Here is a 57,671-nt window from a genome sequence, read left to right as displayed (position 1 = left end):
GCTGATAAAGCTTGCTGACAAAGGCTGCAATGTCCTCAGCGTTCTCGTGTTCGCGACTGATGTCCAGGCGGGTAAGGATGGCGTTAAAGGCGCTTTGGCAAATCGCGAGCGCCTCGGAATCCAGGAACACATCTCTGGTGCGAGAGTATCTGTTGACCACCCTTCGCCATCTCCTGGAGACATATCGTAACAGGGGGGAGATTAGAGCTTTCCTGATGGCATTTCAATGATGCACAAAGGTCAGCAAACCCGTTTCGCTAGACGACGTCCCTCGCCCGATCAATATCAGTATGGCGGTTCGCGGTCTCAAATCAGTCATTCCGTCAAGGTCAAGCCGATGTATGCCCACGAAATTTGTGGCAAAGGACTTTTATAACAACAGCGTCGTCTTTGACGTACCATGGAAGCGGTTGACGTAAACGCATTTTGCGTAGCGCGCTGATGTGATCCATTTTGCACGTTGATCCGTCCCGCGTGGGTGAAGAAATCAAGTGATTTCGATAGGTTAAAAGTGTTCATATGAAACGGCGCAATGCGCGACGGGTCCTTTTCATAGAAATCAACACAGCGTAATGCCGCAGAGCGAGAGATGGCTTGCTTAAACGTCAAGCGAGACGGCGACCAACCTTCTCGCTTGAACGACTATCAGGGCCTTGAAGACGGCGCTATGCCTTGTTCCTGCGTACAGCGTCTGCGACCGTCACCTTCTTGGGGATGAGCTTGAGTTCGAAAAAGGCGTCAGCGATGGCTTGCTGTTGTGCCACGACGGACTCGTCGAGGCTCCTGATGCCATAGGATTGACGCTCCAGCGCTTTCACGAGGACAGGTTGCGGGATGCCGACCGACGGTGATAGTTCCGCGGCAGCCGCCGCGGTGTCGGACTTGGTCCATGCGTCAATCTCGGAAATAGCCTCGATTAGGACGTCAACGGCCCCGGCGTGATTGTCGACCAGCGCGTTGGTGCCGAGATAGAACTGGTGATTGGGAACGATGCCCTCACCGTTTCTAAGCTCTCGCGCCTCAAGCGCCACTTCCGCCGCTGCTTGAAAGGGATCCCAGATGACCCATGCATCGACTGCGCCCCTTTCGAAGGCCGCGCGGCCGTCGGCTGGTGCGAGAAAGGATAGCTCCACGTCCTTATAGGTCAAGCCAGCTTCTTCAAGGGCTTTCACGAGCAGATAATGCACGTTCGATCCTTTGTTGAGGGCGACTTTTTTACCCTTCAAGTCTGCAACGGACTTTATGGGGCTATCTTTCTGGACAAGAATGGCTTCGCCGCGCGGGGCAGGCGGCTCATGCGCAATGTAGACGAGCGGAGCGTTCGCGGCCTGGGCGAAAATCGGCGGCGTTTCGCCGGTCGATCCGAAATCGACAGCACCCGCATTCAGTGCTTCAAGGAGCTGGGGACCGCCAGGAAACTCTGCCCATTCAACCTTGTAGTTGATCGCTCCGAGTTTCTTTTCCAGCGTTCCTTTGCCCTTGAGAAGCACCAGTGTTCCATATTTTTGATAGCCGATACGCAGGACCTTGTCGGCCGCGTTCGCCATTCGAATATCCACCAGCGGCACCGCGATTGCACCGGCCACGATCGCAGTGAAAGCTCGTCTTGTGATCTTCATCATGCTCTCCGAAACAAGGTCACGCCAAACTAGAGTATCCTTATCTTTTTTCTAGAAAGTATGTGCTCCGGCGTGCGCTTCTCTGGGATTCACTTTTTTATTCGGTCGCGATAGTAGGCAAAAGAAATGCGTCTCATGCCATGCTGATGACCGCCGGTGGGGCCACTCTCTGTCGCGCAATGCCTAGGGAATATCGGGACGGCGCTACCCCTTACCAACGGACGCGGTCATCCAAATGCCGGAGAACTTGCATGGCCTGGCGACGGGAGCCTTCCATCAGGCGGTCCGAACAGCTCCTAGTTTTCGCCCGATGTGAAATCGCATAACATCTCTCTTCGTTACAGATGGTCAAAGGGAGCATTAGGGATGTCCATGCCGCCGATCTATTATGGGTTCACGAGGGCGGTTGCCTTAGGTGTTATGATTATTGTTCCCGCCGTTTTCTGTGCTTCCTGCTCGACGATCGGCGGAACTGGCGGGCAATCCGGTCGTGCAGCCTTGAGCAAGTCGACAGATCCTGCCAAAGACAAGGCGGCCGACCGTCGGCGATGGGCAGAGAGAGTCCAGCGGGACAACCAATTAGCGCCAAGCGGGTCGGCAACGGGTTCCTATGGCTCTTCCCGTCCTCTCCTTACCTGGTGAGCGATAGACTGGCGAACTGCTCTGCCTCAGGCCTTATGGAAGGGATTCGGCTTAAGCCGGCTCGGCATAGGTGCCTTCTTTCCTTACGACGAGTGAAATTGGCGTTACGCATCTACGGCAGGCGTCAGGGAAGTCCTTCACTGAGGCTGCCTTTTTCTCCCCCGACATCCGCGCCGCCGAGCCGCCGCACGAAGTCAGCGAAGAAGTGCGAGGCACGAGTGGCCCGTTTGCGCACCGCGATTGTCTGGGGAATTCGCGAAAATACCCCATCTACCACCCGGAAGCCTTCCATCCGCTCCGAGGCATTGAAGAGGAATTCGGTCAGTCCCGCCGCCGCGTCGCATTCTCGGTTGGCGAGAAAATCGAGGGCGGCCGCGGGGCTGTCGACATGCAATACCGTGGCTCGCTTGAGTATTCGCTCAAGCTGCTTTGTATAGGCTGCGCTACGCGCGGAAGCGATGCGAATTCCCTTGGAATCGAGCTCGTCCGCCGTTCGGCAGGGTGACGCCACTGGAATCAGATAGGTGGCCTCGACCGAGATGTAGGGAGGCGAGAAGCTGAAGCGATCGGTTCTCGATGGGTCAGACGCGATGAAGGCGATGTCCCACTCGCCGCCGTCCGCGGCGGAAAGAATATCTGCGGCCGATCCGTATCGTATCAGCGAAAGCTCGCGATCAAGTTCGTGGGCGATCCTACCCGCAATTTCCGCACTAGGGCCCACTAAGGCGCCTGCGTTTTCATCCCAGCGAATCAAAGCTGCGTTCGACATATTAACCGCAGCTCTAATGGTTCCAGTCGGCGCTATCTCCGACCGAACCTGTTCCAAAGCGAACATGCTATGTCTCCCTAGAGCGTGATGCCGAACGTGTAGGCGGTTTTCGCACGACATCCGGCTCTAGCGCGAAAACCTGGACGCAAGTGCTTCCGATCCTCTGGCAAGGAGGGCAACATCGACGCCGACTGCCGTGAACAGCGTTCCCTGCGCAATGCAGCGAGCCGCAAACTTCTCGTCAGGCGTCAGGATGCCCGAAGGCTTACCGACGGTTTTCAAGCGCTCGATCGCATTCTCGATTGCCGAAACTACCTCGGGATGTCCGGGTTGGCCGGGATAGCCGAGGCTGGCGGCGAGGTCCGCCGGACCGATGAAGATCCCGTCGACTCCGTCGACCCCTGCAATGGCTTCAAGCTGATCGAGCGCCTCTCGTGTCTCGATTTGCAGCAAGAGGCAGATCTCCTGTTCGGCGGTCTGCGCGTAGTTCGGCACGCGCCCGAAACGGGTGGCGCGGGTGAGGGCGGAGACGCCGCGAATGCCTCGCGGTGCGTAGCGCGCGGCGGCCACGGCCGCCTTCGCCTCCTGTTCATTCTGCACATAGGGAATGAGAAGCGTCTGGACACCGATATCCAGAAAGCGCTTGATCAATACGGGGTCGTTGAAGGCCGGGCGCACCACGGGGGCGACGTCGTATGGCGCGACCGCCTGCAGCTGTGGAAGCACAGTGAGGACATCGCTGGGAGAATGCTCGGTATCGAAAAGCAGCCAGTCGAAACCGGATGGTGCGACGATTTCCGCTGCATAGCTGCCCGGAAGGCCACACCACAATCCGATCTGACTTTGACCGGCCAGGAGTTTTCGCTTGAACCTGTTGACGGGGAGTTCCATTAGATCCTCACACGAACGAGACGCCGATTGAGCCGACGGGGCCGTAGTCGGCCTGGATCACGTCGCCTCGGGCGATATCCACAGGGCGGGTGAAAGAGCCGGCCAGCACGATCTGCCCCTTTTTCAAACCGCCGCCCACCGCATGGAGCTTGTTTACCAACCACGCGATCCCGGCTGCTGGATGGCCCATGATCGCTGCAGAAACACCGGATTCCTCGATGATGCCGTTCTTCGAGAGGGTGGCGCCCACCCAGCGGATGTCGATGTCCATCGGTCGAATGATGCGCCCGCCAACAACGACCGCCCCAAAAGCGGCATTGTCGGCGATCGTGTCGGTGATCGCTCTCGGAACCTCGGTGCGATAGTCGATGATCTCGAGAGCCGGGACGACGAATTCAGTCGCCCTCATCACGTCGTAGATCCGCGCACCGGGACCTTCGAGATCCTCGCCCATCACAAAAGCGAGCTCGACTTCCAGGCGGGGCTTGATAAAGAGGTCCGCCTTGATCTGCGCTCCGTCATTGTAGAGGGCGTCGTCGAGGATGACGCCATAGTCGGGCTCGGTCATCTTGGATGCCATCTGCATCGCGCGCGACGTAAGGCCGATCTTGTGACCGACGACCCGAGCACCCCTAGCAGTCCGAGCCTCCGCCCAGAGCGCTTGAATTTTATAGGCATCTTCAAGCTCCAGACCGGGATAGGTCTTGCTCGGTTGAACGATTGGCTTGCGCTCGGTTTCCGCCTTCAGAAGGGCGTCGGCCGCCTCTCGGCGTTCCTGTTCTGTGATCATCGGTTCGGCTCTGTCGTTGGTTATTTGATCGGTGGACGCGGCAGCACGGCTTCGCCGGGCTCCATAACGTAGGTGTAGTCGAGTGAGAACCAGGGGCCGTAGACGCCCGGCTCGGACGGATGCGGTTCGTCATGGCGGACGAAGTCGCCGGTCAGGGCTGCCGTCACTCCAAACTGAACGTCGGAATCGATGTGCGGATCGCTTGGATCGAAGACCTGGGAAATCAGCGTCTTGTATCCCTGTTTGAAGATAAGGGCGTGAAGATGCGCTGGTCGGTACGGGTGACGTCCCTGCGCCTTTAGCAATCGGCCGACGACGCCGTCGACCGGGATCGGGTATCCGACCATCTTCACGGTGCTGAACCAGAAGCGGCCGTCGGCATCCGTGGTGAACTTGCCCCGAAGGTTCATCTCAGCCTGATCGGGGTCCTGGTTTTCATAGAGCCCAACGGGAGAAGCATGCCAGACGTCGACCTCGGCACCCGCGATCGGGCTGCCGTCCCGATCTACTACCCTGGCGCGGACATAGAGCGGCGTGCCCGGCGTGTCGGAGCGGATGATTGTACCGCCGTTTTCGACACGGGGAGAGTTCAGGCGCCAGAACGGGCCGAGAAGAGACTGCGACGTCTCCGTCTGGCCACCGTCGCCGTTGTTCAAAAGGCAAACCAGCGAGGATACGCCGAGAGATCCGGCCATGAGAACAAACTCGTTGTGGCTGTCCGTCTGCAGTTGTCCGATCTCGTTGAGTATCGCCGTAGCTTCGCGGAACTCGACTTCGGACAATCTTACCTCCCGCACGAATGCATGGAGATGCTTCACCATTGCGACGAGGATCTCCCGCAGACGTGGATCCTCGGTTTTGTTCATCGCCGCGAGGACGGCAGGCGTCAGCTCGCTTTCGGTTTTTATGGCCATAGGGCTACCTCCCAATGGCCCCGACTATTTAGAATAATCGATTATCTGTCAATGAATGTTACGACGGCTTTTCCCTTCAAATGAGGAGGAATTGGCTAAACATGATGTTAAATATCTGAAAATACTTACTTAAGTTCACTAAACATATGGATCGCAGCTGCCATAACGGGCCGGGTTACGTTTTTCGTTGACACAAATAATCGTTTATCATATCGATCATCGACAGTTGATCGAAATTGCCGGGGAGCAGGGATGAGCTCGAGCGACGACAGCGCCTCTGCGCCACTGACAGACGAAGAGACGGCGTCCGCGGGTTTTGCCGATGATGGCAAGAACACCATCGGAAGCCAGTTGGCGTCGCGGTTGCGCGAGGCGATCATCTCTGGCGAGCTGGAGGCCGGCAGCAAGATCAATCTCGACAAGGCGCGCCGTACGTTCAATGTCAGTTTAAGCCCTCTGAGGGAGGGGCTTGCACGCCTGATTTCCGACGGCCTGGTGGAGTTTCAGGACAACCGTGGCTATCGCGTAGCGCCGATCTCGCTGGCGAATCTGGAAGAAATTACAACGCTGCGCGAAGAGCTCGAAGTCTTTGCGCTGCGGGAATCCATGCGCATCGGCGATGTCGAGTGGGAGGGCAATATAATGCGCTCGCTCCATCGCCTGAACCGCACGGAACGAGATGCCTCACGGCCTGAGACGCTCGAGCAATGGGAAACGCTTCACCGGGAATTCCATCTCACGCTCATTTCCGGTTGCGGCAAGCCGCTTCTGTTGCATTTCTGCGGCCTCTTGCTGAACCTGAACGACCGATATCGCCGGGTCTTCCTCATCAGGACTTCCGGCGACCGGAACGTCGGGCAGGAGCATAGCGAGATCGCACAGGGAGCGGTCGCGCGGGATGTCGAATATGCCTGCGAGAAACTGCGGCAGCACATCCACCGCACGGGGACGAACCTTCGAAATCATCTCGCGACGAAAGGGATCGTGTGATGGTGGCGCCTGGATCAAGATCGGAACAGAAGATTGGCGTTGCGCACTTCTCCGCCATCTCCCTGCCGCCGAGCGATTTTGCGAAGGCCGCAGCGGGGGCGGGCTTTTCCAGAATTGGACTGAGGCTCAATCCGGCATTTCCTGGAGCGCCATACTATGAGCTGCCTGTAGGCGGTCGCGCAGCGGAAGAATTGAAAGCCGTATTGCGCCGCGAAGCGCTCGAGGTCTTCGATATCGAGTTCTTTGTCATCGATCCCTCGTTCAACGCCTCGTCTCTGGAGCCCATAGTGGCTGCGGCCGCCAACATCGGGGCCAAGCGTCTGAGCGTGTGCGGCGACGATCCGGAGCGGAGCAGGCTGCAGTCGAACTTCACCGAATTCTGCAGCCTTGCAAGCGGCTACGGATTGGCAGTCGATATCGAGAACATGGGATGGCGGACGGTCAGAACCTTCGCTGACAGCGTCGATCTACTGAAATCGAGCGGCGCTTCCAATGCCGGTGCACTCGTTGACGGAGTGCATTTCTTCAGGAACGGCGGAACGTTGACGTCGCTGCGCGCCGACATCGACAGGGTCAAGCACGTCCAGTTATGCGACGTCATCGGACCCGCTCCGAACACGGCGGAGGCCATGATCGTTGAGGCCCGAGGCGAGCGCCTTGCTCCCGGCGAGGGCGAATTGCCGTTGGGCGAACTGGTTGAAATAGCCGACGGGGCCGCATCGATCTCGGTCGAAGTACCTCTTTCAGGCTCGGCAGACGCGGAGGAGCATTTGAAACGCCTGTTCGAAGGGGCCTTACGAATATTTAAGCCGGGTCAGTGATCGCGGCGCCGGCGAGGCGAGAGCCGCGCCGAAGGGAGGAAGCCAGCAGATGGGTTACAGGTTTGATTTTGGCGCGGTCTTCGACCGCGCCCCGGAATTGTTTTGGGGTTCGCTCGGAACGTTGGGTCTCGCCTTCGCCGGGATGCTGCTCGCTCTCGTAATCGGGATCCTGGGAGTTGCAGCGAGAACGTCGAAGACCGCGTGGGTTCGCGCTCCGGTTATCGCGTTCGTCGAAGTCGTCCGCAACACGCCGTTCCTGGTGCAGATCTTCTTCATCTACTTCGCCCTCCCGCTCATGGGCATCCGCCTGAACCCGACGGTCACTGCAATCATCGCGCTGGGGATCAACGGAGGCGCCTACGCTATCGAGATCATCCGCGGGGGCGTCGAGAGCATCAACAAGGGACAGATCGAAGCCGGTTTTGCGCTCGGGTTGCACAAGGCCGACGTCTTCCGGCTCATCGTTCTGAAGCCGGCACTGCGAGCGATCTACCCCTCTTTGACGAGCCAGTTCGTGATGCTGACCTTGACCACGTCGGTGTGCACCTCGATCGCCGCATATGAGCTGACTTCCGCGGCGCAGCGCATCGAGTCGGATACGTTCCGAAGCTTCGAAGTCTACTTCACCGTGACCGCAATCTACCTGGTCATCTCAAGCCTGATGATGGGAATCTTCGCCCTGATCTCCCGTTCCTACTTCAACTATCCGACTCGATAGGAGGCGCTCATGGGTCCCATCGGCGATAACGAGCTGTTCTTCATCCTTCAGGGTCTGAAATGGACCGTATTGCTGGCAATTATCGGTTTCATCGGCGGAGGCGTGTTCGGCATTTTGATCGCGCTTGCGCGCACGTCGAAGCATCGTTTCGCCCGGCTTGCATCATCCGGCTATATCGCGCTCTTCCAGGGCACGCCGCTCCTGATGCAGCTCTTTGTCGTCTACTACGGCGTTGCCTTGCTTGGCATCGACGTCAACGCCTGGGTCGCTGTCGCGATCGCGTTCACTCTCCACGCAAGCGCCTTCCTCGGCGAGATATGGCGCGGCTCGATTGAAGCCATTCCCAAAGGGCAGACCGAAGCCGCGCACGCTCTTGGCCTGCATTACGTCTCCCGAATGAAGGACGTGGTTCTGCCTCAGGCCTTGAAGATCTCGATGCCTGCGACCATCGGCTTTCTTGTGCAGCTCATCAAGGGGACGTCGCTCGCAGCGATCGTGGGCTTCATCGAGCTGACCCGGGCTGGCCAGATCATATCGAACCAGACCTACCGCCCGCTGCTCGTCTTCGGGATCGTCGGAATAATCTACTTCGTAATTTGCTGGCCTCTTTCCCATGTCGGAAGCGGCCTTGAGAAACGGATGGCAAAAGCCGCCCGCTAAGCCTGCTTCGGGAGAAGTAAACAGCACAAGAGGAGGAAAGTGCAATGAGTACCAATCGTAGGAAATTTCTCGGTCTAGCGCTGGCGACCGCTACCTTCGCCGCCGTCGGCGCTGCGGCAGCGACCGCGTCATCTGTCGAAGAGATCAAGTCGAAGGGAACGCTCGTCGTCGGCATCCAGGGCGACAACGCGCCTTGGGGCTTTGTGAACTCGAGCGGCAAACAGGACGGCTTTGACGCCGATGTGGCGACGCTGTTTGCCAAGGAGCTCGGCGTGAAAGTCCAGTTCCAACCGCTCGCGGTAGCGAACCGCATTCCCGCGCTGACGACCGGCAAGGTCGATATTCTCTTCGCCACGATGGCAATGACGGAAGAGCGCGCCAAGTCGATCCAGTATAGCAAACCTTATGCGGCCAACACGATTTCGCTTTATGCCGCCAAAGCCGACGCCGTGAAATCGCCGGCCGACCTGGCTGGTTGGGAAATAGGGGTGCCGAAGTCCAGCTCGCAGGACAAGGCCGTAACCGACGCGGTCGGATCGACGGCCACCGTTCGCCGCTTCGACGATGACGCGGCCACCATCCAGGCCCTGATCTCCGGACAGGTAAAGGCAGTGGGCGGCAATCAGTTCTACGGGCAGAGGCTCGATGCAGCCAGTGCCGGCACGTATGAACGAAAGATCGACTTCCTGACGACGTACAACGGTGTGGGAACGCGGCTCGGCGAGAAGGACTGGAACGAGACGGTCAACGCCTTCCTCGACAAGATCAAAGGCAACGGCGAACTCGCTGCCATCACCAAGAAGTGGATGGCAATCGATCTTCCCAAGTTCCCTGAATCCATCCCCAACATCCCGTTTACCGTCAAGTAAAGCATAAATGGAGGGCGCCGTGCTCAATTCCCCCAACGATCAGTCGACCTTGATATCCCTTGATAAAGTGGAGAAATGGTACGGCGCCTTCCATGCCCTGAAGAACATCAATCTGTCGGTTCGCAAGGGAGAGAAGATCGTCCTTTGCGGACCGTCCGGCTCGGGCAAGTCCACCTTGATCCGTTGCATCAACGCGCTTGAATTGATTCAGGGCGGCAAGATCGTGGTGGAAGGTCAACTGCTGGACGGCACCACCAAGGCGGTCGACGCCATTCGACGTGAAGTCGGAATGGTTTTCCAGAACTTCAATCTCTTCCCGCACATGACCGTGCTGCAAAACTGCGCGCTTGCGCCCATGAGAGTGCGGGGCGCAAGCCGGGCGGACGCAGAGAAGTTGGCGCGAAAGTATCTCGAGCGCGTCCGCATCCTCGATCAGGCGGAAAAATATCCGGCGCAACTCAGCGGCGGACAGCAGCAGCGCGTCGCCATCGCGCGTGCCCTATGCATGGAGCCGAAGGCGATGCTTTTCGACGAGCCCACCTCCGCCTTGGATCCCGAAATGGTCAAAGAGGTTCTCGACACCATGATCGGCCTCGCAAGAGACGGCATGACGATGATCTGCGTGACCCATGAAATGGGTTTCGCCCGGCAAGTCGCTGACAGGGTCATCTTCATGGCTTCCGGAGAGATCATCGAGGAGGCGGAGCCCGAGACCTTCTTCAAGAACCCCAAGCATGACCGGACGAGGGCATTTCTCGGCGAAATCCTTGCGCATCACTGATCGGGCAAAGACATGGACAACAGCAAATTCCTGGTCGGCCTCATCGGCGCCGACATCCAGATGTCAAAATCGCCGGCGCTCCATGAAACGGAAGGCCGCCACCTGGGGCTTGATTACGAGTACGAACTCGTGGACTTGGCAGTGCGCGGATTGCCTCCTTCCGCGCTGCCGGATCTCCTGAACGAGCTGGAAAGCCGCGGCTTTGCGGGAACCAACATCACCCATCCGTGCAAACAGACCGTGCTGCCTCACCTGACGCGCCTGTCCGAAGATGCCGAGATGCTTGGAGCCGTGAACACGGTCGTGCTTCAGAACGGCGAGCGGATCGGACACAACACCGACTGGTATGGCTTTTACAAGAATTTCGAGCGCGGCTTGCCCGACGTCGCGAAGGCTCATGCCGTTCTGCTTGGCGCCGGCGGTGCTGGGGTGGCGGTCGCGCATGCTGCCATGAAACTCGGTATAGAAAGGCTCTCGATCTTTGATCAGGACGAACGCCGCGCCTCCACGCTCGCCGATCAGGTCAACGAGAGGTTTTCAGGAGAGGTCGCAAGGCCGGTCAGAGACGTGCGCGCCGCCCTCGCCATCGCCGATGGCCTGATCCACGCCACGCCCACTGGTATGCCAAGCCATCCCGGGCTTCCGATAGACCCCGATTGGATAGGGCATCGTCACTGGGTGGCCGATATCGTCTATATGCCGTTGATGACCGAGCTCCTTGCGTTGGCAAAGCAGAAGGGGTGCCGGACGCTCCCAGGGGGCGGAATGACCGTGTTTCAAGCGGCCGCAGCTTTCGAGCTTTTCACAGGCCTGTCACCCGACACGGAACGAATGTCGCGCCATTTCGATGAGCTGTGCCGAGTGACAGCGTGATCGGGGGATTACTCCATGCCGCATATCATCATCGACTACAGCCGAGGCGCAGCGGAACGCGTCGCCATCGACGAGCTAACCCGCGCGGTTCATCGCCGGGTCCGCGACGGAGGGCTGGTCAAGCCAACCGTGGTTCGCACCTTCGCCAGAGAAGCCACCATCTCCTGCGTCGGCGACGAGCATCCCGATAACCACTTTGTGCAGATAATCGTACGCATGGCCCCAGGCCGCCCTCTGGAGGTCAAACGAGAGCTGCTGAAATCGGTGCTCGAAGCTGCGCGCGACGTAGCGGCTTCCGCACTGGAAGCCGGCCGGCTCGGCCTTCGCGCAGATCTCTACGAATCCGATCCAAACTTCGCGTTTCAGGACATAGCGTTCGCCTGATCCCGGCAACGCTCAACAAGGATAAATGCAATGAGCCTCATCTACGTTCTCAACGGACCAAACCTCAACCTCCTCGGCAAGCGCCAGCCACATATCTACGGGCACGAGACATTGGCTGACGTCGAGGCGGACTGCCGAAAGTTGGCGTCGGAGCTGGGACACGAGATCCGTTTCCATCAAAGCAACCGCGAATACGAGATCATCGACTGGATCCACCAGGCGCGCGAGGACGGCGCTGGCATTGTCATCAACCCGGCCGCGTTCACTCACACTTCGCTCGCTATCCTCGACGCACTGAATACCTTTGAAGGTCCCGTCATCGAGATCCATATCTCCAACGTCCACAAGCGTGAGAGCTTTCGCCATCATTCCTTCGTGTCTCATCGGGCCGACGGCGTCATCGCTGGTCTCGGCACCGAAGGCTATCAACTCGGCATCCGCAGAGTTGCGACCATGCTCAAGGCTGAGAAAAAGGACTGATAGCGATGGCGAACCGGGTCAAGCTGGCAGTTCTTGGGGCGGGGCTGATCGGCAAGCGTCACATCAGGCACGTGCTGGAAGAGCCGGCTGCAGAGCTGACGGCAGTTGTGGATCCCACGCCAGTCGGCCAAGCGATCGCCGGCGAGGCTGGTGTCAGATGGTTCCCCAGTTTTGCCGACATGATGAATTCCGAGCGCCCCGACGGAGTCATCATCGCGACGCCGAACCAGGTGCATGTTCAAAATGGGTTGGAAGCCGTGGAGGCGGGCGTCCCGGCGCTGATCGAAAAGCCCATCGCGGACGACATCGCGGCCGGCGAGAAGCTTGTGCGAATGGCTGAAGCAAAAGGTGTGGCGCTCCTGACGGGACATCACCGCCGGCATAATCCGATGATGCAGAAAGCAAAAGAGATCATCGACAGCGGGACGCTCGGTCGGATCCTGATTGTGAATGCGATGTTCTGGCTGTTCAAGCCGGACGAGTACTTTGACATCCCCTGGCGGCGAGAGCGCGGGGCAGGGCCAGTCTTCCTCAACCTAATTCACGACATCGACAATCTCCGTTTCCTTTGCGGCGATATAGGCGCCGTACAGGCCCGTGAATCCAACGCGGTGCGAAGCAATGCCGTCGAGGAAACCGCTGTTATCCTCATCGAGTTCAAAAGTGGTGTTCTCGGCACTGCTTCCGTGTCCGATTCCGTTGTGGCGCCGTGGAGCTGGGAGATGACGACGGGAGAAAATCCCGCTTACCCGAAAACTCAGGAGATTTGCTACATGATCGGCGGAACACACGGATCTCTGGCCGTGCCGTCGCTCGAAATATGGAGCAATGCCGAAAAGCGAAGCTGGACGGAGGCATTTGAGCGCGATAGAGCCGCATTCGAAAACGAGGACCCGCTTGTCCTGCAGATCCGTCAGTTCTGCAGCGTCATTCGGGGCGAGGAAGCTCCTTTAGTCAGCGGCCGCGAAGGCTTGGAGACATTGAAAGTCATTGAGGCCGTCAAGCGGTCGGCTGCGATAGGAGAGCGCGTCGTCCTCTAGCCAGGGTTCAAGGCAAGCGGCAAGGGCGATCATCCTCTTCGCCGTCATTCTCGGAGGCATCGGCACGCTCGAAGGCCCAATCATTGGCGTGGCGATCTATTTCCTGCTTCGCGAGACCATGGGTAATATCGGCTCGCTCTATTCCATTATCCTCAGCCTGCCCGCCATCGGGGTCATGCTATTGGCGCCTGGCGGGGCGTGGGGTTTGCTGAAATCCGTGATCAGGATCGACTTGCTGCCGATCCGCCGCACCATGGGGAGGTGGGCCACAGGGTGTAAGCCGGTCGAGGCTGGAAGGAAGGCGTAGAAGGAAATCGATGGCCGCCGGCCGCCGATGATACGCTTGTCTAAGCGCCCTATGTGGAAGGACGAATCCATTCTCCGGATCGATCCAGTTGCCGATTCGTAATTCCCATCGGGTTCTAGGTTGAAGAACAGAAATGCGAGTCCAGATCTTGTATAAGGGCCTCGGTCCGAAATGTTCGATACCTTGTGTTTCAGGCGATCGGGCCGGTATCCTATCAGCTCTTCCTCCCCTGTGGTTTTCGTTCCAGCCCACTTTCTATGCGGTATGCAAGCTGGGCTCGGGTCAGTCCAAGCATGCGAGCGGCGGCAGAAAGATTTCCCTGCGCCCGTTCCATAGCCGCCGTGTATAGCGCCTGTTCAAGAGTATTGAGAGAAAATCCTTCGGATTCTAATAATTGATGGGGATCGGTCGGCGTTCCCCCGTGTTCGCGGCTGTCGCTCTCCGAACTGGCTGGAAAGCGTGTCAGCTGAGCTTCGATCTGCGCAGCGGAAATCGTTGTGTTGGCGGTCTTTGTGTCAAGCGCGGCGATAAGTACGTTACGCATCTGGCGCAGGTTTCCTGGCCAGCGTTCTGCCTCGATCAATTCCTCCGCCGCCGCTTCGAAGCGGAGAGGCTCGATGTTCATTCGAGCCGCAAGCACCGGCAACATCGATCGCGCCAGCGCCACTCGCTCGCCTTCTCTTTCGCTCAATGTCGGCATGCGAACGGTTATCGGCGAGAGAACCGAAAAAAGTTCTTTTAGAGAGCCTTGCTCCTCCGTCGCAAAGCGCTGGTCAGCGACCGCGACGATGCGAGGCCCGCCTGTCGCGATGCCTTCCTCGATTGCGCGGGCGAAGTGGCGCTGGACGTCGTGAGGTATAGTTTCGACAGCGTCGATGACGATCATCTCGCAATGGGATGTCCGGCGGCTTGCCTTAATCGGCCGTGCGACCTCGGCGCAAAACGCAAGGTCGACTTGCATCCCAACTAGGCGCCGTAGATCTGCCGTGGGGACTGCAGACCTTCGATGCAGATAGCGTGCGGCACTACCGCGCCCCGTTCCCGGCGCACCAGTTATCAGCACGGGCAGGGTGGTGGCCGCCAGGCGATCGAGCCTGTCGCGGACCGGCATCAGGATGAGGTTGTCGAGGCTGGAGAAGGACGTGTCGGTGGCGCGCGCGGCGTTGCCGCGCGAGGCGGGAGCGCGGCTAATGTCGTCGGCAACATCGATACGCTCGCGGAAAAGCATTACCTCTGGATCGTTGCGGCCCCAGCCATCGGCTGGCTTTCCGACCACCCGGCAATGGCTGTGGCCCTGCGCCGCGCATTCGATCTCCTTGTACACGATCAGCGTATCAAAGAACTCGCTGGCATAACCCGAGGCGTAACCAAGCTGCGTCCAGCAGACGGGTTCGGATGCCAGTCGCGTCTTACTGAACTCCGCGGCTTCGACGCTGTCGCGCCAAAGGAATTCGGCAGAAAATCGTTTCTTACGGAAGTCGTAGGAGTTGAAGACGGTTTCGACACGCACCACGCCGCTGAAGGTGTGCAGCCGCGTTCCGGCCGTGAAGGCGTCGCCTATGTCAAGATTTGGCCAACCGGCACGTACGAAACGTGCGTCCGAGCGGCCGGACATGAAGCCCAGGCGCAAAAGGAAGATGCGTGCCTCCTTCTCGCCGAGCAAGCCCACCAGCTCGCGCCTCAGATCGGAAAGGGCGGACGCGCGCTGCATGACGATGCGCGCGCCATTCAGCTGGATCGTTCCGTCATTCGGATTGAAGACCAGGCTGGAGAGAAGCTGCCGGACGGTCGGATTGCCGCCTCGATCCAGCATCTTAGAAGATTCGATCAATCCCTGCATCAAGACCTCTTCCGCGCAGCAAGCGGTCCGGCAATCCTTCACGGATGGCCGTTTGATGATTTCATAAAGCAATTTCATTATTTCAGCAAACAATCGCCCTGGTGGGGCCGCAAGCCGGGGGCGGGCTCCTTAAAAAATATGGTTCTGTTTCAATCTGTTGGAGTTTGCCCGCAGAACTTCTTCTGATTGCCCGTCGGCGGTGTTTGACAGGCAGTCGGGATTTCTCGTCCTAATGAACCAATTCTGCTGCGTCGGGGAGGGCAAGGCAGAATGGAGGAAGTTCGGGCCGAGGCTCGGGCATGCCATCCTCGACGGCACGGGAGGAAAAATGACGAGCTTGCAGGATATGTTCGACGTTCGCGGCAAATCGGTCATCGTGACCGGCGGTGCGAGCGGCATAGGGCGGGCCTATGCGGAAGTGATGGCGGATAACGGTGCTCGTGTCTGCATCTTCGATATGGATGGCGAAAATCTCGACCGTGTCGTGGCGGAAATCGCCCGACATGGAGCTGACGTTTGCGGTCTGGAGATCGATGTCTCGGATCGGCCGGCCATGGCGGCGGCTTTCGACGCGGTAGCAGAGCGTCAGGGACGGATCGACATCGTCTTTGCAAATGCGGGCATCGATGCTGGGCCTGGCTTCCTGTCGACGACAGGTGAGCGGCTCCAAGGCGGCGCCATCGATGTTCTCGACGATCACCACTGGGATCGGGTGATCGAGGTCAATCTCTCTTCGGTCTACACAACCGTCAAGCATGCGGCCCGGCACATGAAAGCGACGGGAGGCGGCCGTATCATCGTGACCTCCTCGATCGCTGCCCAGATCAATGAGGCGATCGTCGGCACGCCCTACATGCCAGCCAAGGCCGGCGTAGACCATTTCGTACGCCAGATGGCGATGGAATTGGGCCAATTCGGCATTCTCATCAATTGCATCTCGCCTGGTCCCTTCATGACCAACATCGCCGGCGGCAGGCTGCGGATACCGGCGGATCGCAAGGCCTTCGAACAGCAATCGCTGATCGGGCGGATTGGCGATCCCGAGGACATCAAGGGGCTTGCTCTCTATCTCGCGTCGCCGTGCTCGTCCTACGTCACGGGCAGCCAGATTGTCATCGACGGAGGTTCGATGCACCGCATCAAATAAATGAACTTCGCCGGATGCGGGAGGAGGAAATCGCAGCCGGCGAATGAGCTTCAGAGGGAGGATAAAATAATGGAATCGAAAAGCAGTTTGTCGATGCCTTCTCGCCGTACGGTGCTGAAGGGAATAGGCGCCGGCCTTGCCGCCTCGGCGCTCGGTGCGCCGACGATTGCCCGCGCGCAATCGGCCGGCACGATCAAGGTCGGCTTCATCACTCCGGCGACCGGGCCTCTTGCCCTTTTCGGTGAGACCGACGGCTGGGCTCTGGAAAAGGTCAAGGCGCAGCTCAAGAATGGTCTGGAGACGGCGGCCGGCCACTACGATGTCGAATTCCTGATCCGCGACAGTCAGTCGGACCCCAACAAGTCGGCGGAAGTCGCCGGCGATCTCATTCTCAATGAAGGCGTGCACCTGCTGCTGCCGGCCTCGACGACCGATACGGTAAGCCCTGCTGCCGATCAGGCCGAACTCAACGAATGCCCCTGCATTTCGACAGGCGCGCCTTGGCAGGCGGTCATCTTCCCGCGTGGAGGCAAGGACAAGCCGTTCAAATGGACCTATCACTTCTTCTGGGGCCTCGACGAAGCGCTGAACACCTATGTCGGCCTCTGGAACACGCTGGACAGCAACCGCAAGGTCGGCATGCTGTTTCCGCAGAACGCCGATGGTGAGACATGGGGCAACATGGATTATGGCCTGCCTGCCCCCACCAAGAAAGCCGGCTTCGAGATCGTCGTTCCCGGCTTCTTCCAGCCGCGTACCAACGATTTTTCGGCGCAGATCACGGCTTTCAAGCAAGCCGACTGCGATATCATCGGCGGTATTGCCTATCCGGCCGATCTGAAGACCTTCGTCAACCAGTGCGCCCAGCAGGGCTATAAGCCGAAGGCGATCACGGTCGCGGCTGCATTGCTCTTCGCCTCGGGCGTGGAAGCCATGGGCTCGCTCGGCGAGGGCATGTCTTCGGAAGTCTGGTGGACCCCCGCCTTTCCCTTCAAGTCGACGCTGACCGGTCAGGTGAGTCGCGATCTTGCCGACCAGTGGGAAGCGGAAAAGAAGAAGCAGTGGACGCAGCCGCTCGGCTACAGCCATGCCATCCTCGAAGTGGCGATCGACATTCTCAAGCGCTCTAAGAACCCGCTCGACCGCACCGCCAATCTCGAGGCGGTTGTCGCCACCAACATGCAAACGTTGATCGGGCCAGTCAATTTCGCCAAGGGACCGCATCAGAACGTGGCGACCTCGCCGATTTTCGGCGGGCAATGGGTCAAGGGCGACAAGTGGCCCTATGACCTGAAGATCGTCGACAATACCGTCAACAAGCTCTTCCAGCCGGAACGCAAGATCGTGCCGCTGCCCTGGCGGACTGCCTGAACAAGGCGTGAAGCCAAGGCAAAGCGAGATACCGCCCCTGCTTGATGCGATCGGGCCGGGGCGGATCGGACGGAGGATCGGAAGGGCGCGCCCAAACGCGCCGCCGGCATTAAAAGGCCGGAGTGGAGGAGCATGGAAAACGGCGTACTACTCGAGGCACGCGACCTCAGCAAATCGTTCGGGGCTCTCAAGGTCCTGCACGAGGTGAGTTTTACGGTCGGCGCTGGCGAGGTTCTGGGCATTGTCGGCCCGAATGGTGCCGGCAAGACAACCCTATTCAACCTGATCAGCGGCGACATGCGTGTCGATGGCGGTGAGTTGGTCTTTGACGGCCAGAAACTCGTTGGGCAGCCGCCCTATCGCCGCTGCAAAATCGGCATCGGCCGGACCTACCAGATCCCGCGTCCCTATGTCGGTATGACGACCTTCGAAAACCTCCTCGTCGCCGCCTTTTTCGGCAGCGGCACCAAGGATGCCGAGAGCTATCAGCGCTGTGCAGAGATCCTCAAGGCCTGCGAGTTGTCCGACAAGGCGAACCGTTCGGCCGGCTCGCTGACGCTGCTCGACCGTAAGCGGCTGGAACTGGCGCGTGCGCTTGCCTCGTCGCCAAAGCTCCTGTTGCTCGACGAGATTGCCGGCGGGCTGACCGACGAGGAAGGCAGGGCGCTCGTCTCGCTTATTCGCCGCATCCGCGACAGTGGCATCACCATCGTCTGGATCGAACATGTGCTGCACGCGCTGCTCGCCGTCGCCGACCGCATGCTGGTGCTGAATTTCGGGGAGAAGATCGCAGAAGGTGTGCCGGCCGAAGTCATCCAAAGTTCGGAGGTGCGAAGGGTCTATATGGGGGTCGAGGCATGAGCGCGGCACTGCTTTCCACACACGGACTGGTCGCCCGCTACGGCGATTTTCAGGCTCTTTACGGTATCGACTTCGAGATTGCCGCGGGCGAGGTCGTCGCCCTGATCGGGGCAAATGGTGCCGGCAAGTCGACGCTTCTGAAATCGATCATGGGCCTTCTGAGCGTTGCGCCGGGCATGGTGCAGCTCGAGGGACGGCCGGTCGGCGGCGCCAAGCCGCACCGGATGGTGGCCGATGGCGTGGCGATCGTGCCCGAGGGCCGTCGCCTCTTTGTCGGCATGTCTGTCATCGACAATCTGCGCGTCGCTATCGACCATGCCGGCAAATCCGCCGCCAATGGCTGGACGCTGGAGCGCCTGTTCGCGCTCTTTCCGGTCCTGAAGGAAAAGCAGGCCGTGCCTGTGCAGTCCCTGTCCGGTGGGCAGCAGCAGATGGTGGCGATCGGCAGGGCGCTGCTCAGCCAGCCGCGCGTACTTCTATGCGACGAAATCAGCCTGGGCCTGGCGCCGAAGGTGGTGAAGGAAATCTACCAGGCGCTGCCGTCGATCTATGAAACAGGTACGGCGATCGTGTTGGTGGAGCAGGACGTCGGGCTCGCCCGCTCCTCGTCGAACCGCCTCTACTGCATGCTCGAAGGCCGCGTCAGTCTTACCGGCCGATCAACTGATATCTCGCGCGAAGCGATTGGCGAAGCGTATTTCGGAGGGGCCCATGCTGTGGCTTGACGGCCTTGTCCAGGGCATTCTTCTCGGCGGTCTTTATGCCCAATACGCGCTCGGAATGGCGCTGATGTTCGGCGTCATGCGCGTCGTCAACATCACCCATGGTGACCTGGTGATCCTCCTGGCGCTGATCGGCATCAGCCTGGCTACCGCATTCTCGCTCGGCCCGTGGTCGGTGCTGGTGATCCTCGTGGTGCTTGGGGCCATCATCGGCGTCATCCTGCAGCGACTCATCCTCAACCGCGTCGTCGGCGCCGATCCGCTTCCCTCGCTGATCGCCACCTTCGGGCTCTCCATCGCCCTGCAGAACGCCATGCTGCAGATATGGTCGGCCGACACCCGCTCGCTAGGCGGCGGCGACATCGTGCATGCCTCCTTCCAACTCGGGCCGCTCTTCGTCGGCGTCTTGCCAGTGATCGTGCTTCTGACGGCGACGGTGCTGACCGGCGGCCTCGATGTCGCGTTGCGCTCGACACGCTTTGGCCGTGCCCTGCGCGCAGCTTCGGCCGATGTGGAAGCCGCGGCGCTGACAGGTGTCAACCCGAAGACGGTCTATACCGGGGCAACGGCAATCGCTGTCGCGATCCTCGGATTTGCCGCGGTCTTCCAGTCGTTGCGTTCGACCGTGGCGCCTGCCGACGGGGCCTTCCAGCTGATCTACGCCTTCGAGGCTGTCATCATCGGCGGCATGGGGTCTATCTGGGGTGCCTTCCTCGGAGCGATGGCGCTCGGGGTCAGCCAGTCGGTGGGATTCCGCATCGACCCCGGCTTCGGCATCCTCGCCGGCCACCTCGTTTTTCTGATCATCCTCGCCCTGCGTCCCCAGGGCTTCCTAGGAAGGGGTTGAAGCCGTGACCAATGCCTTCGCCGCCCGTTTGACCGATGCCGTCCCGCGGCCCGCCGTGCGCGTACAGCGCCAGACGCGCTCGAGCCTGATTGCACTCGTTATCAGCGTCGCGCTGCTCGCGGCTGTCGCTTCGATGCCGCTCTGGGCAAGCCAGGGCCTCATCCGCGATGTCGTTGAACTATGCTGCTACATCACCGTCGCGCAGATGTGGAACCTGCTCGCCGGTTATGGTGGCCTCGTCTCCGTCGGCCAGCAGGCCTTCGTCGGTACGGCCGCCTATGCAATGTTCATCATGGCGCAGCTTTGGGGCTTAAGCCCCTTCCTTGCCATGCCTTTGTCGGTCATCGCACCGGCGATACTGGCGGCACTCACCTATGGCCTGCTGCATCGGCTCGATGGCCCATATTTCGCCATCGGCACCTGGGTGGTGGCGGAAGTCATGCGCCTTGCCACGTCCGTCTTCAGCTATGTCAATGCCGGCGCCGGCATGAGCCTGCGTGTCATGTCCAGCTATACGCCTACCGAACGCGCAATCGGCATTTCGGTACTGGCGGCGCTGATGCTGCTTGTCGCCGTCGGCGGCAGCTATCTGCTGTTGCGTTCGCGCTATGGCTTGGCGCTGGTCGCTATGCGAGACAATCCGATTGCCGCGGCAAGCCAGGGCGTCAATGTCGGCCTCCTGAAATTCCTGATCTGGGTTGCCGCCGCCGTCGGCACTGGCCTTGCCGGTGCCATCTACTTCATGGCGCAGCTGCGCATAACGCCACCGGCCGCCTATAGCCCGACCTGGGCGAATGTGGCGATCTTCATCGTTATGGTGGGCGGGCTCGGTTCGCTCGAAGGGGTGCTGATCGGCGCGCTTGTCTATTTTGTCGCCGACCGCCTGTTCGGACAGTACGGCGCCACCTATCTCGTCGTCCTCGGGCTACTCACCCTCGTCATGGCGCTTTTTGCCCGCGGCGGCCTCTGGGGATTGATCCAGAAGGCGACAAACGCCTCCTGGTTCCCGACGAGGCGCACGCTTCTGGAGGACCCGCGATGAGGGCGGCACTGTTCGAGGCGGCCGGACGGCCGCTCGATGTCAAAACGATCGAAACGCCGCAGCCCGGCGCTGACGAGCTATTGCTCCGCGTTGCCGCCTGCGGCATTTGCGGTTCCGACCTGCACATGACGGAAGATCCCGAAACCTTCGCGCTCGAAAGAGGCGGTGTCCTCGGCCATGAAATTTCCGGCGAAGTGGTGACCTGTGGCGCTGAGGTCGCGAATTTCAAAACCGGCGACCGGGTTGCCGTCGCGCCGATGCGCGGCTGCGGCCACTGCGACAGCTGCTCGCGCGGCGAACCCGCGTGGTGCGCCGAGATGCGGCTGATCGGCGGCGGCTATGCCGAATTCGTCACCGTCGCCGCCCGTCAGTGCCGCCGCCTACCGGACGATTTGCCGATCGAGGAGGGGGCTCTGGCCGAACCGGTCGCAGTCGGCCTGCATGCGGTCATGCGTTCGGGGCTGAAGCCGGGCAACCGAGTGCTGATCCTCGGAGCCGGCCCCATCGGTCTTCTCGTCGCCTTCTGGGCGAGGCGGCTGGGAGCTGCTCATGTCGTCATCGCCGATCTGAACCGCCACCAGGCAGAACGTGCAGCCGAAATCGGCGCCACCGGCTTCGCACTCTCCGGGGAGGGGCTGGCGGAGGAGTTTCGCGCATTGACCGGAGGCGCACCGGACATCGTCTTTGAATGCGTCGGCAAACGCGGGTTGATCGATGCTGCCTGCCGGCTGGTGCGCGTGCATGGCACGGTGGTCGCAGTCGGCCTCTGCGTCGGCGGCGACACATGGGACCCGTTCGCGGCGATTTCCAAGGAAATACAGGTGATCTTCGCCGTGTTCTTCACCATGGCGGAGTTCGACATGGCGCTGCAGGCGCTCGGCCCTGGCCGCCATCGGCCGCAGGCGCTGGTGACTGGTCGGATCGGTCTTGCCGCCGTGCCAGCGGCATTCGAGGCGCTCAGGCGACGCACCACGCAATGCAAGGTGCTGATTACGCCCGCGGTCGGCTGAAACGGCATAGGAGGAGGATTGGAATGAATTTCGAAACGGTGCATTACGACATCGAAGGTGTTGCGACCGCTGTACGCGTCATCGGCAGGGGCCCCGCCGTGCTCGCGCTGCATGGCGCCGCCACCATCGAAGGCACGGAATGGGCGCGGGGCCTCGCCGATCGCTTCCGCATCTACTTGCCCTATCATCCCGGCTTCGGCGACAGCGGCGAAGCGCCGCATATCACCGGCATGCAGGATATCATTGTCCACAACCTGCATCTGGTCGCCGCCCTTGGCCTCGATCGGCCGCATCTCGTCGGCCACTCCATGGGCGGTTGGATGGCTGCCGAAATGGCCGTCGTCGCAGGCGAGCGTTTCGGCAAGCTGGTGCTGAATGCGCCGGCTGGCCTCAACGATCCAGATCACCCCGGCGCCGACCTGTCGGCCATCGCGCCCGAGGCGCTACCCGGCTATCTCGCGCATAATATCGACATTGCCTTGCGCTATTTTCCAGGCGGAGCCGAATGCCCGCCGCTCGACGCCTTCCTTGCCGCCCGCGAGAAGGAGGCGCAGGCGCTTGGCAATATCGTCAAGGCCTACGGCATGGGCCATCCCAATCTCGGCCGTTGGGTTTCCCGCATCCCGAACGAGACACTGATCGTCTGGGGCGAGAAGGACCGAATGCTGCCCGCGTCGCAGGCGCCGCTCTGGGAAAAACGCATTCCGAACGCCCGCACCTTCATGGTGCCGGATGTCGGTCATTTCGCCATGCAGGAGGACCCGCGCGTGGTGACCGCCATCGGCGATTTCCTCGCCGGCTGAGACAGCTTGCCGCGAGAACACACCAGATTGTCAGGAGGAACAGATGAACGCACCTTTGAAACATAGCGCCGCATATTGGGGCACCAAAACGAACTTCGCCCACCTTCTCGAGCATATCAGCAAGATCGGGCCGGTGCTTGAAGAAAATGCTGTCGCCACCGAAAAGCTCGGCAAGCTGAACGAGCCTACTTTCGAGGCGCTGAAGCCGCTGCGTATGTCGCATATCTTCGCGACCGAAGAACTCGGCGGCGCACAGCTTTCGCCGACGCAGGGCCTGCAGTTGATCGAGGCCATCACCTACCACAGCGGCGCTGCCGGCTGGGTGTCGATGGTACATGCCTGCATCGGGGCGATGTCAGCCGCCTTCCTGCCGGACACCGCGATCTCGCGCCTCTTCGGCGGCGACACCGACAACCGTTTTTCGGGTCAGGGCACGCCGACCGGCATGCTGAAGAAGGTCGATGGCGGCTATCTGTTGAACGGCAAATGGTCCTATGCAAGCGGTATTCACCACGCCACATTCACCCATACCGCCGCCCTGCTCGACGACGGCAACGGTCATCCGGCCAAGGATGAGAATGGTAACGTCGTGGTGCTCTGCGCCCATGCGCCGGTCGGCGAGCATGGACTGCTCGGCAATTGGAACGTGCTCGGCCTGCAGGGAACCGGCAGCATCGACTACGACGCGAAGGATGTCTTCATCGCCGACGACATGGTTTTCCCGATCATGACCGCCGAGCCGCAGCGCCAGAAGGAATTCTTCAGCCTCGGCGTCGTCGGGCTGGCTGCCATCGGCCATTCGGGCTGGGCGATCGGCGCATCCCGCCGCATGCTCGATGAAATGGCCAAGTTCGCCGTGACCAAAACCGGTCGCGCCGGCATGCTCGGCGAGAGCGATAAATTCTGGTTCGATTACGGCCGTGCGGAAGCTCGCGTGCGCGCCGCCCGCGCCTTTTTGTTTGAGGTCTGGCGCGACGTGGAGGCCTCGATCGAGGCGGGGAACCGGGTATCCACGCGGCAGATCACCCTCGTGCATCTCGCCAAGTCGGAAGTGCACGAGGCGGGCGTCGATGCCTGCCACTTCGTCTACCGCGCGGCCGGCGGCGCGTCGCTGCGCGACGGCGTGATGCAGCGCACCTATCGTGAGATGCTGGTGGCGGCCAACCATTTCACGATCAACACCAACATTGTCGGCGCCGCCGGCCGCGAGATCGGCGGGCTGTGGAGCGATCGCGTCTGGCAGTTCTACGATCTGGTGGAGAAGAAATGATGGCGCAGTCCGGAAAGCAGGAGCGTGAAGCGCCGGCGACGGTCGCTGCCGGCGTGACGGAGGCTTTCATGATGGCCTTCCGCCACCATCCGGCGGGCGTTGCCATCATCACCGCCGATCCGGGTGACGGGCCGGTGGCCCTGACGGTAAGCTCGCTGATCTCGATCAGTGCCTCGCCGCCGATGGTGGCTTTCTCCCTGTCGGATAATTCCTCCAGTGCGAACGCTGTGCGTCGGGCGCAGACGGTGGTCGTGCATTTCGTGCGCCGCAGCGATAGGGAGCTTGCCCGGCTCTGCGCCACCAGCGGCAGGGATCGTTTCGGGCCTGACGTGCGCTGGGCGCGGTTCGAAAGCGGCGAACCTTATTATCCGGATGTCGGCCTCTGGTTCCGGGCAGCGGTTCGCGGACTGTTTCCGCTCCCCGGCGCTTGTCTGGTCTCAGCCGAACTCCTTGAGGCCTCTCCCGGGGCGCATGAGGAGCGCCGGGACGACGCCTTGGTCTATGCCAACCGCGCCTGGCACGGACTGCGCCCGATGGCCGATGCCGGCTTGGCGCCGTTGTTCCTATGGCCGGACGATTCTGCAACATTTTAAAGAGCGTCATGAGCCGTCACAGGCTCCAGATCACCGCCTGCTCATGGCGCTTGATCAGGTGCCTGAGGTCTTCGAAGCTCTTGCGAATATGGGCGCAGAAGGCCTCGACTGCCGGGACACGGATTTCCTCGGTGCGCCGCAGGAGACCGAGCGCGCGCTCGGGATGAGGAATATTGACCGGCAGTGCCGTGATCGACTTGTCGTTGCGATAGGCGAAAACGACGCTGTGCGGCAGGATGGTGAGCGCATCGCTCGCCTTCAGATAGTTGATTGCGCTCACCAGCGAGCCGCCGGAATAGCGGATCTTCGCCTCGGTGGCGCCGAGCGAGAGGACGAGGCTGTGCAGATCGGCGAACAGCGGGCTGCCGGTGGGCGGGGCAATCCAGGGATAGTCGAGGAGTTCCGCAGGCGCGAGCTTGCGTCTCAGGAGAAGGGGATGCGTGACACGGCAGGCGACGACGTTGCGGCCAGGAAGCAGTTCCTGGAAGCGCATGCCGGAGCCCTCGTCCAGCACGTCGATCGGGCAAATGGCGAGGTCGATGCGATCGGCGTCGATCGCCGCCCGCAGATCCGGCAGGTAGCCGTAGCTCTGCTCGATGCGCACGTCCGGTGTGGCATTCTGGAACTCGGCGATCATGCCAGAGATCAGCGCATCCATGAAGAAGGGCGTGCCGCCGACGCGCACTACGCCCGTCCGTCCGTGTCGGAAGCCGTCGACAAGCGACGAGGCCTTGCGCGCAGCCACCAGCATGGCTTGGCCGTGGTCGGCAAGCGCCCTGCCCAGCGGGGTCGGCTGCAACGGCCGGCGGCCCTTGACGAACAACGGTTCGCCGAGCCGTTTTTCCAGCATGCCAAGGGTACGCGACACCGCCGGCTGGGTGAGCCCCAGCAGGGCCGCTCCCTCCGTCACGCCACCGGCCTGCACGACGGCGGCAAGCTGGATCAGGTGTCGTTCATCCATCCTCATAGCAATAAGGTATATTAAACTGCAGAAAAATCATCAACTGCTACGTTTGGAGCTGGTAACGTACAGTCGAGGAGGTGCCATGGTGATTATGTCTTTTACAGAAGCGGATTCGGCTGCGCTTGTGGCAGAGCGACTGGCGCAGTGCGCCGGCCCGCTGCCGGCCTTCCTCACCGCGCTGGTCGGACATATCCATCAGGCCATCAAGGAAACGCGGCCGACCCATGCGGATTGGCGACACGCCATCGAATTTCTGACCGAAGTCGGTCACGTAAGTGACCACAAACGGCAGGAATGGGTGCTGCTCTCCGATCTTCTGGGTGTGACGGCGCTGGTGGAGGAGATCAATACCCGCCGCCCGAAGGGCGCTACGCCCAACACAGTGCGCGGCCCGTTCTATCGCGCCGATGCACCCCGGCTTGTCTCGGGGGCGAATATATCGCTCGACGGCATTGGCGAGCCGTTGCAGGTCAATGCCCGCGTGACCGATCTCGATGGAATTCCCGTCGTCGGCGCGAAGGTCGAGACATGGCAGGCCAATGCGGAAGGGTTTTACGAGAACCAGCAGCCGGATCTCCAGCCGGAGTTCAATCTGCGTGGGGTTTTCAGCACTGATATAGATGGCGGCTTTTCCTATAGGACGGTTCGACCGGGCGGTTATGCCGTGCCCTGCGACGGACCGGTCGGACGGACGCTGCATGCGATCGGCTATCCGCTGCGCCGCCCGGCGCACCTCCATTTTACGATCACGGCACCCGGCTTCGAGACGATCAGTACCCACGTCTATGATGGGCACGATCCGCATCTGTCACAGGACGCATTGTTCGGCGTCAAACAGGAACTGGTCGGCACCTTCCTGCCGGTTGGCGGCATTGAAGGCCCGACGCCGATCAAAGGCAATTGCTGGTCGCTCGATTTCACCTTCGTAATGGTGCGGGCGCGAGAGGAGCGCAGGTCAGCATGACACTCGATTTTTCGTATCAACCGCATTCGACACGTGTCGTCTTTGCTTCCGGAGCGAGCGCCGGCGTCGCCCAATGGATCGAGACGCTGGGCTGCCGCCGCGCGCTGGTGCTGACGACGCCGCAGCAGGCAGCCGACGGCGAGGCGCTGGCGGCGCGGATTGGCGCGCTTGCAGTCGGCACGTTTGCAGGCGCCACGATGCACACCCCGGTCGATGTCACCGAGAAGGCCTTGGCGCGCGCGGCCGCACTTCAGGCCGATTGCGTCGTCTCGCTTGGCGGCGGCTCGACCACCGGTCTTGGCAAGGCGATGGCCTACCGTACCGACATTCATCAGATCGTCATCCCGACTACCTATGCCGGTTCGGAAGTAACGCCGATCCTCGGTCAGACGGAAGGCGGCATCAAAACGACGGTTCGCAGCCCGAAGATCGTGCCGGAGGTGGTTATCTATGACCCCGAACTGACGCTTGGCCTGCCTGTTACCATGAGCGTCACCAGCGGCCTCAACGCCATCGCGCATGCCGCCGAAGGTCTTTATGCCGATGATCGCAACCCCATCACTACCATGATGGCGATCGAGGGCATGCGCGCATTTGCCGAGGCATTACCGGTGATCGTCAAGACGCCGCGCGATGCCGAGGCGCGGGAAAAGGCACTCTACGGCGCTTGGCTCTGCGGCACCGTGCTTGGGCAGATTTCCATGTCGCTGCATCACAAGATCTGCCACACGCTGGGCGGCAGTTTCGACACGCCGCATGCGGAGACGCATGCGATCATGCTGCCGCACACGATCGGCTTCAATGCCGCCGCAGTGCCGGAGCTGCTTGCGCCGATCGGGCGCATTTTCGGCGGCACGCCGGGCCAGGGGCTCTACGATTTCGCCAGATCCGTCGGCTCGCCGCTGGCGCTGAAGGATTTCGGCCTCACCGAGAGCGATCTCGACCGCGCCGCCGAAATCGCCACGCGCAACCCTTATGCCAATCCGCGGCCGATCGACCGAGCCTCGATCCGCGCGCTGCTTCAGGACGCCTGGGCGGGAGAACGCCCACCACTCTAAAACGCTTGTGTTTACTTTGGGAGGAGGAAACCAAAATGTTTACGAGACGTGACCTGCTGAAAACCGCGGCGGCGACCGGCGCGCTTGCGGCGACATCCAGCCTTGCCATGCCCGCGATCGCCAAGGGAGCGGCGATCAAGCTCGGTTATGTCAGCCCGCAGACCGGGCCGCTTGCCGCTTTCGCCGAGGCCGACAAGTTCATCCTCGATGGCTTCCTGGCCAAGACGAAGGCCGCCGGGCTCAACTACGAAATTGTAGTCAAGGACAGCCAGTCCAACCCGAACCGCGCCGCCGAAGTCGCCAAGGAGCTGATCGTCAAGGACGAGGTCAATCTCGTGCTCGTCGCATCGACGCCGGAAACCACCAATCCGGTCGCCACTACCTGCGAGGCGGAAGAGATGCCCTGCATCTCGACGGCCGCTCCCTGGCAGCCCTGGTTCATCGGTCAGCAGGCCAATCCAGGCGACCCCTCATCATGGAAGCCCTTCAACAGCACTTTTCATTTCTTCTGGGGCCTGGAGGATGTGATCGCTGTCTACACCAACATGTGGCAGCAGCTGGAAACCAACAAGAAGGTGGGCGGCCTCTTCCCGAACGACGGGGACGGCAATGCCTGGGGCGATAAAGTGGTCGGTTTCCCGCCGGTTCTCGAAAAAGGCGGCTACACCCTTGCCGATCCCGGTCGCTACCAGAACCTGACCGATGATTTTTCCGCGCAGATCAATGCCTTCAAGTCCGGCAACTGCGAGGTCATCACAGGCGTCATGATCCCGCCGGACTTCACCACCTTCTGGAACCAGGCCAAGCAGCAGGGTTTCCATCCAAAGATCGCCTCCATCGGCAAGGCCATCCTGTTCCCGCAAGCTCTTGAGGCTTTGGGCAAGAGTGGTCACAACCTGTCCTGCGAGGTCTGGTGGTCTGCCAGCCACCCGTTCAAATCTTCGCTGACGGGAGAGAGCGCCGCCGAACTCGCAGCAGGCTTCACCAAAGCCACAGGCCGGCCCTGGACGCAGCCGATCGGCTTCGTTCACGCGCTTTTCGAATTGGCGGTCGATGTCATGAAGCGGGCGGACCCGACGGACAGCGCGGCTGTAGTCAAAGCGATCGCAGCGACCAAGCTGGACACGATCGTTGGCCCGGTCGCCTGGGACGGTGCCAATGTCCCGCCTTTTGTCGCGAAGAACGTGGCCAAGACACCGCTCGTTGGCGGCCAGTGGAGATTGAAGGACGGCGGCGGCTACGATCTCGTCATCACCGACAACAGGACTGCTCCCGATATTCCCACAGGCGGCAAGATGGAGCCGATCGCCTCAGCGTGATGCCTTGACCGGGTTCGGCCCGGAGGCGGTCATGCGCCGGATTCGGCGAAGGACGAAACGGACACCAATCAGGAAGACGATGGTCATACTTGCCCTCGAAAACGTTTCGAAGAGCTTCGGCGCCCTGAAGGTCGCGGATGGAGTGTCGTTTGCGCTGGAGAGCGGAGAGGCGCTCGGCATCATCGGGCCGAACGGTGCGGGAAAATCCTCCCTGTTCAATCTCATCAGCGGCAATCTGCGCGTCGATGAGGGGCGGATTATCTACCGCGACGAAGACGTGACGCGCCAGCCGCCGATGGCGCGGTGCCTGGCAGGGATCGGCCGCACATTCCAGATCCCGCAGCCCTTCCAGCAGCTGACCGTTTTCGAAAACCTTCTGGTCTCTGCCGCCTACGGATCGCGAAAGACCGAGCGGGAGGTGTCGGAGCGCTGCGCGGACATTCTGGTGAACACCGGCCTGATTGCGCGCGCCAACCACGCCGCCGGCAGTCTCGGCCTCCTCCAGCGCAAACGCCTCGAACTTGCGCGGGCGCTAGCGACGGAGCCCAAGGTGCTGCTGCTGGACGAGATCGCCGGCGGCCTGACGGAGGGTGAGTGCGGTGAACTGGTGGAGACGATCCGGACGATCCACGGAGCCGGTGTCGCCATCATCTGGGTCGAGCACGTGCTGCATGCCCTCAACTCCGTGGTGAGCCGTCTTCTCGTCCTGAATTTCGGTAAGGTGGTCGGCCTCGGCAGGCCGGCCGAAATCATGGAATCGCAGGCGGTCCGCCAGATCTATCTCGGGATTGACGTCTGATGGCTCTTCTTGAAACACGGGGCCTCACGGCTTTCTACGGCGACTTCCAGGCGCTCTTCGGGGTCGACGTCACGCTTGATGCCGGTGAGACTTTGGCGATCATCGGCGCAAACGGCGCCGGCAAATCCACGCTGATGCGCTCGATTTCGGGCATGCTCGCCAACGAGCCCGACCAGATCAGCTTCGATGGCAGGCCGATCGGCGCACTGCCGGCCCCCGAGGTCATGGCGCTCGGTGTCGCCATGGTGCCGGAAGGTCGCAGGCTCTTCCCGTCGCTGACGGTGGAGGAAAATCTGCTGATCGGCAAATATGGGCGCAGCGTCAAAGGGGCGTGGACGCTTGAGACAATATACGAGCTCTTTCCGGTCTTGAAGGAGAGGCGCAGCAATTCCGGCACCGCGCTATCGGGCGGCCAGCAGCAGATGGTCGCGATCGGCCGGGCGCTGATGTCCAATCCGAGGGTGTTGCTCTGCGACGAAATCAGCCTGGGCCTGGCACCGGTGGTGATCCGCGATATCTACGCAGCCTTTCCCAAAATCCGCGCCGAGGGCGCAGCCATCGTGATCGTCGAGCAGGATATCGGCCAGGCACTCAAGGTGGCAGACCGTCTCTATTGCATGATGGAGGGACGCGTGACGCTGACCGGAACACCGGACGCAATTAGCCGCGCCGACATCCATTCTGCCTATTTCGGAGTGCATACGGGATGAACTGGCTCGACACGATCATACAAGGCATTCTGCTTGGCGGTCTGTACGCGCTGTTCGCGGCCGGCCTGAGCCTCGTTTTCGGCATCATGCGGCTGGTCAATCTCGCGCATGGCGATCTTATCGTCCTGGCCGCCTTCCTGCTTCTGGTGCTGGTCAGCGCGCTCGGGCTCAATCCCTTCGTTGCGGCGCTCGTCGCCGTTCCGGTGATGTATGCGGTCGGCTGGGCCCTGCAGTTCCTCGTGCTCAATCGCACCATCGGAGACGACATACTGCCGCCGCTGCTTGTCACCTTCGGCCTTTCGGTCGTTATCCAGAACGCGCTGTTGGAAGGCTTTTCCGCCGATAGCCGCCGCGTTTCGGTGGGCGCGCTGGAAACGGCGTCTCTCAAATTCGGGCCGGTCAGTGTCGGCACTATGCCGCTCCTGACTTTCCTGGCTTCGGTTGTCGTCATCGTTGGGCTCAACCTCGTCTTCTACAAGACGAGCCTCGGTCGCGCCTTCCGCGCCACCTCCGACGATCGCGCCACGGCGGGCCTGATGGGCATCCGCTCCGACCGCATCTTCGCGACCGCGACGGGCCTTGCGATGGTTGTTGTGACGATTGCGGCCCTCTTTCTCGGTACGCGCGCCAATTTCGACCCAACCATGGGCCCGGCGCGGCTGATCTACGCCTTCGAGGCGGTCATCATCGGCGGGCTCGGCTCCTTCTGGGGTACGCTCGCCGGCGGCGTGATCATCGGCGTCGCGCAAACGATGGGCGCAGCCGTCAATCCCGAGTGGCAGATCCTCGCGGGCCATGTGGCATTTCTTCTCGTGCTGTTGGTCCGCCCGCGCGGGCTTTTTCCAAGGGCGGTGGACTGACATGGTGCATGAGAGGCTTTCCTCCGATTCCGCTTCGCCCGCGCCGCTGCCCGGCTGGACCGTATCGACGCGCAACCGCGCCTCGTCGTTTGCGGTGATTCTCGTCGTTGCAATGGTCGCAGCAGGCGTTGCCGCTCCCTTTTTCGTGCCACGCGCCGCACTTCAGGACCTGTTCTTTATCCTGACGATGCTGACGCTCGCGCAATGCTGGAACCTGCTTGCCGGCTATGCCGGGCTCGTTTCGGTCGGCCAGCAGGCCTTCGTCGGCTTCGGGGCCTACGTCATGTCCGCTGCCGTCATCCTCAGCGGGCTCAATCCTGTTGTCGCGATCGTGCTCGGCGGGCTTGCCGCCATGATGCTTTCCGTGCCGACGGCCTTTTTCGTCTTCCGGTTACACGGTGCCTATTTCGCGATCGGTACCTGGGTGATCGCCGAGGTAACGCGGCTGTCCCTGGCGCAATGGAAAGCGCTCGGCGGCGGCACGGGAACATCGCTGCCTTCCGGTATCACGCGCGATCTGCCGGGTACCCGCCTTGCTGCCGAATGGTTCGGTGTGCGGCCTGCCCAGGCCGCGGATATGGTGTGCTATTGGCTGGCGCTTTTGCTGGCGTTTGCCGCCATCGGCTTTGCCTATCGGCTATTGCGTTCCAAGCAGGGATTGGGGCTTGCCGCCGTGCGTGACAACCGCGAGGCGGCAAGATCGGTCGGTATCGATCCAAACCGCATTAAATTTGCCATCTACCTCGCCGCCGCCTTCGTCACGGGCATGACCGGCGCGCTCATCTACCTGCAAAAGGCGCGCATCTCGCCGGACGCCGCCTTCTCGGTCACCGACTGGACCGCCTATGTGATCTTCATCGTCGTCATCGGCGGCATCGGCACGATCGAGGGACCGATTGTCGGCGTCATCGTCTTCTTCATTCTGCAGAAGCTCTTTGCCGATTACGGCTCTTGGTATCTGCTCGTTCTCGGCCTTCTCGGCATTGCCGTCATGCTGTTTGCCCCGCGGGGACTGTGGGGCCTATTTGCCGAGCGCACCGGACTTCAACTTTTTCCCGTTCGCCGCATCCTTGCCGGTGGACCATTGACCAGGACTATCAAGGGAGGGCCGCATGGCTGACATCAATACCGACGTTTTGATCATAGGGACGGGCCCTGCCGGCTCGGCCTCAGCGGCACTGCTTGCCAGCTACGGCGTCGAGACCATGGTCATCAACCGCTACCGCTGGCTGGCCAACACGCCGCGCGCGCATATCACCAACCAGCGCACGATGGAGGTTTTGCGCGATCTTGGAAGGGATGTCGAGGACGAGGCCTATCTCTTTGCCACCGGGCAGGATTTGATGGGTCAGAACGTCTTTTGCACCTCGCTTGTTGGCGAAGAGATCGGGCGTATGCGCAGTTGGGGCACGCATCCGGTGAGCCGGGCCGAGCATCAGCTGTCGTCCCCCTCGCACATGAACGATCTGCCCCAGACCTTCATGGAGCCGTTGCTCTTCAAGACGGCATGTTCGCGCGGCGCGCAGGCGCGGATGTCGACCGAATATATTCGCTACGAGCAGGACGCCGACGGCGTAACGACGACCTGCCGCGACAGGCTCACAGGCGCGGAGCTCACGGTTCGGTCCAAATACCTGATCGGCGCCGATGGCGGCAACTCCAAGGTGGCGGAAGATGCAGGGCTCAGCTTCGAGGGCCGTATGGGCGTCGGCGGATCGATGAACATTCTCTTTAAAGCCGATCTTTCGAAATACGTCGCCCATCGTCCCTCGGTGCTCTACTGGGTCGTCCAGCCGGGCGCCGACGTCGGCGGCATCGGCATGGGCCTAGTGCGCATGGTTCGGCCATGGAATGAATGGCTGATCGTCTGGGGATACGACATCAACCAGCCGGCGCCGGATGTAGACACGGCCTTCGCCACCAAGGTGGTGCGTGACCTCGTCGGGGACCACGAGCTGGCGGTGGAAATCCAATCGGTTTCGACCTGGACCGTCAATAATCTCTATGCAACGACGATGCAGAACGGCCGGGTCTTCTGCATGGGTGATGCCACCCATCGGCATCCGCCATCGAACGGACTGGGCTCCAATACGTCGATCCAGGATGCTTTCAATCTCGCGTGGAAACTCAGTTATGTGTTGAAAGGCAAGGCTGGTCCCGCTTTGCTCGACAGCTACCAGCGTGAGCGCGCGCCGATCGCCAAGCAGATCGTGACCAGAGCCAACAAGTCGATCGAGGAGTTCGGGCCGATCTTCAAGGCGCTTGGCCTGCTCGATTCCATCGACCCCGTGAAAATGCAGCAGAACATGGATGCGCGCTGCGACGATACGCCGGCAGCCGAAACGCAGCGTGCTGCCATCCGTCAGGCGATCGCAGCCAAGGTCTATGAATTCGATGCCCACGGCGTCGAAATGAACCAGCGCTATCGCTCGGATGCCGTTCTCGCCGACGGTGAGCCCGAGCCGGCCTTCGAGAAAGATGCGGAGCTGCACTACCAGCCGACCACCTGGCCGGGTGCGCGGCTGCCGCATGCCTGGATCTTTGCCGATGACGGCGCCAAGGCCTCGACGCTCGATCTTTGCGGCAAGGGCCGCTTTACGGTGCTTACCGGCATTGGCGGTCGCGGTTGGGTCGAGGCAGCGAAGCTGCTCGGCCGTGAGCTTGGCCTCGACATCGAGGCTCATATCATCGGGCCGCGCCAGCATTGGCAGGATCTGACCGGCGACTGGGCCAATCTGCGCGAGGTCCGCGACAGCGGCATCGTTCTGGTGCGACCCGACCAACATGTCTGCTGGCGTCGCGAAACGATTGCGCAGGATCCCGTGGCGGAGCTTCGTCGCGCGCTGTCCTTTGTTCTAGCTTTGTGAGATTTTCGCTATGGAAACGCATGAAAAGGGATTTTTCACGGAGGAGAACTCCGTCGAGGTCGTCACCGGGCGCAATGCCAATGCGCGTGATCCGCGGCTGAAGCAGGTGATCGAGGTCATCACGCGCAAGCTGCACGAGGCGGTCAAGGAAATCGAGCCGACGCAGGATGAATGGTTCAAGGCGATCATGTACCTGACCCAGACCGGTCATCTCTGCAACGAGTGGCGGCAGGAATTCATCCTGCTTTCAGACGTGCTCGGCGTGTCGATGCTTGTCGATGCGATCAACAACCGCAAACCGTCGGGTGCGTCGGAATCGACCGTGCTTGGACCGTTCCATGTCGCAGACGCGCCCGAATTGCCGATGGGGGCCAATATCTGCCTCGATGAGAAAGGCGAGGATATGGTCATTCATGGCCGCATTCTCGATATCGACGGCCGACCCGTTGCCAATGCCGTGCTCGACGTCTGGCAGGCCAACGACGAAGGTTTCTACGACGTGCAGCAGAAGGGCATTCAGCCCGACTTCAATCTGCGCGGCGTGTTCCGCACCGGCGAGGACGGCCGCTACTGGTTCCGGGCGGTCAAGCCGAAGTTCTATCCGATCCCCGATGACGGTACGGTCGGCAAGCTCCTGGCGGGACTCGGCCGCCATCCCTATCGCCCGGCCCACCTGCATTTCATCCTCAAGGCCGACGGGTTCGAGACGCTGACGACACATATATTCGACCCCCACGATCCCTATATCAACTCCGACGCCGTCTTCGGCGTCAAGGAAAGCCTGCTGGCCGAATTCAAGCGGGTCGACGATGCGGCGCGGGCACAAGAGCTGGAGTTTCCGGGCTGGTTCTGGGAGGTTGAATACGATTTCGTGCTGGCACCCTCGAAACCGGGCTAGGCTTTGCCGGCGACGCGAAAAGGCCGGAGCGCGACAACCTGTGCTTCGCCTCACGCAGCCGATTGCGGCGACGGCCGCTCGGGCCGGACCCTTTCATTCACGCTCGGCCATGAAAGGGCCGTGGGCCCAGCGGATTTCCTGCTCGTGCTTTTCGACCGACCGGCGCAGCTCGGAGAATTCGCGCCGCAAATGTCCAATAAGCTTGCGGCCGGCCGGATTTGAATAGGGCTTCGTTCTCGTCATGATCCCGAGCGCGCGCTGTGGCTGCGGGATGTCAAGCGGAATGACGCTAATCCTGTTTTCACGCCGGAACGAGTGAGCGACGGAAAGCGGCAGGATTGCCAGGGCGTCCGTTCCGACCAGATAGTTCAAGACGCTCATCAGGGAGCCTCCGGCATAACGGATCGAAACTTCCTCAATTCCCAGCGTGAGCAGAATATTGTGCAGGTCCAGTACCAGCGGCGAGCCGGGCAGAGGAGCGACCCATGGATAATTGAGTATGTCCTCCGTTGCCAGGTTGCGTTTGCGCATCAGCGGATGGCCCGCACCGCAGGCCAGCACGTTTCGCGCAGGCAGCAGTGGTTCGAACTGCTGGTCAGCGCGAAGGTCGGTGGAGCCCGTTGGCGTGACCGCGACATCGATCTGGCCGGATTCGAGCTCGCTTACAAGGTCGGAATAGTTGCCGTAGGACTGGTGCACCATGATCCCCGGCTCATCGTGCTGGAACGAGGCGATCATGGGCGAGACAACCGCATCCATGAAGAAAGGAACGCCGCCGATCCGCACGCGGCCGAACGAACCCGACTTGAAGCTGCGGATGATTTCCATCGCCTTGCGCGAGGACGCGAGAATCGCCTTGCCTTGCAGGCCAAGCTGTTCGCCAAGGGGCGTCGGCTGCATTGGCCGGCGCCCGGAAACGAACAGCGGCTCACCTACACGCTTTTCGAGGATGGAGATGGTCCGCGACACGGCCGACTGTGTCATGCCAAGCATGGCGGCGGCTTCCGTCACGCCTCCGGTTTCGATGACGGCGGCAAGCTGAACAAGGTGATGTTCCACAATCTTCATAGCAAAATGCTATAGTATTTATGAACAATCTCATCAACAGTTGTTTTAGATCGGCTATATTTGCAGGTGTTGAGTGATTGGCAAGCGGCTGAGAGCCTGATTGCCAATCGACGGGGAGAAAGCGGAGGAGGACCGCGCCCCGGGGACGATCGATTGTTTCACGGGAGGAGAACGATGGCACTTGTCAGCGGCTATCATCACTTGACCCTTTGCACCGATGGCGTGCAAGAGGATTACGATTTTTATACCAAAGCGCTCGGCCTTTATTCGGTCAAACGCACCGTGCTGTTCGACGGCACCATCCCCGTCTATCACCTCTATTACGGATCCCGCAGCGGCGAGGCTTCGACGATCATCACGACCTTTCCGTTCCGCAAGCCCGCCGTTTTTGGCCGACGTGGAACGAACCAGTCGAAGATCATCCAGCAGGCGATCCCTGCCGGCGCGTCCGGCTATTGGGTCGAGCGGCTCAATGCCCGTGGTATCGAGGCTGAGAAAATATCGCGCTTCGGTATCGCGCGCGTGGCCTTCAAACACCCTTGCGGCATTCCGCATGAACTTGTCGAAAGCTCTGCAGACAACCGGCCGCCCATCGTCAACGAGGCGCAAGGGGTCACGGCGGAGCACGGTATCAAGGGCATTTACGGCGCGGCGATTGCCGTGTTCGATCGCACCGCCATGGATGACTTCCTGACAGTTGGCCTGTCGATGAAAAAGGAGGCTGACAGCAATGAGGGACTGATGTTCTCCGTCCCGAACGCAAACGGTCCCAACAGCATGGTGGAAATCCTGCATGAAGCAAATAGCCCGCAGGGCACCTGGACGCTTGCCGGCGGTACCATTCATCATCTGGCGCTGAACACTGGCGACGAACAGAACCAGCTGCAGCTGAAGGCGCATTTGGAGGGTTTGGGGTTCACGGACGTTTCCGACCAGAAGGATCGTAACTATTTCAAGTCCTGCTACGTCCGCTCACCGGGCGGCGCGCTGTTCGAGATCGCCTGGTCGGTCGAGGGCGGCTGGGCGCTTGACGAACCGGCCGACCGGATCGGTACCACGCTGGTCTTCCCGCCGTGGTTCGAGAACCGTCGCGATGAGCTGATCGCCGGCCTGGAACCGGCCAACTTCTGAGCCGGAGCGATGGCGATGCATCATGAACCTCTCCTGCTCGGTGCTACGCCCGAGGAGGCCCAAGTCCACTGCGTCTTCATTCATGGGCGTACCCAGTCGCCTGAAGACATGCACGAGCAGGTGATCGGTCGGCTTAAGGCGTGGGGCGTAGCTTTTGTGCTGCCGCGTGCGGCCGGCAGAAGCTGGTACGGAGCGCGGGCGACAGAGCGGTTGACGCCAGCGACGCGAGAGGAACTGGAAGGCTCGCTGGCTTATATACGTGGCATCACAGGCGATCTGACCTATCGCCGTCATGGGACGCCGCTGGTGATCGGCGGCTTCAGTCAGGGTGCGTGCCTGGCTTTGGAATATGCGATGAAATATGGGCCATGGCAGGGTGCCATGGTCAATCTTACTGGTTGCCGCGTCGGCACCACGGAGTGCGACAGACCCTTTGCGGACCTTGATCGCATGCCGGTTTATTTGACTGGGTCCGACAAGGATCCTTGGATCCCTGTCGACGCTTTCGCCGATGCTGCCGAAAGTCTCGCGCGGGCACGAGCGAGTTTGCGTTGCGACGTCGTGCCCGACCGCGCGCACGAGGTGTCGGCCCAGGAAATTGGTGAGTTTGAAAACATGCTCTCGCAGATTGCCGGCGGTGATCGCGTAATACTTTAGAATGCGATCTTTCGATCTTCGTGAAGCACCCCTCGCTCAGTCCACCGCAAGAACATAATCAGTCGAAATAGTTGGTTCGATTCTATCGAAGCGCAATAAGAATTATCAGCGCGTCCTGAAGCGGTCGAATGCCGCCAGCCGCTGGATCGGCGGGTCGGCATCCTCCCAGCAGTAGATCTCGTTTCGCAAGACGCTGAGTTCGTCTTCCATGGCCTCTTCAACGATCTCGATCCATCACGATTTCGGCCGGCCGCCGCTTCCGTCGGACCAGCGGTAGCCTCGGTCCTTCAGGTCGAAGGGTGAATTCTCGGCGAAGATGCGAACGAGCGAGCGCTGGCTCGCCTGATGAAGCTCGGCGAAGAGTGTTTGATCGTTGCTGGCCTGAGAGAGTGCCGGCACCTGCAGCAGCGCGAAACAATCATCGACCGCGGGGTGCCCGACGTGAAAATACCCACTCTGGTTGATGAGATAGCCGCGCCCTTTATATCCCTTGGCGCTCCAATCGACGTCGGAATTGGAACAAGCCCATGCCTTGCGGGCCTTAGGGAAACTACAAGTTTAGGGAAACTCCCAGGGCGAAAAAGCGTTCTGATGCTGCGACCCTCATCGGAAGGAGAGAGCAATGGCGGACAACAGCACCACAACGATCAGAGCCACTTTCCAAACACGTCAGGCAGCCGATCTTGCCGTCGAGCATCTGGTACAGCAGCATGGAATTTCGAGGCCGGACATTTTCGTTCAGTCGGCAAGCGACCGCAACACTGCAGGTTCAGCGCCCTCGGGTGGAGATGCCTCGCATGATGAGGGGGCTCGCGGTGACGCACCGCTTGCAGGCGAGATCGAGGTCTCGGCGGATATCGCCTCAAGCCAGGCCGCCACCGTCAAACGCAGTCTCGCAGATGCCGGTGCACTGTATGTATGGAGCCGCTGAGCATAGCCGGCAACCCCAATCCACGGCAGCATCGCTCCTCACCGATTGTTGAGCGGCTTTGCCCTGTCTGTGGATCATTGCTTTTCCTGCATTGGTTTGATGACGACCTCCTCTGTATGACAGCATGTACTCTCGATGACCCAGATCGTATCGCACCCGCGGGACGCTATAGGGTCGAAAGCAGACTGCTGTGGGCAATGTATGGCGACGGCCGGCCCAAGAGGAAACGCGCGAGCGCTTTTAGCCAATCTATTGCGAACTGAAGTGAAAGCACGTTCGTCTGAATGGGGAACGATGCTCCTTTATGACTGGGTTGTTCAAACGGAAGTTGCTCGATTGGAGGGAACAAGCAAGTCGTTCGATGGTTGGTCTTGGTATCGCCGGGAGGGACAATTTATTTCCGCCTGATGCGTGGAGAACAGACTGATGACGTTTGCAGCCGAGTCGGCCGGGGCGTTTAGCCATCCGCGGATCTATTATGTAAATCCGTTGCTCCTAACTGGGCGAGACCAATGGAGCGAAGCTTTTGATCATGCAAGCACGCTCGGTTTCGATATCGTGCTTTCCGCCCCGCCCTTCCTCGACACGAGGAGTGCCGGTCTTTGCTCCACAGAGAATTACAAGCGATCGGACGCAGAGGCCAAACTTGAAGACGAAGTGAAGGAGGGTCTTTTCGCCCTGGCAAAAGATGCGCGCGAGCGGGGTGTGGCATTTATGCTCGATCTCGCGATAGAGCCGCGCGATGTAAGAACAGGGGTCTCGACCCCTCTCGACCCCCGGCGATCGCCGGGCTCTCCATCTCAGTGCCGAGCGCCATACTCGAGCGAGGTGACCGGCGAATGGGAAACGCACCTCGCAGACTTCGCGTCCTGCGGGATCATGGGGTATCGGGTCATTGGTCTTGACAGCCTGCCTGCTGATGGTTGGCGACGATTGATCGCCAGCGCAAAGATCGCCGATCCGGAAACGAGATTCTTTGCCTATACCCCGGGAACTGATTTCGCTTTTCGTTCAGAATTGCAAGACTGCGGGTTCGATGGGGCCTTTTCGTCGCTTGCCTGGTGGGATCTGCGCGAAAGCTGGTTCCTCGAGGAATATCGCCTGCAGCTCCCTTTCGGGCCACAGATCGCCTTTCCGGAAGCGCCGTTTGGAAGGCGACTGGCGCATGGGACCGAAAGCAGGGAAATCCGCGAGCGAAAATCACGCCGTGCTCTCCATCTTGCAGCCGAACTCGGCGACGGATTGCTTGTGCCGATGGGATTCGAATTCGGCGCCACCCTGCCGCTCGATCCGACATATGGTCATGGGAAGGGTTTGCGTGTCCTCAAAGCCGAGGGAGCCTACGATATCTCGGCCGATATACGCGACCTGAATTCCGTTCCACGTGCCTCCACTCGATGGATGCTCCTTCAATGTGAAACAACGAGCCAAGTCACGGTGATCGCGCAGGCCGACCGGTCCACATTGCGGGAGGCAGCGCATGCGCGGCTTCTCGCTGTCAACAGAGATCTGCGTCGTGTCGCGGAACTGCCTGACGACATCGTGCATCGCTTGGCCTCGCCTTTCCTGCCTATCGAGGTGTCCGGCAGCCGAAGGATCGCTCCCGGCGCCGTATGTGCCGTTACAACGCAGGCCCACTCTATTGTTACGGCTGACGAAGGGGAGCTGTCTCTCGCTGAAGCGACAGCCTCTCCGCGCATCGCCATCGAAAATATTACGCCGCAAGTGGATGACGGACGTTTTGCGGTCAAGCGCATCGTCGGCGACACCGTGATCGTCGAGGCGGACATCTTTGCCGATGGCCATGATCTGCTGTCGGCCGCCCTTCTTTACCGCGCTCGCGATGAGCTTGAGTGGCGTCGAGCGAGAATGGTCCTTTCCGAAAACGATCGATGGCAGGGGTCCTTCCTGCTCGATCGCCTCGGGCGCTTCGAGTTCATGGTCGAAGCCTGGAAAAATCCCTTCGCCATCTTTCGCTACGAGCTTTTCAAGAAGAGCGAAGCACGGCTCGATCTGCGGCTGGAGCTGATCGAAGGTGAAGAATTGATCCGGGATGCTGCAGCCGATGACGGCATACCGATGACAGGCGAAACCAGGGCAGAACTCGCGGCGCTGCTTGCCGAGCTCGAAAGGCGTGATGGGCCAGGCAAGCTTGAATTGCTGCTTGCCACACGAACAAACGAACTCATGGCGCTCGCCGACCGCCGTCCCTTTGCCTCGCACTCGCGGACCTATGGCATCGAAGCCGAACGCCGCGAGGCGGCCTTTGCGAACTGGTATCAGATCTTTCCGCGTTCGCAGAGCGGTGACCCCAATCGCCACGGCACTTTCGAAGACGTCATCGCACGGTTGCCGGCCATCCGCGATATGGGTTTCGACGTGCTTTACTTCCCGCCGATCCATCCGATCGGCCATACCAACCGCAAGGGCCGGAACAATTCTCTTATCGCCGCTCCGACCGACCCGGGCAGTCCTTACGCAATCGGTTCGGAAGCCGGGGGGCATGAGGCAATCCACCCCCTGCTTGGAGGATTCCATGACTTCGAGCATCTGATTACGGAAGCCAGGCGGTTCGGATTGGAGATTGCGCTCGATTTAGCGATTCAAGCCTCCCCTGACCATCCGTGGCTAAAGGAGCATCCGGGCTGGTTCGACTGGCGCCCCGACGGCACGATCCGCTATGCGGAAAATCCACCGAAGAAATACGAAGACATCGTCAATGTCGATTTTTACGCGCCGGAGGCGGTGCCGGCACTTTGGGCCGAACTGCGCGACATCGTCGAAATGTGGATCGAGGAAGGTGTCGACATCTTCCGCGTCGATAACCCCCATACCAAGCCTTTTCCTTTCTGGGAGTGGATGATCGGCGATATCCGCGCGCGTCATCCGAAGGTCGTGTTCCTTTCGGAAGCCTTCACAAGACCGAAGGTGATGTACCGGCTGGCAAAGGTCGGCTTCTCCCAGTCCTACACCTACTTCACCTGGCGCAACACAAGGGCGGAGCTGGAGGAATATCTGACCGAGCTTACTCGAAGTGAGGTCAGGGAATTCTTTCGCCCGCATTTCTTCGTCAACACGCACGACATCAACCCGGACTTCCTGCAGAACGCGCCGCGCTCTGCCTATCTCATCCGGGCCGCGCTGGCCGCCACACTGTCCGGGCTTTGGGGCGTCTATAACGGTTTCGAGCTTTGCGAAGGACGTCCGGATGCCAAGCGCAAGGAATATGCCGATAGTGAAAAATACGAAATCCGCGCCTGGGATTACGACCGACCGGGCAACATCAAGGCGGAGATCTCGATGCTCAACCGCATTCGCAGGGATAATTCAGCGCTGCATTCGCATCTCGGCCTGACCTTTCTGCCCTCGTCGAACCCCAACGTCATGTTTTTCGAGAAGGCAAGCGCCGGACGCCACAACGTTCTGTTTGTCGCCGTGACGCTCAATCCGCATGCGATAGAGGAAAGCAATGTCGAATTTCCGCTCTGGCGGTTCGGCCTGGCAGACGATGGCACACTCGCTTTCGAGGATCTCGTCAGTGGCCAAAGATTCAGCGGTACCGGGAAGTGGCAGATGATCAGGCTCGATCCAGCTCATTTGCCCTTTGCCATCTGGCGCGTCAGGGCAGGGGAGGTCTGAGATGGACACTGTTCACATGGCCGAGAGCGATAAACTTGCCGACGACCCACTATGGTATAAGGATGCGATCATCTACCAGCTGCACATCAAGTCATTTTACGATGCCAATGGCGATGGCATTGGCGACTTCGAAGGCCTGTACCAGAAGCTCGACTATATAGCTGCACTCGGCGTGAATGCCATTTGGCTCCTGCCGTTCTTTCCCTCGCCTCGGCGCGACGACGGTTATGATATCGCCGATTATCGCAACGTCAGCCCGGACTACGGGACACTCGAGGATTTCCGGAAGTTCGTGGCGGCGGCGCATGAACACAATATCCGCGTGATTATCGAGCTTGTCATCAATCACACCTCGGACCAACATCCCTGGTTCCAGCGCGCGCGGCAATCGCCTGCCGGAAGCCCCGAGCGAGACTTCTACGTCTGGTCGGACACCGACCTGAAATTTCCCGAGACCCGTATCATTTTTCTCGATACGGAAAAGTCGAACTGGACATTCGATCCGACGGCGGGCGCCTATTACTGGCACCGCTTCTATTCGCACCAGCCAGATCTCAATTTCGATAATCCGCTGGTCATGAAGGAAATTATCGATGTCATGCGCTTCTGGCTTGAGACCGGCATCGACGGCTTCCGCCTCGATGCGATCCCCTATCTTGTCGAGCGCGAGGGCACCAACAACGAAAACCTGCCGGAAACCCATCTGATCCTCAAACAGATCCGTGCGGCGCTCGATGCGACACATTCCGGCGTGCTGCTCCTTGCCGAAGCAAACCAGTGGCCGGAGGACACCCGAGAATATTTCGGCGACGGCGACGAATGCCACATGGCGTTCCATTTTCCCCTGATGCCACGCATGTACATGGCGATTGCCAAGGAGGACCGCTTCCCGATCACCGACATCATACGTCAAACGCCTGAGATCCCCGAAATCTGCCAGTGGGCGATCTTCCTCAGAAATCACGACGAGTTGACGCTCGAAATGGTCACCGATGCTGAACGCGATTATCTGTGGGAGACCTACGCCTCCGACAAGCGCGCCCGCATCAACCTTGGCATCCGCCGCCGGCTGGCGCCATTGATGGAACGCGACCGCCGCCGTATCGAGCTCATGAATGCGCTGCTGCTGTCCATGCCGGGAACGCCCATCGTCTATTACGGTGACGAGATCGGCATGGGAGACAATATTTATCTCGGCGACCGGGACGGGGTACGCACCCCGATGCAATGGTCCCCCGATCGCAACGGCGGCTTTTCGCGCGCAGATCCGGCACGGCTCGTATTGCCGCCGGTTGCCGATCCGCTCTATGGCTTCGAGGCATTGAACGTCGAGGCACAGGTGGCGGACGCGCATTCCCTGTTGAACTGGACGCGGCGAATGCTGGCGCTGCGCGGCCGCCACAGCGCCTTCGGGCGGGGTTCAATGCGCTTTCTGACACCGGCCAACCGGCGGATTCTGGCCTATTTGCGTGAATATGGTGACGAGGTCATTCTTTGCGTCGCAAACCTGTCGCGCGTTCCCCAGGCGGTCGAGCTTGATCTGCAGCAGTTCGAAGGGCGGGTTCCGGTGGAGTTGACGGGCATGTCGCCGTTCCCGCCGATTGGGCAACTCACCTACCTGCTCACATTGCCCCCTTATGGTTTCTTCTGGTTCCAGCTGAATGCCGACGCCGACGGACCAGCCTGGCGCACGGCACCGCCCGAGCAACTTGTCGATCTGGTGACGATCGTTATCCGGCGCAGCCTGACGGAGCTTGCCGAGCTGCCGCATCACACTGCGGTGCTGAGCAGGGATATCCTGCCGGCCTATCTTGCGAAGCGCCGTTGGTTCGGCGCCAAGGACCAGGCCCTGCAGGAGGCGAGGCTCGTTTCTGCGACGCCAATACCCTTTGCCGACGGCGTCGTGCTCGGAGAGATTGAGGTCGTGCTGCCGGATCATGTGGAAAGCTATCAATTGCCGCTCGCAGCCGAATGGGACGATACGGCGACCAACGTGCTCGCCCAGCAGCTTTCCCTTGCCCGTATCCGGCAGGGCAGGCGGGTTGGATTCCTGACCGATGGATTTGCCGTCGAGATGATGGCGCGCGGCATCCTTCAGGGTCTGTGCGACCGCTCGACGGTCAGCGGACGTACAGGCATGATCGAATTCATCGGCACCGATCGGCTCGATTGCCTGGCCTTGACCGAGGATATGCCGATCCGCTGGCTTTCGGCCGAACAATCCAACAGCTCATTGCTCGTGGGCGACTTGGCAATGATCAAGCTGATCCGCCATGTCTTCGTCGGCGTCCATCCGGAAGTCGAGATGACGCGCTATTTGACGGAACATGGCTATGAGCATACTGCCCCTCTTCTGGGCGAGGTCGCTCGGACCGACGGGGAAGGTCGCCGATCGACGCTTATCATCGTGCAAGGGGCGATCCGTAACCAGGGTGACGCCTGGAATTGGATGCTGTCCAACCTGCGCCGCACCGCTGACGAGATCGTGATCACCGAGGCTGCAGTCGAGTCAGCCGATGAACAGCTACAGCCGCTTCTGCATTTCATTTCCATGGTCGGCGAACGCCTCGGAGAATTGCATGTCTTGCTGGCGCAGCCGACCGACGACGAAGCTTTTGCGCCATATCGGGCGGATGCACGCGATATCGCCGGCATTCGCAAAACCGTAACGGGCGAGATCACCTATGCTTTTTCCAAGCTGACCGGCCTCGAAGATAATGTCGAGCCGGAGATCGCAGAACAAATATCCTTGCTGCTTGCCGAACGCGACAGGATCATCGAGCTTGCCAGTGCGCTGGCGGACCAAGCAAAAGGCACTTTGCTGACGCGCGCGCATGGCGATTTCCATCTTGGTCAGATCCTGGTGACGGAAGGCGATGCCGTTATCATCGATTTCGAAGGCGAGCCGGCGCGCAATCTCGCCGAGCGTCGCGCCAAGACGAGCCCGCTGCGCGATGCTGCCGGCCTGCTGCGGTCGCTCGACTATCTCTCAGCAACCGCCTTGCTCGAAAACGACGCCATTTCGGATCATCACGATGCCCGCCGCAGACAGGTGATCCAGCGCTTCGCGGAAAACGCGGAGCTCGTTTTTCTGACGTCCTATATCGAGGCATTGGCGGCTTCGCCCGATTTGCCGAAAACGCCCGCCGAGGTGCGGCGGATCATCGATATCTTTCTTCTGGAAAAGGCCGCCTATGAGATCGCCTACGAGGCACGAAACCGTCCGAAGTGGCTACCGATCCCGCTGAACGGACTTGCCGCCATCATAGCCCGACTTTCGGAGAGCCGCTCATGAGCGACGTTGCCGACATTCTCAGCGGAGTGGATGCGGGTTCGATACATGCCCTGGTGGAGGGGAGGCATGGAGATCCCTTTTCGATCCTCGGCATGCACCAAGGTGTGGACGGCCGCTACAGCGTCAGGGCCTATCTTCCGGGGGCTTTGCGCGTTGAAATCCTCGATCGAGACAGCGATCGCGTTCTGGCATTGGCCGATCTCATCCATCCGGCAGGCTTGTTCGGCGCTATGCTTGCCGAACGCAACGCCTATTATCTGAGAATTCAATGGCCCGATGCGGTTCAGGTGACGGCCGACCCCTACAGCTTCGCGCCGTTGCTCGGCGATCTGGATCTCCACCTGATCTCGCAGGGCACGCATTACAATCTCAGCGAAGCTCTCGGCGCCAATCCGATGACGATCGACGATGTCGCGGGCGTGCGCTTTGCGGTTTGGGCGCCGAATGCAAGCCGGGTGTCCGTAGTCGGTGACTTCAACGCCTGGGACGGACGCCGCCATCCGATGAGGCTCCGGCCGCAGGCAGGTGTCTGGGAGATATTCATTCCGCATATCACGGACGGCGAACGCTACAAGTTCGAGATTCTCGATCGCTTCGGCACCCTGCTTCCGCAAAAGGCCGATCCGGTCGCGCGAGCCGCGGAGCCTGCACCATCGACGGCGTCCGTGGTGGCTTCGTCCGAGCCTTTCCGCTGGAACGATCATGGCTGGATGGACAATGGCCGAAGCACCGATCATTTCGCCAAGGCGCTTTCGATTTATGAGGTCCATGCCGGCTCCTGGCTGCGCAACATGGAAGATGGCGGCCGCGCGCTGGATTGGATCGAACTCTCGCAGCGGCTCATTCCCTACGTCGGCGAAATGGGTTTCACCCATATCGAGCTGCTGCCGATCATGGAGCATCCTTTTGGCGGATCGTGGGGCTATCAGCCACTCGGTCTGTTTGCGCCGACCGGGCGCCACGGCACGCCCGAAGATTTCGCATATTTCGTCGATCGCTGCCATCAGGAAGGGCTCGGTGTCATCCTGGATTGGGTGCCGGCGCATTTTCCGACGGATGTCTGGGGATTGGCGCGTTTTGACGGCACCGCGCTTTATGAGCACGAAGATCCGCGAGAGGGCTTCCATCGCGACTGGAACACGCTGATCTATAATCTCGGCCGCAACGAGGTCAAAGGCTTCCTGATCGCGAGCGCGCTCGAATGGCTTGAGCGCTATCATGTGGACGGATTGCGCGTCGATGCCGTCGCCTCCATGCTCTATCGCGACTATAGCCGCCCGGAAGGCGAATGGATCCCGAACCGCTACGGCGGGCGCGAAAACCTGGAAGCCATCGAGTTCTTCAAGCATCTGAACAGCATCGTTCACGAACGCTGTCCGCATGCACTGATGATCGCCGAGGAATCGACCGCTTTTCCGAACATCACAAAACCCGTAGCGGAAGGTGGGCTCGGCTTCGACATGAAGTGGAATATGGGATGGATGCACGACACGCTCCATTACATGTCCGACGACCCAGTCTATCGAAAGTATCATCATGGTTCGATGACCTTCGGCATGATCTATGCCTATAGCGAGCGCTTCATCCTGCCGTTTTCGCATGACGAAGTCGTACATGGAAAGGGCTCGATGCTCGCTAAGATGCCCGGCGATCAGTGGCAGAAGATGGCCAATCTCCGCTCTCTTTTCGGCTTCATGTGGGGGTACCCCGGTAAGAAGCTTCTCTTCATGGGCGGCGAGATCGGTCAATGGTCGGAATGGAGCCACGACAGTTCCGTGGAATGGGATCTCCTCGATGAACCGTCTCACGCCGGCCTGCAACGGCTGGTGCGCGATCTGAACCGGATCTACGGGTATTTTCCCTGTTTGCAGCATGGCGATACCGTGCCGGACGGCTTTGAGTGGGCGGTTGCAGATGATGCCGAACAGTCGGTTTTCGGAATGCTGCGTTTTGATGCCGGACGGCGGTCGGCCATTCTGATCGTCTCGAATTTCACTCCGGTTTTCCGGGGCGGATACAGGGTAGGCGTGCCTTTTTCCGGCCTCTGGCGGCGGATACTCGATACCGATGACCCTGTTTATGGCGGAGCAGGTATCGGCTCTGGCGATCGTGTTGCCGGCGATTTTCCTGCGCATGGGCGCCGCCAGTCTCTTCTCCTCGATCTCGCGCCCCTTTCAACGGCGATGTTTCTCTTTGATCCCGGAGAGGCGACGAGGGGAGGTGGGCAATCCTGAAAGTCTGCTGTCTTTGGAGGTTGGACAATAGTGTCGCGGGGGGCGCATTCGACGGAACTGTCGGGTAGAGGACACCATCTTTCTTCCAATTTGATCTATCTTTTGTTGCACGAGGAGGTTGCTAATGAAGATCATGATCGTCGAAGACGAGCCCTTGGTGGCACTCGAATTGGAGCGTATTGCTATCGAAGCCGGCCACGAAGTCGTAGGTCCCTTCATGACGGCGGAGCAGGCCCTGGCCTACGCGTCAAAGGCACGGGTGGCTTTCGTGGATCTCGGCTTGGCCGATGGCCATAGCGGAGCGGGACTCGCTCGCCGATTGACGGATCGGTTCGGGATAAAAGTCATCTTTGTGACCGGCAGCCCCGAACGGGTTGGATACGGCCTCGAAGGAGCAGTCGGAATAGTCGGCAAGCCATTTACCGACAAAGTGATCCTCGACGCCTTGGAGAAGGCGGAGCGCCTACAAGTCTAAACTCGCGGACCTCTAAGGTTTTCGAAGAGCGGCGCAAGCTTGTCGTTCAACTTTGAAACGTGGCTCAGGACAGGCTCCAAACAACGGCCCACGGTCCCAGCCGGTTGTCGGCTGTGCTGCCCGACGAGAAAAATGCTTGTCCCTCGGTCGGTCTTTTCAAAATGACTGGCGTGTTCGACAAGTTGGCTGCCAGATGAAGGTGTGTGGACCCCGTTTGCCAGCGCACTCGGACGGGAGAGGCGTCCGGATCATAGGTGGCCGGGCAACTATGCGCTCCAGCAAGGAGCGGCACGATTATTTGATGTCTGAGCCTTAGCAACTGCCGGTAATAGTGGCCAATTCCCGGGTTATTCATTTTATCCCAGCGCAATTTCGCGCTTCGGAAGGTAGCTTCGGCCGTCGGGTCGCACACATCCTCCGCTTCGAAGCCGGGCAGGCGCTTCAGTTCCTCCTTGCGGCCAAGCCTGATCTTGGCGTTGAGCTCCTCATCGAAATCGCAAAAGAAGGGAAAGGGATCGGCAGCGCCCCATTCCTCACCCATGAACAGCATGGGGATCTGCGGCGAGAGAAGATAGATAGCTGCAATGGCCTTTATCGCCTCGATCGGATGGGAGGAAATCATGCGATCGCCGCGTGCCCGATTGCCGATCTGGTCATGGTTCTGGATGAAAGAAATAAAAGCCGATGGTGACAAGCCAGCGCTCGGCGATCCTCTTGGCCGGCCTCGATACTGCATATGCTCCCCCTGGAACGCGAAGCCTTCGGCAAGCGCTCGGCTCAGGCGTGGTCCCCAATCGGCATAATCTTGATAGTAGCCGAAGATCTCGCCTGTGGCCGCCACATGAAGAGCGTGGTGGATGTCATCATTCCACTGTGCCGTAAAGTGGCGCGGCTTACCGTCTTCGCCACGAGCGAGGAGAGCCGCGTCATTATCCTCGTTCTCGACGATCAGATGGACATGGCGTTCAGGGAAGGCGCTTCTGACGCGACCGGCAAGTTCGAGAAGGATATGCGGATCGCTGTCGTCCTTCATCGCGTGAACGGCGTCGAGCCGCAAACCATCCATCCGAAACTCGCTCAGCCAATAGATTGCATTTTCGATGACGAAATCGCGGATGAAACGACTGCCTTCGCCATCGTAGTTCAGGCCCTTGCCCCAGACGCTTTCGTGCCGGTCGCCAAATATCGGCGCGTAGCGGGGCAGATAGTTCCCGTCCGGTCCGAAATGATTATAAACCACATCGAGAAAGACGCAGATGCCACGCTCATGGGCTGCATCGACGAGCATTTTGAGATGCTCGGGACGGCCGTAGCTGCTATCCGGCGCATAGGGTAAAACACCGTCGTAGCCCCACCCATATCGGCCGCGAAAATCCGAAAGCGGCATGAGTTGAATGGCTGTTATACCGAGGCGTTGCAAATGGTCGAGCTTTTCGACGGCCGCCAGAAATGTGCCAGCTTCCGTGAAGGCGCCGACATGCAGTTCGTAGATGACGATTTCCTCCCAGCGGCGTCCCTTCCATCCCTGCGTTTTCCATGCGAACGTTGGATCGATCAGCTCGCTCGGGCCGTGAACGTCTTCGGGCTGAAAGCGCGAGGCAGGATCCGGCACGGCAAACCCATCGGCCAGCACGAACTTATAGCGATCGCCGATCTGCGCATCCTTGACTTCGACGACATGCCACCCATCTTGCCTCCGCCGCATGGCCCATTCCCCGCGCTGCTCGATGCGGACGAGCACGCGCTCCGCCAAGGGCGCCCACAGGCGGAACAAGACCGCATTTTCGTTGATTTGTGGTCCAAATGCGAAGCCGTGCTGCATGACACCCTATCCGTCGATGACGCTGAAATTTTCCTGCATCCAACGCATCTTGACGGGAACGGTTCCTGAGCTGGGAACAGATCTCTTTCAGTTCCGTTCGTTATGGCGGCCTGACACAGCGGGGAAGCCATGACCGTCTTAACGTCCACCTATCGCCTGCAGTTTCGCGGAGATGTCACCTTTGACAAGGCAACGGAGCTGGTTCCCTATCTGAAAGATCTCGGCGTCAGCCATGTCTATGCCCCGCCGATCCTTGCAGCCAAGAAGGGATCGACGCATGGCTATGATGTCACGGATGCGAACGAGATCGACCCGGTGCTTGGCGGTCGCGAGCGGTTCGATGCTTTCTGCATGGCCTTGCAGCAGGCGAGCATGGGCTTGATCCTCGACATCGTGCCCAACCATATGGCCGCTTCTGTGGAAAACGCGTGGTGGCGGGACGTGTTGCAGCATGGATCGGGCAGTGCTTATGCCGGCCATTTCGATATCGACTGGCGACGCAAGCTTACCTTGCCGCTTCTGGGACACCCATTCGAGGAAAGCCTGGCCGGGGCGGACTTTGATCTTCGTTACGAGCCTGCGGATGGGCGCATCTATTTGGCCTATTTCGACAATCTGCTTCCGCTCTCGGCTGAAAGTGCCGAGCGGCTGGCAGCGGACATAGGAATGGATGCGGAGCGGTTGCGCGCATTTTCGAGGGATGCGGCCGCGATGAGAAAACTGCTCGCGGAACAGCATTGGCAATTGCTCTATTGGAAAGATGCCGCCGAAAACCTCAGCTATCGGCGCTTCTTCGAGGTGGCGGGTCTGGTCGGAATGCGCGTGGAGGACGCGCGGGTCTTCGACGACACGCATCGGCTGATCATCGAATTGGTTCGCGCCGGACAGGTCCAAGGATTACGCGTTGACCATATCGACGGACTGGCCGATCCGAAGGGTTATCTCGAGCATTTGCGGCAAGCTGGCGGCCCGGACACGTTCATCGTAGTCGAGAAAATCCTTGCCCGTGGCGAGACGCTGCCGACGGATTGGCCGGTGTCAGGAACGACCGGCTACGAATTCATCGCCGCCATGGCCGATCTCTTCGTGAACGAGGAGGGATTGCGCAAGCTGGATGAAGCCTACAGGGCCGTCAGCGAGGAGGATGCCGACTTTGCCGCAGGTTTGCGCAGGGCGAAGCTGTTGATGGTAGAGCGCAATTTCGCCGGCGAGATGAGGCGTCTGACGATGCTGGCATGTGCGATTTTTCCTGATTTCGACGCGGAGGAAATAGCGTCGGCGCTTCGCGAGCTGCTGGTCGCCTTCCCGGTTTACCGTACCTACGGCTATCGGGGAGCTGCATCGTCCGATGACGTGGCGGTCATCGAGAGTGCCTGCAAGAAGGCCCGAAGCCGATTGCCGACCATTGATGCCGTTAATGCGCTCGGCCGCCTTCTGAAAGGGGATGTTGCTGCAGCCGAAGCTCTGGAGTTTCGAGCCAGATTCCAGCAGCTCAGCGGTCCGATCATGGCAAAGGCAGTCGAGGACACGCTGTTTTATCGGTACAACCGCCTGATCGCATTGAACGAGGTCGGAGGCGAGCCGCATACGCTGCCGGGCTCGGTGGCGGCCTTTCATCAATTCATGACCGATCGATTTCGGCGACAACGCCGCGGCCTTTCCGCGACCTCGACGCATGATACCAAGCGGGGAGAAGACGCCCGCGCCCGCCTCTACGGACTGACGCAGGATCCTGATGCCTGGATTGCCGGCGTCGAGCGATGGCGCAACATGAATTCTCCTTTTCGTTCCAGCCTTGCCGATGGACCTGCGCCTGAGCCCAATATCGAATGGATGCTTTACCAGGCGCTTGCCGGCATCTGGCCGCAGGACATCGAGAGGGCCGATCGGAGCGCACTGAAGGAACGGTTTTGCGCCTATGCCTTGAAGGCCATCCGAGAAGCCAAGCTCCGGACGGATTGGATGGATGAAAACCCTTCCTATGAGCATGCGGTCCAGGCCTATGCCGCCGCCTTGTTTTCGGAGGATAATCAGGACTTCATCCGTGATTTCGACCGGACGCTGCGCCCTTTCATGGAGTTTGGTTTCCGCAATAGCCTGGCTCAGTTGCTGATCAAGCTCACGGCTCCCGGTATTCCCGATATCTATCAGGGTACCGAGGGTCTTGATTTCAGCTTAGTCGATCCGGACAATCGAAGACCGGTCGGCTATCTATGGACTGACACGGAAGCGGCCGGTCCCCTCGCGTCGGATGCCGCTTCCTTGAAACGGCACGTCATCCGTAAGGTGCTGCGCTATCGTAATCAACATCCCTTGCTTTTTCTCGAGGGCGAATATGTGCCCTTGGAAACCAGCGGGCCACGAGCGTCCAGTCTCGTGGCTTTCGCGCGCGTTCACGAGCGTGAAATAGCGATTACGATCGTGCCGCGCCTGGTCGATATGCCTTCATCGGATTTCTGGAAAGACACCGCTGTGACGATGCCGCGAGAGCTCAACGCGCCGCTATACGATCTCCTGACGGATAAGCCTTCATCAGCCGACAATCTTCTGGCAGCGCAGCTGTTTGCCGATCATTCCCTATCGCTTCTCGTGGGACATCGGTGACGATCCTGGCGTCTATACATGTGTAGTCCATCTTCCAAGGCCGGAACAAAGCGCTGCACGGGGTGTTTCTGCTGCGCAGCAACATCACGAGGATTCCATGACGGAAGGCGGCAAGAGGCATGCGATCGAGCCTGGAGATTACACACGCCTGGGAGCGAATTATGATGGACGAGGTGTCAATTTCGCACTTTTCAGCGCCTATGCGGAAAAGGTGGAACTCTGCCTTTTCGACGAAAGCGGAAAGCAGGAGATCGAGCGGATCGCTCTGCCGGAATATACTCATGAAATCTGGCATGGCTATGTGCCTGGATTGAAGCCGGGTGCCTTGTATGGCTACCGCGTGCATGGCCCGTTCGATCCGTTAAATGGTCATCGCTTCAATGCGAACAAATTGCTCGTCGATCCCTATGCCCGCGAGCTTGTAGGTAACATCGAATGGTCGCAAGCCCAGTTCGCCTATGGTCTGGATGACGAGCAAAAGGATCTTTCCTTCGACGAGACCGACAGCGCCGGACAAATGCCCAAATGCCGTGTGGTCGACCTCAAGAATGAAGCGCCGGATAAAAGGCCGTCGATCGCGTGGCCTGAGACCATTTTCTATGAGGCGCATGTCAAGGGAATGACGATGCTGCATCCGGCAATTCCGGAGCCGTTGCGTGGCACCTTTGACGGCCTGGGGCACGGGGCGGTCGTCGATTACATCAAGAGCCTCGGCGTCACCTCGATCGAGCTCCTTCCCATCCATTTCTTTCCCGATGACAGTCACTTGCTCGACAAGGGCTTGCGCAACTATTGGGGCTACAACACCCTTGCCTTCTTCGCGCCGGCAACTCGGTATTACGGGCCGAAAGGCCTTGAAGGCTTTCGCGACATGGTGCGTGCCTTCCACGATGCCGGTATCGAGGTCATCCTCGATGTCGTCTACAATCATACCGCGGAGGGCAATGAACTCGGTCCGACCCTTTCATTCAAAGGCATCGACAATTTCTCCTATTACCGCACCCTGCCGGACCAACCCCGCTACTACATCAACGACACCGGCACCGGTAACACGATCAACACGTCGCATCCGCGCGTGCTGCAAATGGTGACGGACTCGCTGCGCTATTGGGTCGAAGCAATGCATGTCGATGGCTTTCGTTTCGATCTCGGCACCATTCTTGGCCGCGAACCTCAGGGTTTCGATCAGCGCAGCGGTTTCTTCGACGCGGTCGGCCAGGATCCGGTGCTTGCGAAAGTCAAACTTGTCGGCGAGCCGTGGGACATTGGTCCCGGCGGTTACCAGGTTGGGGGATTTCCGCCGGGTTGGGCGGAATGGAATGACAAATATCGCGATACGGTGCGGGATTACTGGAAGGGCACACCCGGCATGACAAGGGATTTTGCCGCCCGCATCTTAGGGTCGGGCGATGTTTATGATCTTCGCGGCCGCCGCCCCTGGGCGAGCGTCAATTTCATCGCCGCCCATGACGGCTTCACGCTCAATGATCTCGTCTCCTATAACGAGAAGCATAATGAGGCCAATGGCGAAGACAACAATGACGGCCATAATGACAACCGCAGCTACAATTACGGCGCTGAAGGTCCGACGAATGATGAAGCCATCAATACCGTTCGAGAGCGCCAGAAGCGCAATTTTCTCGCGACCCTCTTTCTGTCGCATGGTACGCCGATGCTGCTGGCGGGTGATGAATCCGGCCGCAGCCAGATGGGCAACAACAATGGCTACTGTCAGGATAACGAACTCAGCTGGCTGCATTGGGACGATCGATATGGCAGCGCCGAAGCACTGTATACTTTCGTCAAACGGCTGATCGCCTTGCGTCAGGCACATTCCATCCTCAGACGAGAAAATTGGCGCGACGGTCTGGTCGTCACCTGGCTCAATCCGAGCGGCGGCGAGCAGACGGATGAGCAATGGGACGATGAAGCAAATACGGCGATCGGCCTGCGCCTGTCGCGTAAGCAGCCCTTCGAAGAGGGCTGGGATGATGTTCTACTCCTCTTCAACCCCCATGACGGAGATGGCGATTTTACCTTGCCGGATGACAAACGCTGGGCCCTGGAGCTGTCGACATCCTACCTCGATGAGCAGGGTCGAAGCGCAGTTGAGAAGAAAACTCTAAAACTTGAAGCCCGCAGTCTCTCACTTTTGCGGCCAGCTTGAAACAAGCGTGGGTGAAATGACAATGCACGTCGCAGTGAAGGAGAGATGTGCCGGGACCGGCAAATCGCGCGTGGGCAGTTGATCGTGCCGAGCATGCTTCAATGCGCGGCGATCCTCGCTGCCAAGATAGGAATACGACGACAATCGTTAGGAACGTTTCACTCGGCGGCAGCATGACTGGCCGTTGATGGGCGAAAGAAAGCGCCCAGTTCGCCCACTGCTTCCTCGATGCGTTTGGTCAGTTGTCCTGACGAGACGGTGTAGTCAGTGAAATCCCTCTCCGATGCATAGATGGCGGTCGGCAATGTATGTGCCATGAAGCACCCGAAAAGTGGGCGAACGCGGGCAAATCAAAGCGCCACCCCACCGGCAACGACGGAGCAGATCTCGGCGATATCCCTCGTGCCCGGTTGACGACCTTCGAGCGCAAGCCTCGCCGCTGCCTGCTGGAAGGCTGCATTGAGAGGAGCCGCTATGCCATGGATGCGCGCGAGCCTGACGATTTCGCCGTTCAGGTAATCGACCTCGCTTGAGGCGCCACGGGTGAAACTCTGCCAGGTCGATTGCTGGCCGGGCTTTATGCCGCTCTCTGGTGCGACGCGCCAGGACGAAATATCGATCGTCCATTCCGACGGTGCGGCCGGATCATAGCCGGCAACCACCAGAACGGTGCGTGCCTCTTTCGCCAGGCTTGCTGCCGCCTTTGAATGAAGCTCGGGAGAACCGGCGAACAGCTCGACCGCATTGGTGACGTTATGCTCCAGCTTGGCAGCCTTCCATCGCCGGATGTCCGGACGCGCTTCGGCAAGATAGCCAGCCTTCGCAAGATCGGCGACGATCGACAGGGCCGTATCGTCGAGCCCCGCAGGGTAGCATCCAAGGGCGACGATGCCGACATTCGGCTCGCCCCCAACGACGACCTCGCCCGTGACCGTGTAGCGCGCCGGAATGCGAATACTGGCCGCATAAACGCGATCAAAGCGCCGCAGAGCAGTATCTTCCGCCGCCAGTCCATTCTGCAGCGTCACGAGCGGCAGTTCCGATGCGAAACCTGACCCCTCGACATCCCTCCAGGCCCAAAACTCGGTCGTGGCCTCGACATCCTGCGCCTTGACTGCGAGGACGAGGATATCGCCTTGCCGGAGCGCCGGCGGTGCGGCGGTATCGGCGGTGTTGAGCCGCACGATCCTGTTTTCCGCCGCGCGGCGATAGGAAAGGCCGTGCCTGGCAATATGTGCGATCTGGGCGCCGCGCCCGACCAGGACATAGGGGATGGCGTGCGTTTCGAACTCGGCCGCAAGGCTCGCGCCAACCGCACCGGCGCCGATGATGATGTAGCGTGTCATGATCAGGCCATTTTCAATACGGTGAAATTGAGCGGAGGAGCCGAAGGCGTGTCCTTTTCGCTCTTCCAGCGTTCGAAAGCTGCGCGCCCGAGGATGGAGATGGATGTGTCCTCCTGCGGGGCATGGACGAGCACCGACTGAATGTCACGGAAGTGGCGCTCCAGTCCCAACTCGTTTCCGAGACCGGGATTGCCGATTCCGCGAACGGCAACCTGAACCGCGTCGCGCAGCTGCCGGCCCGCGATCAACCGGGCCCTTATATGCTTCTCGGCATCGGCATGCTTGTCCTTCAGCGCATCGAAAATAATCTGCCGGGCACCGGACACCAGCAGATCGATCTCGCCGGAGAGCGTCACGAAGCGTTCCGTGCGGGCGATCGGATGGCCAAGGTTGGTTGGAACCCGCTCGTGGGCAAAGCGGATGAATGCTTCCTGAGCGGCCTCGGCCACCCCGAGATAAAGCGCAGTCAGTGCCAGCGTGATTGCTGCATGCGCGCGATTGTCCTGCTGTGCAACGGATGGATCGACGAGGTCGATGACGTTCTCGAGCGGGATCTCGACGTCGGTATAGTCGACATCGTGGGAGCCGGAGGCGCGCATGCCAAGGCTGTTCCAGTTCTCGATGACGCGGATGCCTGGAAGCTTGTTCGGCACGACAAATGTTCCGACGCGGGCCGGCGTTTCATCGGTGTGCGCCCAGACCAGAAAATGCGTCAGCCCGTGGGCACCGGTGACGAACCGTTTGCGGCCGGTGATCGACCAGCCGGAGGCGGTGCGGCGGGCGAGTGTCGCCGGCAGGCCGCCGCGGGC

At 60.2% G+C, this 57,671-nt stretch carries 51 protein-coding genes and 3 pseudogenes (1 of these 54 running past the window's edge); 39 read left to right on the top strand and 15 right to left on the bottom strand.

Going from position 1 to position 57,671, the window contains the following annotated elements:
- The 6 genes from DQ393_RS11810 to DQ393_RS11785 form a co-directional block, all read right to left on the bottom strand.
- Nucleotides 1–160 carry the 5' portion of a hypothetical protein gene (locus tag DQ393_RS11810; protein WP_112341977.1) on the bottom strand. Its footprint begins 68 nt before the window's first position, so only the first 160 of its 228 coding nucleotides appear in the window; its start codon is at nt 158–160; the stop codon falls past the left edge of the window.
- 505 nt (nt 161–665) lie between these two features.
- Nucleotides 666–1,619 carry a sulfonate ABC transporter substrate-binding protein gene (locus DQ393_RS11805; RefSeq protein WP_112341976.1) on the bottom strand — a complete coding sequence of 318 codons (954 nt, stop codon included), beginning with the start codon at nt 1,617–1,619 and terminating at the stop codon, nt 666–668.
- A 766-nt stretch (nt 1,620–2,385) separates the two neighbouring features.
- Complete coding sequence (locus tag DQ393_RS11800) at nt 2,386–3,096, bottom strand: transporter substrate-binding domain-containing protein (RefSeq protein ID WP_112341974.1); 711 nt, start codon at nt 3,094–3,096, stop codon at nt 2,386–2,388.
- Between the two features lie 60 nt (nt 3,097–3,156).
- The gene (gene hpaI / locus DQ393_RS11795) at nt 3,157–3,921 is read right to left on the bottom strand and encodes a 4-hydroxy-2-oxoheptanedioate aldolase (RefSeq protein ID WP_112341972.1); all 765 of its coding nucleotides are present in this window, start codon (nt 3,919–3,921) and stop codon (nt 3,157–3,159) included.
- Between the two features lie 7 nt (nt 3,922–3,928).
- A complete protein-coding gene (gene hpaH, locus DQ393_RS11790; RefSeq protein WP_112341970.1) occupies nt 3,929–4,711 on the bottom strand; it encodes a 2-oxo-hept-4-ene-1,7-dioate hydratase in 783 nt (260 codons plus the stop codon).
- 20 nt (nt 4,712–4,731) lie between these two features.
- Nucleotides 4,732–5,625, bottom strand: coding sequence for a dioxygenase (locus DQ393_RS11785; RefSeq protein WP_112341969.1), 894 nt, complete (start codon nt 5,623–5,625; stop codon nt 4,732–4,734).
- Nucleotides 5,626–5,877: 252 nt separating this feature from the next.
- Between DQ393_RS11785 and DQ393_RS11780 the strand changes: the two genes are divergently transcribed.
- The 11 genes from DQ393_RS11780 (at nt 5,878) to DQ393_RS11730 (ending at nt 13,548) form a co-directional block, all read left to right on the top strand.
- Nucleotides 5,878–6,615 carry a GntR family transcriptional regulator gene (locus DQ393_RS11780; protein WP_112341968.1) on the top strand — a complete coding sequence of 246 codons (738 nt, stop codon included), beginning with the start codon at nt 5,878–5,880 and terminating at the stop codon, nt 6,613–6,615.
- Entirely contained in the window at nt 6,615–7,436 is an 822-nt protein-coding gene (locus tag DQ393_RS11775; RefSeq protein WP_112341967.1) for a sugar phosphate isomerase/epimerase family protein, read from the top strand. Before DQ393_RS11780 ends, DQ393_RS11775 begins: the two co-directional genes overlap by 1 nt.
- Before the next feature lie 49 nt (nt 7,437–7,485).
- Nucleotides 7,486–8,154: an amino acid ABC transporter permease gene (locus DQ393_RS11770; protein WP_112341966.1), complete on the top strand. Its 669-nt coding sequence runs from the start codon at nt 7,486–7,488 to the stop codon at nt 8,152–8,154.
- A 9-nt stretch (nt 8,155–8,163) separates the two neighbouring features.
- Nucleotides 8,164–8,814 (top strand): amino acid ABC transporter permease, encoded by a 651-nt coding sequence (locus tag DQ393_RS11765; RefSeq protein WP_112341965.1) that lies wholly within the window; start codon nt 8,164–8,166, stop codon nt 8,812–8,814.
- 44 nt (nt 8,815–8,858) lie between these two features.
- A complete protein-coding gene (locus DQ393_RS11760) occupies nt 8,859–9,683 on the top strand; it encodes a transporter substrate-binding domain-containing protein (protein ID WP_112341963.1) in 825 nt (274 codons plus the stop codon).
- A gap of 19 nt (nt 9,684–9,702) precedes the next feature.
- The gene (locus DQ393_RS11755) at nt 9,703–10,464 is read left to right on the top strand and encodes an amino acid ABC transporter ATP-binding protein (protein ID WP_112341961.1); all 762 of its coding nucleotides are present in this window, start codon (nt 9,703–9,705) and stop codon (nt 10,462–10,464) included.
- Nucleotides 10,465–10,476: 12 nt separating this feature from the next.
- Nucleotides 10,477–11,337, top strand: a complete 861-nt coding sequence (locus tag DQ393_RS11750) for a shikimate dehydrogenase (RefSeq protein ID WP_112341960.1) — start codon at nt 10,477–10,479, stop codon at nt 11,335–11,337.
- 15 nt (nt 11,338–11,352) lie between these two features.
- The gene (locus DQ393_RS11745; protein WP_112341959.1) at nt 11,353–11,721 is read left to right on the top strand and encodes a 5-carboxymethyl-2-hydroxymuconate Delta-isomerase; all 369 of its coding nucleotides are present in this window, start codon (nt 11,353–11,355) and stop codon (nt 11,719–11,721) included.
- A gap of 30 nt (nt 11,722–11,751) precedes the next feature.
- Nucleotides 11,752–12,201 carry a type II 3-dehydroquinate dehydratase gene (gene aroQ / locus DQ393_RS11740; protein ID WP_112341957.1) on the top strand — a complete coding sequence of 150 codons (450 nt, stop codon included), beginning with the start codon at nt 11,752–11,754 and terminating at the stop codon, nt 12,199–12,201.
- A gap of 5 nt (nt 12,202–12,206) precedes the next feature.
- Nucleotides 12,207–13,241 carry a Gfo/Idh/MocA family protein gene (locus tag DQ393_RS11735; protein ID WP_112341956.1) on the top strand — a complete coding sequence of 345 codons (1,035 nt, stop codon included), beginning with the start codon at nt 12,207–12,209 and terminating at the stop codon, nt 13,239–13,241.
- An 88-nt stretch (nt 13,242–13,329) separates the two neighbouring features.
- Complete coding sequence (locus tag DQ393_RS11730) at nt 13,330–13,548, top strand: hypothetical protein (protein ID WP_112341954.1); 219 nt, start codon at nt 13,330–13,332, stop codon at nt 13,546–13,548.
- A gap of 214 nt (nt 13,549–13,762) precedes the next feature.
- Here the strand turns inward: DQ393_RS11730 and DQ393_RS11725 are convergent, their stop codons facing one another.
- Nucleotides 13,763–15,058, bottom strand: a complete 1,296-nt coding sequence (locus DQ393_RS11725) for a V4R domain-containing protein (RefSeq protein ID WP_245430320.1) — start codon at nt 15,056–15,058, stop codon at nt 13,763–13,765.
- 39 nt (nt 15,059–15,097) lie between these two features.
- A pseudogene (locus DQ393_RS34285) lies at nt 15,098–15,361 on the bottom strand (XylR N-terminal domain-containing protein); the annotation flags it as partial.
- Nucleotides 15,362–15,716: 355 nt separating this feature from the next.
- Here DQ393_RS34285 and DQ393_RS11720 point away from each other — a divergent pair.
- From DQ393_RS11720 to DQ393_RS11675, 10 genes are all read left to right on the top strand, one after another.
- Complete coding sequence (locus DQ393_RS11720) at nt 15,717–16,535, top strand: SDR family NAD(P)-dependent oxidoreductase (protein WP_112341950.1); 819 nt, start codon at nt 15,717–15,719, stop codon at nt 16,533–16,535.
- Between the two features lie 69 nt (nt 16,536–16,604).
- Complete coding sequence (locus DQ393_RS11715) at nt 16,605–17,906, top strand: ABC transporter substrate-binding protein (RefSeq protein ID WP_245430318.1); 1,302 nt, start codon at nt 16,605–16,607, stop codon at nt 17,904–17,906.
- 132 nt (nt 17,907–18,038) lie between these two features.
- Nucleotides 18,039–18,767 carry an ABC transporter ATP-binding protein gene (locus tag DQ393_RS11710; RefSeq protein ID WP_112341947.1) on the top strand — a complete coding sequence of 243 codons (729 nt, stop codon included), beginning with the start codon at nt 18,039–18,041 and terminating at the stop codon, nt 18,765–18,767.
- Nucleotides 18,764–19,492, top strand: coding sequence for an ABC transporter ATP-binding protein (locus DQ393_RS11705; RefSeq protein WP_112341946.1), 729 nt, complete (start codon nt 18,764–18,766; stop codon nt 19,490–19,492). Before DQ393_RS11710 ends, DQ393_RS11705 begins: the two co-directional genes overlap by 4 nt.
- A complete protein-coding gene (locus DQ393_RS11700; protein ID WP_112341944.1) occupies nt 19,479–20,336 on the top strand; it encodes a branched-chain amino acid ABC transporter permease in 858 nt (285 codons plus the stop codon). The genes DQ393_RS11705 and DQ393_RS11700 overlap by 14 nt, the downstream gene beginning before the upstream one ends.
- A 4-nt stretch (nt 20,337–20,340) precedes the next feature.
- Nucleotides 20,341–21,378: a branched-chain amino acid ABC transporter permease gene (locus tag DQ393_RS11695; RefSeq protein WP_245430317.1), complete on the top strand. Its 1,038-nt coding sequence runs from the start codon at nt 20,341–20,343 to the stop codon at nt 21,376–21,378.
- A complete protein-coding gene (locus tag DQ393_RS11690; protein WP_112341943.1) occupies nt 21,375–22,388 on the top strand; it encodes a zinc-dependent alcohol dehydrogenase in 1,014 nt (337 codons plus the stop codon). Before DQ393_RS11695 ends, DQ393_RS11690 begins: the two co-directional genes overlap by 4 nt.
- Before the next feature lie 23 nt (nt 22,389–22,411).
- Entirely contained in the window at nt 22,412–23,191 is a 780-nt protein-coding gene (locus DQ393_RS11685; RefSeq protein WP_112341941.1) for an alpha/beta fold hydrolase, read from the top strand.
- Between the two features lie 43 nt (nt 23,192–23,234).
- A complete protein-coding gene (locus DQ393_RS11680) occupies nt 23,235–24,461 on the top strand; it encodes an acyl-CoA dehydrogenase family protein (RefSeq protein ID WP_112341938.1) in 1,227 nt (408 codons plus the stop codon).
- The gene (locus DQ393_RS11675; protein WP_245430316.1) at nt 24,458–25,054 is read left to right on the top strand and encodes a flavin reductase family protein; all 597 of its coding nucleotides are present in this window, start codon (nt 24,458–24,460) and stop codon (nt 25,052–25,054) included. Before DQ393_RS11680 ends, DQ393_RS11675 begins: the two co-directional genes overlap by 4 nt.
- Nucleotides 25,055–25,070: 16 nt before the next feature.
- Here DQ393_RS11675 and DQ393_RS11670 read toward each other — a convergent pair whose 3' ends face one another.
- Complete coding sequence (locus tag DQ393_RS11670) at nt 25,071–26,021, bottom strand: LysR family transcriptional regulator (RefSeq protein ID WP_112341935.1); 951 nt, start codon at nt 26,019–26,021, stop codon at nt 25,071–25,073.
- 79 nt (nt 26,022–26,100) lie between these two features.
- On the opposite strand from DQ393_RS11670, the gene DQ393_RS11665 reads away from it, so the two are divergent.
- The 9 genes from DQ393_RS11665 to DQ393_RS11625 all read left to right on the top strand — a co-directional run bounded on the left by DQ393_RS11665 (nt 26,101) and on the right by DQ393_RS11625 (nt 35,493).
- Nucleotides 26,101–26,982: a dioxygenase gene (locus DQ393_RS11665; RefSeq protein ID WP_112341934.1), complete on the top strand. Its 882-nt coding sequence runs from the start codon at nt 26,101–26,103 to the stop codon at nt 26,980–26,982.
- A complete protein-coding gene (locus tag DQ393_RS11660; protein WP_112341933.1) occupies nt 26,979–28,040 on the top strand; it encodes a maleylacetate reductase in 1,062 nt (353 codons plus the stop codon). The genes DQ393_RS11665 and DQ393_RS11660 overlap by 4 nt, the downstream gene beginning before the upstream one ends.
- Nucleotides 28,041–28,075: 35 nt before the next feature.
- Nucleotides 28,076–29,359 (top strand): ABC transporter substrate-binding protein, encoded by a 1,284-nt coding sequence (locus DQ393_RS11655; protein WP_112341932.1) that lies wholly within the window; start codon nt 28,076–28,078, stop codon nt 29,357–29,359.
- A gap of 79 nt (nt 29,360–29,438) precedes the next feature.
- Nucleotides 29,439–30,158 (top strand): ABC transporter ATP-binding protein, encoded by a 720-nt coding sequence (locus tag DQ393_RS11650; protein WP_112341931.1) that lies wholly within the window; start codon nt 29,439–29,441, stop codon nt 30,156–30,158.
- A complete protein-coding gene (locus DQ393_RS11645) occupies nt 30,158–30,868 on the top strand; it encodes an ABC transporter ATP-binding protein (RefSeq protein ID WP_112341930.1) in 711 nt (236 codons plus the stop codon). The genes DQ393_RS11650 and DQ393_RS11645 overlap by 1 nt, the downstream gene beginning before the upstream one ends.
- Entirely contained in the window at nt 30,865–31,728 is an 864-nt protein-coding gene (locus tag DQ393_RS11640) for a branched-chain amino acid ABC transporter permease (protein ID WP_112341929.1), read from the top strand. Before DQ393_RS11645 ends, DQ393_RS11640 begins: the two co-directional genes overlap by 4 nt.
- 1 nt (nt 31,729) lies before the next feature.
- Nucleotides 31,730–32,848: a branched-chain amino acid ABC transporter permease gene (locus tag DQ393_RS11635; protein WP_112341928.1), complete on the top strand. Its 1,119-nt coding sequence runs from the start codon at nt 31,730–31,732 to the stop codon at nt 32,846–32,848.
- Nucleotides 32,841–34,595, top strand: a complete 1,755-nt coding sequence (locus tag DQ393_RS11630) for an FAD-dependent oxidoreductase (protein ID WP_112341927.1) — start codon at nt 32,841–32,843, stop codon at nt 34,593–34,595. Before DQ393_RS11635 ends, DQ393_RS11630 begins: the two co-directional genes overlap by 8 nt.
- A gap of 10 nt (nt 34,596–34,605) precedes the next feature.
- Entirely contained in the window at nt 34,606–35,493 is an 888-nt protein-coding gene (locus DQ393_RS11625; RefSeq protein ID WP_112341926.1) for an intradiol ring-cleavage dioxygenase, read from the top strand.
- 93 nt (nt 35,494–35,586) lie between these two features.
- Here DQ393_RS11625 and DQ393_RS11620 read toward each other — a convergent pair whose 3' ends face one another.
- A complete protein-coding gene (locus tag DQ393_RS11620) occupies nt 35,587–36,561 on the bottom strand; it encodes a LysR family transcriptional regulator (protein WP_112341925.1) in 975 nt (324 codons plus the stop codon).
- A gap of 174 nt (nt 36,562–36,735) precedes the next feature.
- Here DQ393_RS11620 and DQ393_RS11615 point away from each other — a divergent pair, with 174 nt between their 5' ends.
- Nucleotides 36,736–37,692: a VOC family protein gene (locus DQ393_RS11615; protein ID WP_112341924.1), complete on the top strand. Its 957-nt coding sequence runs from the start codon at nt 36,736–36,738 to the stop codon at nt 37,690–37,692.
- Nucleotides 37,693–37,707: 15 nt separating this feature from the next.
- A complete protein-coding gene (locus tag DQ393_RS11610; RefSeq protein WP_245430315.1) occupies nt 37,708–38,349 on the top strand; it encodes an alpha/beta hydrolase in 642 nt (213 codons plus the stop codon).
- Between the two features lie 105 nt (nt 38,350–38,454).
- On the opposite strand, the pseudogene DQ393_RS11605 reads toward DQ393_RS11610, so the two are convergent.
- Nucleotides 38,455–38,886: pseudogene (locus DQ393_RS11605) on the bottom strand (3'-5' exonuclease); the annotation flags it as partial.
- 85 nt (nt 38,887–38,971) lie between these two features.
- Here DQ393_RS11605 and DQ393_RS11600 point away from each other — a divergent pair.
- The 5 genes from DQ393_RS11600 (at nt 38,972) to DQ393_RS11580 (ending at nt 48,923) form a co-directional block, all read left to right on the top strand.
- Complete coding sequence (locus tag DQ393_RS11600) at nt 38,972–39,280, top strand: hypothetical protein (RefSeq protein WP_112341922.1); 309 nt, start codon at nt 38,972–38,974, stop codon at nt 39,278–39,280.
- A gap of 426 nt (nt 39,281–39,706) precedes the next feature.
- Nucleotides 39,707–42,919, top strand: a complete 3,213-nt coding sequence (locus DQ393_RS11595) for an alpha-1,4-glucan--maltose-1-phosphate maltosyltransferase (protein ID WP_112341921.1) — start codon at nt 39,707–39,709, stop codon at nt 42,917–42,919.
- A gap of 1 nt (nt 42,920) precedes the next feature.
- On the top strand, nt 42,921–46,214 hold the full coding sequence (treS, locus tag DQ393_RS11590) for a maltose alpha-D-glucosyltransferase (protein WP_112341920.1): 3,294 nt from the start codon (nt 42,921–42,923) through the stop codon (nt 46,212–46,214).
- Nucleotides 46,211–48,448, top strand: a complete 2,238-nt coding sequence (gene glgB / locus DQ393_RS11585; protein ID WP_112341919.1) for a 1,4-alpha-glucan branching protein GlgB — start codon at nt 46,211–46,213, stop codon at nt 48,446–48,448. The genes treS and glgB overlap by 4 nt, the downstream gene beginning before the upstream one ends.
- A gap of 124 nt (nt 48,449–48,572) precedes the next feature.
- Nucleotides 48,573–48,923, top strand: coding sequence for a response regulator (locus tag DQ393_RS11580; RefSeq protein ID WP_112341918.1), 351 nt, complete (start codon nt 48,573–48,575; stop codon nt 48,921–48,923).
- A gap of 64 nt (nt 48,924–48,987) precedes the next feature.
- Here DQ393_RS11580 and treZ read toward each other — a convergent pair whose 3' ends face one another.
- The gene (gene treZ / locus DQ393_RS11575; RefSeq protein ID WP_112341917.1) at nt 48,988–50,745 is read right to left on the bottom strand and encodes a malto-oligosyltrehalose trehalohydrolase; all 1,758 of its coding nucleotides are present in this window, start codon (nt 50,743–50,745) and stop codon (nt 48,988–48,990) included.
- A 129-nt stretch (nt 50,746–50,874) separates the two neighbouring features.
- On the opposite strand from treZ, the gene treY reads away from it, so the two are divergent.
- Both treY and glgX read left to right on the top strand, forming a co-directional pair.
- Entirely contained in the window at nt 50,875–53,349 is a 2,475-nt protein-coding gene (gene treY / locus DQ393_RS11570) for a malto-oligosyltrehalose synthase (protein WP_112341916.1), read from the top strand.
- A gap of 97 nt (nt 53,350–53,446) precedes the next feature.
- Nucleotides 53,447–55,516, top strand: a complete 2,070-nt coding sequence (glgX, locus tag DQ393_RS11565) for a glycogen debranching protein GlgX (protein ID WP_112341915.1) — start codon at nt 53,447–53,449, stop codon at nt 55,514–55,516.
- Nucleotides 55,517–55,674: 158 nt separating this feature from the next.
- Here glgX and DQ393_RS11560 read toward each other — a convergent pair.
- The 3 genes and pseudogenes from DQ393_RS11560 to DQ393_RS11550 all read right to left on the bottom strand — a co-directional run.
- Nucleotides 55,675–55,860, bottom strand: a pseudogene (locus tag DQ393_RS11560) (FMN reductase); the annotation flags it as partial.
- Between the two features lie 6 nt (nt 55,861–55,866).
- Nucleotides 55,867–56,862, bottom strand: a complete 996-nt coding sequence (locus tag DQ393_RS11555) for a ketopantoate reductase family protein (RefSeq protein WP_112341914.1) — start codon at nt 56,860–56,862, stop codon at nt 55,867–55,869.
- Between the two features lie 2 nt (nt 56,863–56,864).
- The coding region (locus DQ393_RS11550; RefSeq protein ID WP_146758975.1) for an acyl-CoA dehydrogenase family protein at nt 56,865–57,671 on the bottom strand (807 nt) is incomplete at its 5' end.

The organism is Martinezella tropici (genome assembly GCF_003287875.1).
Taxonomy (GTDB): Bacteria; Pseudomonadota; Alphaproteobacteria; order Rhizobiales; family Rhizobiaceae; genus Rhizobium; species Rhizobium tropici_C.
This window is presented reverse-complemented; position numbering and strand designations above follow the sequence as displayed.

What these genes read in the sequence shown, in the direction of transcription:
- DQ393_RS11805 (WP_112341976.1), bottom strand. Translation starts at nt 1,619, where the DNA reads ATGAAGATCACAAGACGAGCTTTCACTGCGATCGTGGCCGGTGCAATC.
- DQ393_RS11800 (WP_112341974.1), bottom strand. Translation starts at nt 3,096, where the DNA reads ATGTTCGCTTTGGAACAGGTTCGGTCGGAGATAGCGCCGACTGGAACC.
- hpaI (WP_112341972.1), bottom strand. Translation starts at nt 3,921, where the DNA reads ATGGAACTCCCCGTCAACAGGTTCAAGCGAAAACTCCTGGCCGGTCAA.
- hpaH (WP_112341970.1), bottom strand. Translation starts at nt 4,711, where the DNA reads ATGATCACAGAACAGGAACGCCGAGAGGCGGCCGACGCCCTTCTGAAG.
- DQ393_RS11785 (WP_112341969.1), bottom strand. Translation starts at nt 5,625, where the DNA reads ATGGCCATAAAAACCGAAAGCGAGCTGACGCCTGCCGTCCTCGCGGCG.
- DQ393_RS11780 (WP_112341968.1), top strand. Translation starts at nt 5,878, where the DNA reads ATGAGCTCGAGCGACGACAGCGCCTCTGCGCCACTGACAGACGAAGAG.
- DQ393_RS11775 (WP_112341967.1), top strand. Translation starts at nt 6,615, where the DNA reads ATGGTGGCGCCTGGATCAAGATCGGAACAGAAGATTGGCGTTGCGCAC.
- DQ393_RS11770 (WP_112341966.1), top strand. Translation starts at nt 7,486, where the DNA reads ATGGGTTACAGGTTTGATTTTGGCGCGGTCTTCGACCGCGCCCCGGAA.
- DQ393_RS11765 (WP_112341965.1), top strand. Translation starts at nt 8,164, where the DNA reads ATGGGTCCCATCGGCGATAACGAGCTGTTCTTCATCCTTCAGGGTCTG.
- DQ393_RS11760 (WP_112341963.1), top strand. Translation starts at nt 8,859, where the DNA reads ATGAGTACCAATCGTAGGAAATTTCTCGGTCTAGCGCTGGCGACCGCT.
- DQ393_RS11750 (WP_112341960.1), top strand. Translation starts at nt 10,477, where the DNA reads ATGGACAACAGCAAATTCCTGGTCGGCCTCATCGGCGCCGACATCCAG.
- DQ393_RS11745 (WP_112341959.1), top strand. Translation starts at nt 11,353, where the DNA reads ATGCCGCATATCATCATCGACTACAGCCGAGGCGCAGCGGAACGCGTC.
- aroQ (WP_112341957.1), top strand. Translation starts at nt 11,752, where the DNA reads ATGAGCCTCATCTACGTTCTCAACGGACCAAACCTCAACCTCCTCGGC.
- DQ393_RS11735 (WP_112341956.1), top strand. Translation starts at nt 12,207, where the DNA reads ATGGCGAACCGGGTCAAGCTGGCAGTTCTTGGGGCGGGGCTGATCGGC.
- DQ393_RS11720 (WP_112341950.1), top strand. Translation starts at nt 15,717, where the DNA reads ATGACGAGCTTGCAGGATATGTTCGACGTTCGCGGCAAATCGGTCATC.
- DQ393_RS11715 (WP_245430318.1), top strand. Translation starts at nt 16,605, where the DNA reads ATGGAATCGAAAAGCAGTTTGTCGATGCCTTCTCGCCGTACGGTGCTG.
- DQ393_RS11710 (WP_112341947.1), top strand. Translation starts at nt 18,039, where the DNA reads ATGGAAAACGGCGTACTACTCGAGGCACGCGACCTCAGCAAATCGTTC.
- DQ393_RS11705 (WP_112341946.1), top strand. Translation starts at nt 18,764, where the DNA reads ATGAGCGCGGCACTGCTTTCCACACACGGACTGGTCGCCCGCTACGGC.
- DQ393_RS11700 (WP_112341944.1), top strand. Translation starts at nt 19,479, where the DNA reads ATGCTGTGGCTTGACGGCCTTGTCCAGGGCATTCTTCTCGGCGGTCTT.
- DQ393_RS11690 (WP_112341943.1), top strand. Translation starts at nt 21,375, where the DNA reads ATGAGGGCGGCACTGTTCGAGGCGGCCGGACGGCCGCTCGATGTCAAA.
- DQ393_RS11685 (WP_112341941.1), top strand. Translation starts at nt 22,412, where the DNA reads ATGAATTTCGAAACGGTGCATTACGACATCGAAGGTGTTGCGACCGCT.
- DQ393_RS11680 (WP_112341938.1), top strand. Translation starts at nt 23,235, where the DNA reads ATGAACGCACCTTTGAAACATAGCGCCGCATATTGGGGCACCAAAACG.
- DQ393_RS11675 (WP_245430316.1), top strand. Translation starts at nt 24,458, where the DNA reads ATGATGGCGCAGTCCGGAAAGCAGGAGCGTGAAGCGCCGGCGACGGTC.
- DQ393_RS11670 (WP_112341935.1), bottom strand. Translation starts at nt 26,021, where the DNA reads ATGAGGATGGATGAACGACACCTGATCCAGCTTGCCGCCGTCGTGCAG.
- DQ393_RS11665 (WP_112341934.1), top strand. Translation starts at nt 26,101, where the DNA reads ATGGTGATTATGTCTTTTACAGAAGCGGATTCGGCTGCGCTTGTGGCA.
- DQ393_RS11660 (WP_112341933.1), top strand. Translation starts at nt 26,979, where the DNA reads ATGACACTCGATTTTTCGTATCAACCGCATTCGACACGTGTCGTCTTT.
- DQ393_RS11655 (WP_112341932.1), top strand. Translation starts at nt 28,076, where the DNA reads ATGTTTACGAGACGTGACCTGCTGAAAACCGCGGCGGCGACCGGCGCG.
- DQ393_RS11650 (WP_112341931.1), top strand. Translation starts at nt 29,439, where the DNA reads ATGGTCATACTTGCCCTCGAAAACGTTTCGAAGAGCTTCGGCGCCCTG.
- DQ393_RS11645 (WP_112341930.1), top strand. Translation starts at nt 30,158, where the DNA reads ATGGCTCTTCTTGAAACACGGGGCCTCACGGCTTTCTACGGCGACTTC.
- DQ393_RS11640 (WP_112341929.1), top strand. Translation starts at nt 30,865, where the DNA reads ATGAACTGGCTCGACACGATCATACAAGGCATTCTGCTTGGCGGTCTG.
- DQ393_RS11635 (WP_112341928.1), top strand. Translation starts at nt 31,730, where the DNA reads ATGGTGCATGAGAGGCTTTCCTCCGATTCCGCTTCGCCCGCGCCGCTG.
- DQ393_RS11630 (WP_112341927.1), top strand. Translation starts at nt 32,841, where the DNA reads ATGGCTGACATCAATACCGACGTTTTGATCATAGGGACGGGCCCTGCC.
- DQ393_RS11625 (WP_112341926.1), top strand. Translation starts at nt 34,606, where the DNA reads ATGGAAACGCATGAAAAGGGATTTTTCACGGAGGAGAACTCCGTCGAG.
- DQ393_RS11620 (WP_112341925.1), bottom strand. Translation starts at nt 36,561, where the DNA reads ATGAAGATTGTGGAACATCACCTTGTTCAGCTTGCCGCCGTCATCGAA.
- DQ393_RS11615 (WP_112341924.1), top strand. Translation starts at nt 36,736, where the DNA reads ATGGCACTTGTCAGCGGCTATCATCACTTGACCCTTTGCACCGATGGC.
- DQ393_RS11610 (WP_245430315.1), top strand. Translation starts at nt 37,708, where the DNA reads ATGCATCATGAACCTCTCCTGCTCGGTGCTACGCCCGAGGAGGCCCAA.
- DQ393_RS11600 (WP_112341922.1), top strand. Translation starts at nt 38,972, where the DNA reads ATGGCGGACAACAGCACCACAACGATCAGAGCCACTTTCCAAACACGT.
- DQ393_RS11595 (WP_112341921.1), top strand. Translation starts at nt 39,707, where the DNA reads ATGACGTTTGCAGCCGAGTCGGCCGGGGCGTTTAGCCATCCGCGGATC.
- treS (WP_112341920.1), top strand. Translation starts at nt 42,921, where the DNA reads ATGGACACTGTTCACATGGCCGAGAGCGATAAACTTGCCGACGACCCA.
- glgB (WP_112341919.1), top strand. Translation starts at nt 46,211, where the DNA reads ATGAGCGACGTTGCCGACATTCTCAGCGGAGTGGATGCGGGTTCGATA.
- DQ393_RS11580 (WP_112341918.1), top strand. Translation starts at nt 48,573, where the DNA reads ATGAAGATCATGATCGTCGAAGACGAGCCCTTGGTGGCACTCGAATTG.
- treZ (WP_112341917.1), bottom strand. Translation starts at nt 50,745, where the DNA reads ATGCAGCACGGCTTCGCATTTGGACCACAAATCAACGAAAATGCGGTC.
- treY (WP_112341916.1), top strand. Translation starts at nt 50,875, where the DNA reads ATGACCGTCTTAACGTCCACCTATCGCCTGCAGTTTCGCGGAGATGTC.
- glgX (WP_112341915.1), top strand. Translation starts at nt 53,447, where the DNA reads ATGACGGAAGGCGGCAAGAGGCATGCGATCGAGCCTGGAGATTACACA.
- DQ393_RS11555 (WP_112341914.1), bottom strand. Translation starts at nt 56,862, where the DNA reads ATGACACGCTACATCATCATCGGCGCCGGTGCGGTTGGCGCGAGCCTT.